This window comes from Pectinatus frisingensis, assembly GCF_015732285.1.
GTDB lineage: Bacteria > Bacillota > Negativicutes > Selenomonadales > Selenomonadaceae > Pectinatus > Pectinatus frisingensis.
The window spans coordinates 115344-157472 of record NZ_WIQU01000014.1 but is presented as its reverse complement, the minus strand read 5'-3'; the positions used below and the strand labels follow the sequence as shown (position 1 = coordinate 157472).

Below are 42129 nucleotides of genomic sequence, written 5' to 3'. Positions count from 1 at the left end.
CTCCTATACTGTAATTTTATTTTAATATTTTTTAGGAAATTTCTCATTTTGTTTTACTCTATTTATATGCTAGCACCAATTCTACTTTCGGTAATAGACAGATTTATCTTATCTTCAAAAACTTTAGTAGGTTTTTTATATCCCAATTACACAAAGATTTAATACCACACCCGATTATTTTCGTCGTTTCCTCTTGATACAAGCCGCGGACTAATCGGACTTTTTTTAAACTAATACTTGACATTAGACACTGGTAAATAGTATTCTTATAAAAGATGGTGTATATACACGCAATTTGTATGTAATAATAAAATGGAGGTGATATATCTGTGGAGAAACAGGCAAGTGAAGTAGCTCCTAAACAATCTAATCGTTGCAATTGCATGAATCTTCGCAGGGCATCCAGAGCAATTACTCAATTTTATGATGATACACTAAAACCAAGCGGACTCACGGTCACTCAATTGTCTCTATTGCGACATCTCGGAATGCTGAAAACGGCTACTATTAGTGAACTGGCAAAAATGGTACAAATAGATCGTACTACGTTGAATCGAAATATGAAGCCATTGATCAGAGAGGGATTTATTGACATTAGACGGGGCAGGGATTCACGTACACGACAGATCGCACTGACAGCTCAAGGGAAAAATGCAGCAATCAGGGGTTGGAAACTATGGGAAGTGGCTCAAAAAACAATAAAAGAATATATGGGAAATAATGATTTGGTTAAACTTACTCAATTACTTTTAAAGGTGGAGAACATTGCGCACTATAACGGAAAAAATTAATATGGGTTAAAATTTTTAGTATTAATATCTGGTTAAATTAATATGGGTGTATATGCACGCATATTGTTTACAGAGGTAATGCAGTAATATTTTAAATGGAGTGAAAATAATATGTTATTAAGCAGCATACAGGAAAAAGTTAATGAGTTCGTTTTGAAAAGTCCTCTGAATATAATAGAACATCTTGAGTCTCTGTCTTCACCACCGATTTCCTATGCTCCTATGCGAATATATGAATTACCATTGATTGGTATTGCTAGTGCTGATGATTCACTATGGGATACATTTAAAAATATCAATATAATTGGACCTGCCCATAAGTCTCCTGGTGAATGGCTGCCTGGAGCCAAATCGGTAATTTCATATTTTTTACCCTATACTGAAAGAATACGTAAAGCAAACAGAATTGAAAAAATAACAGCAACTGAATGGCTTTATGGCCGCTGGGAAGGAGAAATGTTCAATCAGGCATTGCGGCAATTCATTATTAAGTTAGTAGAAAAAAATGGTAATAATGCATTAGCACCTGTTTTGGATAAACGATTTGCTGTTGACAATCTTCGTGCAAATTGGTCAGAACGACATGCTGCGTTTGTGGCGGGATTAGGAACCTTTAGCTTAAGCAGGTCGATGATTACCCTAAAAGGCACAGCTGGTCGATTTGGTAGTGTAATAATTGATTCGCCATTAGACTTAACGCGGCGAGCCTATACACAATACGATGAATATTGTATAAAATGTATGGCTTGCGCCAGACGTTGTCCGCCTCAGGCTATTAATAACAAGGGGAAAGATAATGAATGCTGCAGAATGCATTTGTACAAGGAAAAGGAAATATATAATCCCCGCTATGGCTGTGCTAAATGTCAAACAAAAGTACCTTGTGAAGATAAAATACCGGTCAATTTGGTAAAAAGCAATTGAAATATAATGCCTGAATTGAAGTAATAATATTCTGTTGGATATAATTTAGAGAAGAGCACCTGAAATTTAAAAGGAGTGTATAGAATGGAATTGATAACAATAGATCAAGAAAAATGTATTCAATGTGGGGCCTGCGTTAAGGAATGCCCATCATTTGTTTTAAGTATGGGGAGAACCGGTCCGGAGGTAGCAGCGGCCCAATCCTGCATTGCTTGTGGTCATTGTGTTGCCATATGTCCACAGGCAGCAATTGATTATAAAAAGACACCATTGTCTAAACAACTGGAATTAGCTGATTATCCCCAATTAAATGCGAAAGAATCGGAGTTATTTTTGCGGTCCCGCCGTTCAATTCGCAGTTATTTAAAAAAAGCAGTTCCAAGAGAAGAATTGGTTAAACTTGTTAATATAGCTCGATTTGCACCAACAGCAAGTAATTCACAAAGCATATCATATGTAATTATTGATGACAGGAAAATATTGGATGCGTCAGTTGAAATAGTAATTGATAAATTGGAAAGTGATAATACATTAAAGCGGAGATTTACGCACTATTTGAATGAATACCATAAAAATGGAGTTGATGTTATTCTCCGTAATGCACCCAGTCTCATCTTAGCAACAGCTGATATGAATTTCCCGCGAGGTAGAGAAAATTCCATTTTTTCCTTAGCATACTTGGAATTATATGCGCCAACACTTGGCCTTGGTTCATGCTGGGCTGGAATTTTAGAAGTTTTAGCGCTTGATATAAAATCTCCTTTGCTTAAGTTATTTCATATTCCTGAGGGTAGAAAGATTACCGGAGCAGTAATGGCAGGATATCCTCAATACAAATATAAGCGATTAGTGGAAAGAAATCCGTTGAATGTTGATTTTTATGAAGAAATATGAAAATCGGTTGATTAGATTATATATTTTATACAGATATTTATAGGTTTTTTATAATTGTAGATACATTGGCGTTTTTGATAACATAAAAAATGTTATCAAAATTTTTGGGACATAAAATTATTAAAGGATAATAAAATACCTCGAGTTTCCAGTATATATCATATATACTGGAACTCGAGGTATTTTATAGTAAATGATTAATTAGCATGTAGTAAATAAAAAATTGGCATTAATAAAATTCAAATGTCTGAATTGAAAAGTGAACCAACTGCTGTGGCACTACTTGTAGAAGAATCATTAAATTTGTCAAGCTGATTGATTGATGATGAGTTGGTGTTAGAATTTCCGTTGGAATCATTTGAATTTGGTGGGGGAACTTTTGTTTCTGAAATAATTTTTTTCCCCTGTGTGACGACAATCAACAAGGAACCATCAGATAGTGTTTCAGTGGTAGTCGTGACGGCATTGTCTCCTTTAGAGCTGCCGCCTGATGAAGATGATGCTCCGCCAGATGACTTAGTAGACATTGTATTGGTTGATTTCGCTGCTGATACCGTTGCCGTTGGTTGGGTATGCGTTGCCAAAATTGAAGATAAATCACTAAGTGCATTAATACTGCTCATTATATTAACCTCCTTTTACAATTTATTCCCATTTTTGTAAAATGGGTTGTAAATTATATCAACAAATATTGATATATATAAGGAGTACCGCAGTCATTGCGGATTGGCAATATAAATATTGTCATGTACTATTACATCATGTTTAAAACTCCATTTATTATATCGTGATTAGTAATGTGAATCTTAATACCAGCAATAAAATAATCAGAAATTTATAGATCAATAAGAATTTGTGCCGTGATATTTACAATTAGATTATTTATGGTATGTTTGATATATATTGATAGGTGTTTGTAAGACTGCTGTTGTGAAAATTGGTAAAAATATCAGTGCATTTTATGTTATTCTTGCGGTACAAACCACAGGCCGTTATTGTGTGTATTTATATATTGTTTAAATTCGTCAGAATGATAAGCTGCAGCGATATCCTTAGCCCAACGGCTGTCTTTGTTTTTTTCATTGACTACCACCTGCAAAAGCAGATGAGGTAGAATATCTTCCTTTAAAAGGGCTGTAGACGGATCGATTTTTGCATTATATATTATCGAACCAGTTATGACAATGTAGGCAAAATCACTTCGTACCGCAGGAATATTAAGTGATTTCATTTCAGTGAACTGAAGATTATGCGGATTGTCAATTATATCCTGTTGCGTAACTGTTGATAAGTCCTTACCTGGATCGAGCTTTATCCATCCGGCCTTTTGCAGCAATGCATAAGCACGTGCCGTATTAGAGGCGTCGTTGGGCACTGCTATGCGGTCACCGTCGGCAATTTGGTCCAGGGTATTCTTTGAACCTGGATAAATTCCGGCAGGAACTGTGGGGATCGGTGTGATTGCAGACAAATGACCATTCTGTTTTTCGTTGAAGTTTTCCATGTAAGCCGTGTGTTGTTCTACATTAAAATCAACTTCTCCCTCATTCAGTGCAATGTCGGCCTGCAATAGGTCTGACATATCCTTTCCCGTTATTTTATAACCTTTTTTTTCAAGGATTGGTTTGATTCCCTGCTCGAATAATTCGGAGTATGGACCCTGCGATTTGCTGTAAACCAAATCTTTTTTTGTATTACTGGAACCGGTATCATTGCTACAGCCAGTCAGCATAAAGATACTTATTGCGGCAGACAGTAATACCACGGTTAGTTTTTTTAATTTCATAGTTATTCTCTCTTTCTACAGTATATAAAGAAATAAATCAATCAATATCCGCGAGCCTTGGCAGAAAAATAATTTCCGATAGATTGTATTATTTGGACAAAGACAATCAAAACTATAACAGTAAAAAACATCAGGGGAAAATTAAGACGTTCGTAACCATATGTCAATGCCAGATCTCCAACTCCGCCGGCGCCTATGGCACCGGCCATGGCTGTGGCACCAATAAGTCCTATTGTTCCTGTAGTCACGGACAGGATCAATGAACCACGTGCTTCCGGCAGAATGAAATGCCATACGATTTCAAAATAAGATGCCCCCATGGCTTGGGCTGCCTCAATAATACCTTTATTTACTTCTAAAATGGAGTTTTCAAATAATCTGGTTAGGTACGGTGCAATAAAAATCACCAGCGGTACTAAAGCTGCCGTTGTTCCGACACGGGTTCCTACCAGTATTTTTGTCAGTGGTAAAATAAATACCATCAGAATGATGAAAGGTACACTGCGGATAATATTAACACCGGTATTTATCACCGTATAAACAATATGATTTTTTAGTATTCCACCCGGGTTGGTCAGCATCAATGAGACAGATAGAATAATAGCTGTGGCTGTACCTATTGCCAAAGAGATGAATACCATATATAGTGTTTGCTCAGCTGCCAGTATTATCTGTGAATAAGGAACTCCTAAATTTATCATAATCTGACCTCCTGCCATTGTATTTGATGACTGCTGATATAGTCTGTAATTTTTTTGATTTCGAGATCATCACCAATTATCTGCACAATAAAAATACCTAGTACAGTTTTCTGCAGTTCATTGACCGAAGCGAACAAGATATTTGTTTCGGCGCTGTAATTTTTGTTGACATGATACAATATATTATTTTGTGCATTGTTGCCAAGAAATCGAATTTTAATAATTCTATAGTAGCGTGGATCATTTTTCAGTTTATTTTGAATGATAGCCGGTATTTTGTCTGGAATTACTGTCCTGATAAAGCGCCTGGTCATCTGCTGCCGGGGATTGCTAAAAACCTCCAGAACGGAGCCGGTCTCCACGATACAACCCCTTTCCATGACCGCTACTTGGTCACAGATGCGTTGTATAACATTTATTTCATGTGTCACAATCAGGATCGTAATATTAAATTCTTGGTTGACTTTTCGCAAAAGATGCAGGATGGATTCTGTTGTCTCTGGATCCAAGGCACTTGTCGCTTCGTCACACAGTAAAATGGAAGGATCTGTTGCCAGTGCACGAGCTATACCGACACGCTGTTTTTGTCCACCTGATAACTGAGCCGGATAGGCATTCCTTTTATCTGACAATTCGACGAATTTTAGCAACCGGGAAATGCGTCGGTCGATCTCATTTTTATCAATATGGTTCAAAATCAGTGGAATTGCTATATTTTCATAAACTGTTTTAGAATTCAGCAGATTGAATTGCTGAAATATCATTCCAATGTCCTTACGTACTTTTCTTAGCTCACTGAATGATAATTTGTTAATATTTTTCCCATCAATTTCAACATGACCATTCGTAGGGGTTTCCAACGCATTGACCATTCGCAGCAATGTAGATTTACCTGCTCCACTGAACCCTATTACACCAAATATGTTCCCGGTACGGATTTCCAGCGATACATGTTTAAGTGCATCTATCCTCTGTTTTTTCACAGTAAAAATTTTACTGATGTCAACAAATTTAATCATATTAATAACCCCGGGCTTTCTATTTTTTAATCTGTTCGAGTGCATGAGCTGACAGCTGGGCCATATATTCGGCAGTAGGAAAAAGTGCCGCCGAATCAATTTGAAAATGAGGATTATGGTTTGGATAGGATAAGCCTGTTCCAATTAAGACAAAGACACCTTTGATTTTTTCTTGGTAAAATGCAAAATCTTCACCACCTAGTGAATCCGGTGAGGGTTCGACAATTAAGCCATTTTGTTGCGCTATCTTTTCGGCGAATTTTGTCCATTCCTTGTCATTGGCCGTTGCTGGCGGACCGTCATGCCAGATGATTTTGGCCGTCGCCCCATAAGCTTTAGCAATATATTCCGATAAATCATAAATCCTTTGCCGGACCATATTGCGATCATTTGTCTTTAAAGTACGTGTGGTACCTTCTAAGTAAACTTGCTCAGGTATAACATTCCAGGTATTGCCGCCTTGAAAATGAGTGATACTGATGAGGTCGGCGGCAAATGGATCCGCATTGCGGCTTACTACAGATTGGACTGCTGTTACAAAAGCGGAAGCAGCTACAATGGGGTCAATACCGTTTTGGGGATGTGCTGCGTGAGTACCCTCGCCATTGAAGATAATTTCGAAGCGATCCACCGCTGCTGTTACGGCTCCAGCTCTGATAGCAGCAACTCCTACAGGAAACAGTGAGGAACTATGCAACCCAAAAATGACTTGTACATCCGCCAATACGCCTGTTTCTAAAATCTTCAGTGCACCGCCTGGTGCTTCTTCACCTGGCTGGAATATAATGCGTACAGTACCCTTTAATTCTTTTTCATGTTGCTTTAATATATATACTGCGCCCAGGATAGAAGCTGTATGAAAATCGTGACCGCAGGCATGCATTTTTCCATCTGTTTGCGATTTATATGATAAATCAGTCTCTTCTTGAACAGGCAGAGCATCGATATCACAGCGGATTGCCACAATCGGCGGCTGACCGGTACCTACTTCTGCTACAAGTCCTGTCTGCAGCGGCAGATTAATAATATCGATACCTTCCGCCTGCAGATTCTGTCTGATACGCGCTGTTGTGTTGAATTCCTCATAGGACAGCTCCGGATGTGCGTGAAACCAATGGAATTCACTTATTATTTTTTCTGCAATTTTTTTGGTGTTCATAGAATATTCAACCTGCCTTTTTAAATGATAGACGATACATAAATTTTCCTTAAAATAAAAGACTGGGTCACAAAGCTACACTATCAATAACATTTATATAAAATGTCATTGATAATATACTTTATAGCCCAGCCTTCATTTTTTATGATCAACCGTGTTTAATATATTTATAATATTAGATATTATACTAACTGAATACTTTTTTTTTGTCAATAATAAACTTGTCCTGAAGAGGTTAGAATGGTAGATTTTTCAGTATTGCAGGCATTATATAATTTCTAATTTAATGAGATATGGAATCAGTGGATATTGGAATAATTATTCCGGTTTATTTTTTATATATTATTACCGGATTCATCAATAATATCAATAGTTTTAATCATAATAATAAAACGGACCTCATTTGTAAGGCCCGTTTTTATGTAAAATCACAATTTATTGCTGATTAAATAAGTAAGGGGTGTTATAATCAACAATAAATTGGTGATGATGGCTATAATTCAGTTGTCTGACGTTCAATAACTAAATTATAGCATTGTCATATTGTAAATGTATGGCAGCAATGTGACATTTTCCTGAAAATAAAGTGAAATTTATGAAAGGGCACTTTCCTGGATATAAAAAATTTTTTTATCGGCGTCCATATAGACTTTTGTTCCTTCCGGGATAGTAATGTTATATCGGCCATGACCGATAGGAAGTCCTGCAAGGATAGGAATATTAAGTGGTAATAACCTATCCGCTATTATATCTTCTACAGTAAAATCCCCTGCTTTTTTTGCTCTACAATTACTCCATTCACCAAGGATAATACCACGCACTTCCCGAAGCTTACCTGAACTTAAAAGCTGTGTCAGCATTCTGTCAATTCGGTAAGGGGATTCACTTACATCTTCAAGAAATAATATAGTATTTTTGGTTTCGATTTCATAAGGAGTAGCCAATAGAGCTGTTATCAAAGATAAATTGCCGCCGATAATTTTGCCACTGGCGGTACCGGAAGATAATGGCTGCAGCGGCGGCATATCGTTTGCAGCCATTATCTGACCAACTGGTTCAGTTGAGCAGAGTGCTTTAGTTAAGTATTCTATGTTGTAGTCAGCAGAACTTGAGCACAGCTGTCTGGACATGGGGCCATGAAAGGTAATGAGACCGCATTTTTTTTGAATGGCAAGATGAATAGAGGTGATATCACTAAATCCAATAAATATTTTAGGATTATTCTTTATTGCTGCATAATTTAGTTTTTCTAAAATTCGTGTGGCTCCATAACCACCGCGGCTGCAGAATATGGCATCAATAGTATCATCCATAAAAAAGTTATTGATATCGGCGGCTCTGTGGTCGTCTGATCCGGCAAGATATGATTTTTGTTCATAGGCATGCTGTCCTATTTTGATTTTATAACCTTTGTTTTTTAACATTGCTGACATATGTTCAATCTCATCTTTAGCAATACCACTTGCTGGGGATATTATACCTATCGTATTTCCTTTTGTTAGTTTATGGGGTTTTATCATTATGTATTGTTTCCTTATAATTATTTTTTGACATACCATTTTCTTGATTTTTAGCGGTTGTTCGTAATTTTACAAACAAATAAAAAGGGATACCGCTAAGCATAAGTAAAAATCCCCACATAACAGCTTCAGCTCCGGTACAGTATACTGCATATGTGGAATATAATAAAGCCAAAAGAGGAACAAATCCATTTTTAATGAAATTAAAGATGGTGATTTTATTACCTTGTTGCCGTGCAATCAAAATATCAGCAGCAGCAACAAATATATATGGTGGTAAGGCGGCCATTGTTGCCAGCAGCATAATAAATTCATAAGCGGCGTTGAGACCTTTGAAATAGTTCATAGAAATGAGTCCTACTGAAAGAAAACTGCTGATCATAATGGAGGCGGCAGGTGTATTATGTTTTTTGTCTAACTTGGAGAATATCGGAGGGAATAGATTGTTTTTAGCTGCAGAGAATGCGGAGCGGGAGGCAACTATTATTCCACCATTGGCACAGCCGAGGGTGGAAATGATTACGGCAGACGCAATAAACAGTCCGCCCCACATACCGCCGGTCATTTTGTCCAGCATGTCAGCGATAGGTGCTTGAGATTGGGCAAGTTGGTCTTGAGGCAATATGCCGGTGGATAAAGTGCTGATTAGTAAATAAATTATAACTAAACCTAATGTTCCCCAAATTGTTGCCCATTTAATATTCTTGCGCGGATTTTTAATTTCACCACCAGCTGTCGTAGCACTTTCTATGCCGGTGAACGACCACATAGTGATAGCAATCGCAGCCGATAATGAGATAAATGGATTTGAGCCATTTTTTTCGATAGACATTTGTGAAACCGTATGGAAATTGGCTGCATCAAAATACCATGCTGCAAGAATCACAAATAGTAATAGCGGCAGCAATTTGCATATGGTTGTTATATTAGATACCAGCATGCCCTGTTTTATTCCCTTTATATTTATATAAGCTAAGCAGCAAAACATAGCACTGCCAACTAAAAAGGACAGTAAATTATTAGTACTGAGTACAGGAAAAAATTTGCTCATATATCTTAAACAAGCAATGATAAGTGTGGCTCCCCCGGTCGTTTGGGCAATCCAATAAAACCATGCAACAAAAAAAGCAGCAAGATCTCCAAAGGCAGCATGAGTATATTCTACACAGCCACCTGTTTTAGGTATTTTATTGGCCATGTCGGCAAAACTCAGGGCAATCATAATCGCTCCCAGCGCAGTTATGATCCAGGCAATTATTGAAATAGTGGGAGAAGATGCTTTAGCCAGATTTTGCGGAGCTAAAAATATTCCTGATCCCATAGTACTGCCGATTACAAAAAGTGTAGCAGTGCCAAGCCCAATTTCCCTTTTTAATCCGTCGTCAGTGTGTCTTTTTTCCATTTAACGGCCATCCCTCTCTAAGTTCTCAATTATAGTGGAAGAATAAATAAAATAATTTAATTTATGATAAATCGGGCAATAATAATTTGCATAACATCCCCGGTTAATATAATGAAGCAGCCTATAATTAATATTAATTTTAATTATTCTAACACTTTTAACTAAGAAATGAATGGTGTTTAATGCTTAAATAATTAGCACTTTTTGCAATATCTGGTATGATATTATGAAAAATATGAGACAATATTAGAACAACGGGAAATTACTTTTTGACAGTATGCAGCAGTTTACCTAGTATATGTAAACCGGTGCCGATTTGCTGCAGGGAAAGTGTTGCAAAGCTTATCCTGACATGTTGCTGGTCGGTATGGCGTGGATAAAAATTAGAACCATCGGTTATCAGCAGTTTATTAATTTTAGCTAACTGACACAGTTTAGCTGCTGTTATATACTCGGGCAGTTCTAACCAGAAAGAAAGGCCGCCGTGCGGATTGTCCCATTTTACAGCCGGCGGCAGACATTGCTGGACTGTGTTACGGGCAAAGTCAAATTGAATATTATAAATTCTGCGGATGTCATCAATATGTTTCTGCCATAATCCTTCCCGTAGATATAGATCAAAGATACGCTGTGTGAAACCAGATGTCGAAATATCAGCGATATATTTGGCTTCTAGCAGTTTTTGGGACAGACCTTCGGGCATGTTTAAAAAAGCTAAACGCAGTCCAGGCATGAAAATTTTAGAAAAACTTTTAATATAGATTATCCTGTCAGTACGATCCAATGATTTTAAAGGAAACAAAGGGTTTTTACGATAGGATAGCTCACTTATATAATCATCTTCTAAAATAAAAATATTATAGTAGTCGGCAAGCTTTATTAATGCATTTCTTTTTTCAAGACTATAGGAACAACCAGTCGGATTTTGCAGTACAGGCATTATATAGATGAGTTTTGGATGAAATTGTTTTAACTTGTTTTCCAATATATCAAGATTAATACCGTCTTTTTCCAAAGGAATGTCTATTATCTTTGCTCCATTGGCAAGAAAAGAGGCAATGGCACCGGGATAAGTAGGAGATTCTGTAAATACATAGTCACCGTGGTTAAGCAACGTACGGGCAACAATATCAATGCCCTGCTGGGCACCAGAAATAATTTGGATGTTATTAACATTTGTTTTGATGTGGTTTTTTCTTAAATAAGCAGTTATAGATTCACGTAACGGAATAAAACCTTGGCTTTCTTGATAACTAAAGGCACGCCCCTGATCACGGTCCAATATTTTTATGAGAATTTTTTTCAATTCTTCAACGGATACAATATCAGGATTAAGAGCAATACTGCTCATATTTATAGTACCGATGATGCTGTCCTTATCAGTTATGTCAGTGAGATATATATTGGAAGTGTCAAATTCATAGGAAAGAGCTGAGTGGGCAGTCACTGGTTGTTCAGAAACGTAACTGCCACTGCCGGCTGTCGAAAAAATGAAGCCATTTTTCTCAAGTTCCCTGTAGGCATTTACGACAGTACCGGCATTGATAGACAAATAAGCGGCTAGTTTGCGCACCGGGGGCAATTTATAACCAGGGGCAAAATATCCGGAACGGATCATTCGTAAAAGTTCATCATATAACTGTATGTATAAAGGTTTTTTGGTCTTTTTTGATAATTGTATCGACACAAAATTGCTATTCATCTTGTATAATCTCCATCATTTTGTTAAAATAAGAAAATTTATTAAAAAATGTACTATATTGTATCAGTACACTTGCAATTTTAATAGATTTTAATAATTTGTCAATGAGGGAGACAACAATATGGAAGAAAGATATCAGTTAAACAAAAATTTGGCTCAAATGCTTAAGGGCGGGGTGATAATGGATGTAACTAACGTTGAACAGGCAAAAATTGCCGAAAATGCAGGTGCTGTGGCAGTAATGGCCTTGGAACGTGTTCCGGCAGATATTCGTCGGGAAGGCGGGGTCGCTCGCATGTCAGATCCTAAAATGATTCGTGAAATAAAAGCAGCAGTTTCCATACCGGTTATGGCTAAAGTAAGGATCGGACACTTTGTGGAAGCACAGATTTTGGAAGCTATAGGAATTGATTATATTGATGAATCGGAAGTTCTCACTCCGGCCGATGATGAAAATCACATTGATAAATCAACCTTTAAGATACCATTCGTCTGCGGGGCAAGAAATTTAGGCGAAGCCTTGCGGCGTATTGGAGAAGGAGCTTCAATGATAAGGACTAAAGGTGAAGCAGGTACAGGAGATGTCATCGAAGCCGTACGACATATGCGTACGATGACAAGTGACATGCGTCGTGTACAAACAGCTTCACAAATGGAACTTATGCATATTGCCAAGGAATTTGGAGCACCATTTGATCTAATTAAATACGTGCATGATAACGGAAAACTACCAGTAGTGAACTTTGCTGCCGGTGGTATTGCCACTCCGGCAGATGCGGCGCTTATGATGCAATTGGGAGTGGATGGCGTATTTGTCGGTTCGGGTATTTTTAAATCTGGTAATCCGGCCAAGAGAGCTAAAGCTATTGTAGAAGCTGTTACTTATTATGATGATGCAGTAAAATTAGCCAAGATTTCTGAAGATTTGGGTCCAGCAATGGTTGGCATTAATATTGAAGATATCCCGGCGGAAAACCACTTGGCTAATCGGGGCTGGTAGAATGAAAACCATTGGGGTATTGGCGCTGCAAGGAGCTGTAGCAGAACATTTGGATAAGTTAGAGCAGATTGGAACAGCAGGGAAAAAAGTGCGGACAATCAATGAATTGCAGCAAATAGACGGACTAATAATACCTGGTGGTGAGTCGACTGCGATAGGTAAGCTGTTGGACGATTTTGCTTTAACGGAACCGCTGGAAAAATTGATTAAAGATGGACTGCCGGTATGGGGAACATGTGCCGGAATGATTTTGTTGGCAAAAAGAATTTGCGGACAGGAAAAAACATATTTAAATGCAATGGACATAAGTGTGCGGCGTAATGCTTATGGTGGACAGTTGGACAGCTTCATTACCACATGTCAGATACCTGCAATTGCGTCTGGAAAATTGCCATTGGTGTTTATTCGTGCGCCATATATACAAGACATCGGTAAAACTGTAAAAATATTAGCTGAGGTTGGAGAAAATATAGTAGCGGCAAGGCAGGACAATATGCTGGTGACTTCATTTCATCCGGAATTGACACATGTAGATGATTTTCATAAATATTTCAGGCAAATGTGCTGTCAATAAATAACAGTCATCTTATTTTATGCGGTGTATATTGGCAGAAATCATGGTAACTGACAAAGTGTTGCTTCATTTTATGTTTTTATTTCTGAACGGACAGATTTTTATTGAAGTATATTGTCGAAATTTTATTGACAAGCCCCAAATAGATGGTATAATCAATAGATAATAAATGTGTTTGACTGATTAGAAAACTAAAGGTCGAGGCGTACAACGGTATGCTTTGGCCTTTTTTCTTTCACATTTTACGAAATAGGGAAAAGGGGTAATAAGATATGAGTGAACATGAATACAAATTTGAGACTTTACAGCTGCATGTAGGGCAGGAAAAAGCCGACCCGGCAACTGATTCACGTGCAGTACCGATTTACCAGACAACATCATACGTTTTCAAGGACAGCCAGCAGGCAAGTGATCGATTTGGCCTTAAAGATGCAGGAAACATATATGGACGTCTTACCAATACGACCCAGGATGTTTTTGAACGGCGTATTGCAGCACTTGAAGGCGGTGTAGCGGCATTGGCAACAGCTTCTGGTGCAGCTGCCATAGCGTATGCGTTTCATGCTTTGGCACATGTCGGGGACCATATAGTTGCAGCGACAACTATTTATGGTGGTACATATAACCTCTTGGAACACACTCTACCGGATAGAGGAATAACAACCACTTTTGTAAGTCCTGATGATGGAGCGGGTGCCTTTGATGCAGCCGTGCGCGAAAATACCAGGCTTATTTTTATTGAAACTGTTGGTAATCCTAATGCTGATATAATTGATATTGAAAAAATAGCAGCTGTAGCACATAAGCATAAGATACCATTGGTTGTTGATAATACTTTTGCCACACCTTATCAGGTTAAGCCATTTGATTATGGGGCTGATATTGTTGTTCATTCAGCAACAAAGTTTATTGGCGGACATGGAACAACTTTGGGTGGGGTACTCGTTGACAGTGGTAAGTTTGACTGGATTGCCTCGGGGAAATTTCCGCATCTTGTAGAACCTAATATCAGCTATCATGGTATTAGTTTTGCCAAAGATGTAGGAGCAGCGGCCTTTGCGGTATATGCAAGAGCACTGTTGCTGCGTGACACGGGTGCATGTATTTCACCATTTAATGCGTTTTTGCTTTTGCAGGGAACTGAAACCTTATCATTGCGCGTGGAAAGACATGTAGAAAACTCATTGAAAGTGGTTGATTTTCTCAGCAAACATCCTAAAGTTGATAAAGTAAACCATCCGTCTTTATCAGCTCATAAGGATCATGAGCTTTATAAAAAATATTTTCCGAACGGTGGAATTTCAATCTTCACTTTTGAAATAAAGGGTGGAGAACAGCAAGCACGCAAGTTTATTGATCATTTAAAGATTTTTTCTCTGCTGGCTAATGTCGCTGACGTAAAATCATTGGTTATCCATCCTGCCAGCACTACCCATTCGCAGATGAGTGCAGAAGAACTGCAGCAAAGCGGTATAACACCGTCGACAGTTCGTTTGTCAATTGGTACGGAACATATTGATGATATAATTTGGGATTTAAGTCAGGCTTTTGATGCTATATGATTATTGATTAAAATTAAACGCAGTAAATTTTATAGTATACTAAACACCAATATAATTAGATATTGTGTTGAGCAGGATACTGCAGACGAGGATATTCGGGATAATGCCTGAATATCCTCGTTTTGTTACCGGGGCAGTAATAAGCACCGATAAAAAACGTCTGAGTAGAAAATAAAATAATGAATAGCAGATGCTGAACAGATAACTGTAAGCCGTATAATTCTCAAAAGAATGTTGCGGCTTATTATTTTTTAGGGAGTGGTAATTAATGCAGGAAATAAAATGGACACCAAAAGAGTTAAAACTATTGAAGGCCAGCTCCTGTATTTTGCGGCTGCCATCCCATAAAATTATTTTCAACGAGGACAGCCAGGCAAATTATATTTATTACGTTGAAAGTGGACATATTAAACATTACCACAATACTGCCACCGGTAAGGAAATCATTGTTTCGATTTACTGCGATGGGGAAATAATTGGTTTGCCCGCCGTTTTGCTGGGAGAAACCCGCGGCGTCTTTGCCAAGACTATGGAGAACTGTGTGCTTTGGCAAATATCACGGATAAAATTTATGAAAATCCTTGAGGAGAATATAAATATAGCTGTTAAACTGATTATGATATTTTGCTCATATGTGAGGAACTATGAATATCGTCTGGAGGAACTAATGGTGGCTGACACCGAGGCAAAAGTCGCAAGTCTGCTTTGTCATTTAGTGGAATACAAGACAGATTCTCAAGACAAATATTATATAAATTATCGCATTACGCATCAAGAAATGGCAAACATGATCGGAGCATGTCGTCAGACGGTTACAGAAATATTGGGGCGATTTCAAGAAAGGGGTTGGATCAGAACTAACAAAAATAACGTTATAGAAATAACATCATGGGACGATATATATAGAATAAATTTACTAAAGGAAAAATAGAGATAAAACCAAGAATGCTGATTATAGAGCATTCATTAAATAATTGCTATGATAATGTCATCAACAGCTCAAAAAAATATTGAATAAATAGTCCTTCAGTTAACAACTTTCAAATATTGAAATTATGTATATAAATTTAATAAAGTAAATAATAAAATACGTGATTGTGTTTAATCTTAAATGAATTTATGTTTATTCAAAAAATATAAATGTGTTTTCAAAATTGACTTTTATAAAAATAAGTGTTAAAATTTGTAATTATGTTACTAATTTAATATTGTGATTCGAATGAAGATATTGGGAGAGAGACTGTATAGTCCGCCGAAGATGTTATGCTTTCAGGCAAAAGAACCATTATCGGACGAACCTCTGGAGAGCCTCGATAGAGCACCGAAGGAGCAACTCGGCATTTTGCCGATGAATCTCTCAGGTAAAAGGACAGAGTTAATAAAGTTAGCTATCCTTAGAGGTCAATTTACAATTGTATTTTGACCTCTTTCTTTTTGGCAGCCGCAGAGAAATTTTAGTAATTATTATAAAAATAAAGGCGGTATTAATATGACGGAAAAACAAAATTTATCAAGGGAGCTGAAGAATCGCCATGTTCAGTTGCTGGCTATTGGCGGGGCAATAGGCACAGGACTATTTCTGGGGTCAGGGCGATCTATTCATTTGGCAGGGCCATCCATTTTATTAGCATATATAATAACTGGGGTGGCGTGTTTTTGGGTCATGCGGGCGCTTGGTGAATTGCTGCTTTCCAACTTAAATTATCATTCTTTCGTAGATTTTGTTTATGAGTATTTAGGTGATAAAGCTGCTTTTATAACTGGATGGACATATTGGTTCTGCTGGATATCACTGGCAATGGCCGATTTAACAGCAGCAGGAATGTATATCCAGTATTGGCTGCCCAGCATTCCTCAATGGATTCCCAGTTTTGTTGTGTTAATGGTATTGCTGATTATGAATCTTACGGCAGTGAAAATATTTGGTGAAATGGAATTTTGGTTTGCACTGATAAAGGTAATTGCGATAGTATCACTGATAGCAGTGGGAATTATTATGATCATTAAAGGTTTTTCCACCAATATTGGCGTATCGACTTTTGCCAATTTGTGGAGTAACGGTGGATGGTTTCCCAATGGGTTAAGTGGCTTTATTCTTTCCTTTCAAATGGTGGTGTTTGCCTTTACAGGTATTGAACTGGTAGGCATAACAGCCGGTGAAACCAAAAATCCGGCTAAGGTAATTCCTTCAGCTATTAATAATATTCCGATAAGGGTAATTATATTTTATATTGGTGCATTAGCAATAATCATGAGCATATATCCTTGGACGGAGATCAGTCCTGATAAGAGTCCGTTTGTACAGGTATTTGCGGCAGTGGGAATAGCGGCGGCTGCTGGAATTGTAAATTTTGTTGTGCTTACGGCTGCAGCATCGGCATGCAATAGTGGTATTTTTAGCACTAGCCGTATGGTTTATTCATTATCACAAGAGGGAAATGCCCCGGAATCAATGAAAAAATTGACACATAATAATGTCCCATCCAATGCTACGCTGTTTTCTGCAGCAGTAATTTTGATTTCAGTAATTTTAAATTATGTTATGCCCAAAAGCGTGTTTGTATTGATTACCAGCATATCGACGATTTGTTTTATTTATATTTGGGCGGTTATGGTTATTTGCCATATGAAATATCGCAAGGCAAAACCAGATATAGCATCAGATATAAAATTTAGAATGCCTTTGTATCCATTTAGCAGTTATTTTATTTTTGCTTTTTTTGCTTTTGTTATAGTCATATTGGCTTTTAACGATGAAACGCGGGTGGCACTTTTTGTGACGCCACTGTGGTTTATTATGTTGGCATTTATCAAGGCCAGAATGAAAAGCAAAGATATTGTTGAAGGCGACTGGGTACGGCCGTAATGTGACAATGTAGAAATTAATAATATTACAGTGCACTTTTCCATTAATTTGATTGGAAAAGTGCATTATTTTTATAAATCCGTTTTGCATTGAAATAAATAATAAAGTAAAATAAATCTTTATATGGCTAATTTATGTGTTTTTTTATATTATGTGATAATGGAAAAATATAGTGGAGGACAGTAAAGCGTGCAGCAATTACCAAGTATTCAGCAGTTAGAAAATTTTATTATTTATGCTCGGGTAAAAAATTTCACCGCAGCGGCAAAGGAAGCTAATATAACTCAGGCAGCTTTTAGTTTTCAAATGAAAAAACTGGAAGAGTTACTCGGTGTTCAGTTGATAACACGAACTAATCGAGGTAGTGAATTAACTGCATCAGGAGAACAATTTTTGCAGCGCGTACAAAAAATTATCAATGAATTATCGAAATGTGTATATGATGTAAAAAAACTGCAAGGTAGAATGATCCCATTGAATGTTGGTACGTTGATGTCATTGGGAGATGTTTTGATGAATCAGCATTTAGCATACTTTCAGGAACATAATATAAATTTGCCGATAAATGTATACAATTTGGAAGCATATGAGTTGCTGCACCGGTTGAAAATTGGCAGGCTGGATGTAATATCGACTTTTTCCCTGCCTCAATTAGATACGACAGGATATGAAAGAGTATTTTTTGCTGATGAGAAGATGGTATATTATGCCCCACAGCTTTGTTTAAAAATAGAAAAAGTAGAAACCGCAGTTATCACTTCATATCCATTGGCACAATATGCACCACAGTATTTAATGAATTCGATAATTCATGATTATCTTATGATTAATAAGGCAGTGCCTCATGTACAGGCATGGTTGTCAACACCTTATGCAATAATGCATTATTGTCAGCAAAATGAGACAGGGGCAATCCTTTCTGAGCGATTGCTGAATGCAATGGGAATAAATGAAGGTTATTATGACATGCAGCCAGAATTTATTCTTAAATGTTACTTGATGTATAAATCTGATAATCCTAAGTATAAAATAATGAAAGTATTTATTGATCATATAAGAAATTTGTATAAAACATAATATAAAAACAATAAAGTCTTTCATTCTTCGAAAGAAATGATATCTGCCATAAGATTATATTATGGCAGATATCATTTTCTTTTGTTATACAAAGTTATTTTAAAAGTATATAATGGGCGATGTTAATTCATTTTAAAATAAAAGTGGAGATGGAATAATGAAGGGCAGGTCCTTGTTTAACAGAAATTTTATGCTTGATACGGGTATAAATTTTGTTGTGTATCTTATTTATTATTTATTGATGGTTATAATAGCTGTTGTGGCTAAAGATCAGCTGAAGGCTTCTTTGAGTGAAGCCGGACTGGCTTCAGGAATTTATATTTTAGGAACACTGATGGCCAGATTACAATTAGGAAAAGAAATTGAACTATATGGCAGGAAAAGAACATTATATTTTGGCATATTCTTTTATTTAATAACTACATTGATGTATTTTTATATTCCTAATTTAACTATGATGTATATAATACGGTTTTTGAACGGAATGGCTTATGGTGTTATTTCTACAGCCACAAATACGATAATTGCCAATTGCATTCCGGAAGAGCGCCGCGGTGAAGGCATAAATTATTATGGATTAAGTACCAGTCTAGCTGCGGCTATCGGACCGTTCCTCGGCATGCTGTTGATGATAGTGGCCAATTTTACGGTTATAATTGTCACTTGTGTGGTACTTATTGTGTTATGCGTAATAGGATGTTTTGCGCTTGATGTAAAGGAAATAAATCTTACGGCAATTCAGCGTAAACAGATGAAAAAGTATACATTTGATAATTATGTAGAATCACGTGTATTGATCATTTCAGTAATTGGCTTTTTGATGGGATTTGCCTATTCCAGTGTGTTAAGTTTTTTGGCTGCATATACTAGAGAGATAAATTTGGCTGACGCAGGTACGTTCTTTTTTGTAGTTTATGCAGTAGTGATTACAGTTACACGTCCGATTACGGGGGTCATTTTCGACCGTAAAGGGGAAAATTATGTTTTGTATCCCTGCTATGTTTGTCTGGCGGTCGGATTGTTTTTACTTAGCATTACGCATACATCGCCGATTCTATTACTTGCAGGTGTGTTTGTCGGACTGGGATATGGGACATTCATGTCTAACGGTCAGGCAGTGTGTATAAAACTCACCCCATCACATCGGGTAAGTGTGGCTTTATCAACTTACTTTGTGGCACTTGATTTTGGATTGGGAGTAGGTCCGTATATTTTGGGAAGCCTGCATTCAACATTGACTTTTCAAAATCTTTATGTTGTAGCTGCCTGTACGGCAGTAATATGTTTGATATTGTATTATTTGCTTTACGGCAGAAGAGCAGGTGGGCAGACAAGAATGGCCGCGCAGGAAGATACTTTGATTGATTACGAATGATTTGATATATTTCCCGATAAATTGTTTGGAAAGATATGGACAATATTTCGTATGATGGTTTTGTCCTTATAGTAAAAGCGCTGATAAAAATACAAGGCTGTTTCCAAAATATGGGGAACAGCCTTGTATTTATGTAAAAAGGATGAAAGTTGAATATATGTGAAATATTATGAGAAAGTATGTTTGTAAACTGGGAGTTTTTTAATTTATTGCTCTTGCGGAAAAACTGACAAGCTGTCATAATATGAAATGATTTATATAAGCCGGGAGGTGTTGAACATGAAACGCATTGTTAGTAATTTCAAGATAAAGGCAGCCATCGCAGGAATCATTGTAATTTTGATAAGTTGTGGTACATTATACTGGTATTTCGGTTATTATGTAAAAACACCTGATTATGCAATAAAAAAGATTGGAACTTCTATAGCTGAGCACGATGTAAAAACATTTAACAAATATGTGGATAGAAAAGCTTTGCTTGATGATTTGGCCGATTCCGTGACAGAAAGTATTGTCCATGCTGATCAGCAGTCGGTGGACGGTACAGGTTTTGCAATGCAGGAATATTCTTCAATATTTAAAAAAGCTTTCATAAAAGGGTTTGATGAAGCCTTAACTGATTATGTGACATACGGTGAAGTGGCAGTTAAGCAGAATTCTGATGATCAATCAACCGGAACATCTGACTATGCTGATTTGTTACAAACCTCAGGTTTAAATAATTTGACTTACAATAGTTATAAATTGGTAAGCATTGATAAACAGACCAAGAAAGCTTTACTGGAAGTCGATGTAGTGCAAAATGAAATTGATGAACCATTTGCCTTTAATGTTACTATGGAACAGCAGGCTGACGGACATTGGGAAATGGTAAAAGTAGAAAATTTTTCTGATTTTTTAAAACTCCTTAATGAAAAACGTCGTCAGGAAATGCTTTCCTATGTGAGTAAGACAGATGCATTGATGACCGAACATGATAAAACCTTCAAGAACATTGACGGACAGCTTCAGGATATAAAAGATACGGGCAGTATTGGCAATAATGATGTGCGTAATAATTTAAAAAATATTATAAATGATAATATGTTACCGCATTGGCATATGCTGAAGGAAGCATTGGCTGCGGTCAGTGTGCCCAAATCAGCAGAAACGTTACAGCGGCTGCGTTTGAAAATTTGTGATTTGTATATAGCTTACTATGAAAATTATGTCAAATGGCTTGATGACAAGGAAATCAAAAGTCTGCGTGAAGCTGAAAGTAATTTAAAACGAGCTAAAACACTGGAAACTAATGAAACTGATTTAGTCAATATTATTAAGCGGGATTTGGCAAAATGAGCAATTTTTGACTAGGCTTTTTTATAAATATAAAAAATATAAGATTTTTTTCGATTGAAAATCATATTTTACGATTATAAATAATATGAATTTTAATTATTATTAGGAAAATTATTGTAGAATAAAGAAGTATAGGATATGAAAAAAATCATCAGCGTTGAGATACTGTTGGTTATCAAGTATAATAGTAGCTGTGAGGTGTGAGTCAAAATGAAAAAAAGTCAAAAAGAAGCAAGGGTGCTTTTGTATAATTTTATCGATCAGAATGATTTAGCTAAAACGTGTGAATTTTTTACTTTACATAATATAAAACAAACTATAGTTGATAAGGCTGATTTCAATCAGAAAGTGGGATTCCTGCTAAACCTTAAAGGCTTTTCAGGGGCAAACAATACAGGTGAGGAAGATTTTGATTTTAATCATAAGGTAATAATATTTCATAATATAAATAATAAACATTTAGATGAAGTTTTGGCAAAAATGAAAAATGCTGATATAATAAGCCTATACAAAGCAGTTGTAACTCCACTAAACCGTTTTTGGACATTGAAAAGGCTTTGTATTACTATGCAAAAGGAACATGGGGCAATGATTGAACTGCAAAAAAAGCGGGAGGATCATGAGTAATAATTCTAACGAAGAATTCGAAAATACCCGTAAAATTGAACCCGTTTCACAGCATAAAATTATTGGTGCTAAACGGCATGATATTGAAATAGAAGATGCGAACAATACTAAACATGGCAGATCATTACATTTTTGGCAAAAACGTATAAGTAGTGAGTCAAGGTTGATTATTTTGGCTGCAGTATTTGTAATAGCACTTTTGTGTGGCTTTTTACTTTCATCTTACTATAATGATAAACAACAAATGGCTGAAAATGATAATATCCATCAGCAGCAAATGATAGATAGGCAGCGGTCTGACATAAAAATGCAGCAGCGCAGCTTGGAACAGCAGCGTCAGCATTTGGAAGATGAACGAAAAGAGCTGTATAAACAGTCGGATGAAGATACTCCTCAAAGTTTCGGAGAATGGCTGGGAAGTGTTGCTGATAAAATTTCGGGGAAAACTCCTGAACGGGAAAAAGCAAAGATCGGGGCAACTGCAAAGCGTACTACGGCTACTGCCGAAATACAGTCTAAGATTGATGAGATAAATAGTAGTTTGGCTAAATTGGAGACTACAGGACAGCAACTTTCGCAATTACAGCAAAATCTTAGTGATGAGTATCATAAAAATAAGGATGCGGTAACTCTTGTAAAAACATACTTACAGAGTATTCTTCCGTGAAAAATATGATAATATAGGTAAAGAAGGATAGGATGAATTGATATTTGAATAAACAGCATGCGCATAATGGACATCAATACTTTGATTATATATTAAAATACTTGTTTTTATTTATTGGTTCTATTATAACGGCAATTGGTCTGGAACTGTTCCTGGTTCCTAATAACATTATCGATGGCGGTGTTGTCGGCTTATCAATAATGGGCAGCTATCTTACGGGGCTGCCATTGGGGGCTTTTCTAACGGTCTTAAATATTCCGTTTTTATATTTGGGATATCGCCATATCGGCAAATCGTTTGTTATATCCAGTGTTTTTGCGATTATTTGTCTTTCTGGCTGGACAAGTGTATTTGTTCCAATAGCTGAGGTGACGGATACACCATTTTTGGCTACAGTATTCGGCGGGATAATAACGGGTCTTGGTGTTGGACTTATTATCAGAAATGGCGGCTCACTTGATGGAACGGAAATGGTTGCTATTATTTTAGATAAAAAGAGTGTTTTTTCCGTTGGCGAAATAGTTATGTTTATTAACCTGTTCATTTTGAGCGGTGCAGGACTGATATTTGGCTGGGATAATGCAATGTATTCCCTGGTGGCTTACTTTATAATTGCCCGGACAATAGATGTGGTTATTCAGGGATTGGAAGAATCCTATGCGGTAATGATAGTAACATCATGTTATGATCTGGTCGCTGATAAACTTGTCAACGAATTGGGAAGAGGTGTTACTTTACTGCATGGTGAAGGCGGATATTCCGGTGAAACGAAAAAAATTCTTTATTGTGTTGTTACCAGACTGGAAATTGATAAACTTAAAACAACTGTTTTAGATGTTGACGATATGGCTTTTGTCACTATATATAAGGTCAATGATATAATCGGTGGACGATTTAAAAAGTAAATCGTTGTTGAGCTATATATAAATTATTTTTATAATAGTTTATATATAGCGGCTAATTAGTGGGAATAAAAGAACTAAACAAAGTTTTTTTAACTATCAAAAATGCCAGATAATTTTAACTTGCAATTAGTTGACTTATGGAAATAAGTTATGATATAATAAATTCACTCAATAGAACTTAAACAAAAATTATAAAAATTACAAAAATTAATTATTATAGAAAAATAGTGTATTATAGTCAACATAGTTAAACACCGCTGTGCAACGCAATAAAAAGAAGGGAGCAAGGAATAGGGAAGCCGTGTTGTGGGCGGACAGTTTTTATATTTATCAAGGGGGATTTATAAATGGATAATTTATTTGGAGAGTTTATTGGAACCGCCGTACTAATTGTTTTTGGGGGCGGTGTTTGTGCAGACTGTACTTTGAAACATTCAAAAGGACAAAACAGCGGATGGATAGTAATAACCGTTGGATGGGGATTTGCAGTTATGCTGGGTGTTTATGCAGCAACTTCATTGGGGGCGCCACAGGGCGATCTAAACCCGGCAGTTACCTTGGCTAAGTTGCTTAAGGGTGGTATTTATACAGCCAATCAAGCAATAGTAACGATGTTTGTACAGATATTAGGCGGTATCGTTGGAGGCATAATTGTATGGCTTGCTTATCTGCCGCACTGGGGCGCTACTGAAGATCCGGCATCAAAACTTGGTGTTTTTTGTACAGCACCGGCCATTAGAAGCTATGGATCAAACTTTTTATGCGAATTTATTGCTACATTTATGTTGGTATTTATGATTTTTTGTATGTTCAATGCTAATAACGGTCAATTCCCCGCTGGCGTTGGGCCTTATCTTGTCGGCATGCTTATCTGGGCATTAGGTGTCAGTCTTGGTGGTCCTACCGGATATGCAATGAACCCTGCCCGTGACCTTGGACCTCGTATTGCACATGCTATTTTACCTATAGCCGGCAAAGGCGGATCTGACTGGGGATACAGCTGGGTACCGGTAGCTGCACCAATGGTTGGTGGATTTGCGGCTTATGTAGTAGCTAAAGCATTTGGTATTATTTAATATATTTATTGATTTATAATTATAACTGATTTTTAGTAATGAGCCTGTTTAGGGCTCATTACTGGAATATATGAAATAAAGGGTATATGAAGACATATTATATTAGGGGGCTTTTTTAATGGAAAAAAAATATGTATTGGCGTTAGACCAAGGGACTACCAGTTCCAGGACCATTTTATTTGATCATGATTCTAATATAGTGGCTGTTGCTCAACGTGAGTTTACCCAAATATTTCCCAAACCAGGCTGGGTAGAACATAATGCCAATGAAATCTGGTCTACACAGGTTGGTACTATGTCTGAAGTAATTGCCAAAGCTAATATTGATCCCCATGAAATAGCAGCTATTGGTATAACTAATCAACGTGAAACAACTGTAATATGGGATAAAAATACAGGAAAACCTATATATAATGCTATTGTTTGGCAATCCCGCCAGACTATGGAAATTTGTGAAGAATTGAAAGCAAAGGGACTTTCTGATATATTCCATAGGAAAACAGGTTTACTTATAGATGCCTATTTTGCCGGTACAAAAATTAAATGGATACTTGATCATGTGGAAGGTGCCCATGAAAAAGCAGAAGCAGGAGATCTTCTTTTTGGTACAATGGACACATGGCTTGTTTGGAAACTGACTGGCGGCAAGGTCCATGTTACAGATTATTCCAATGCATCACGTACGTTATTATATAATATTCGTGAACTAAAATGGGATGATGAACTTCTGGGTTATTTAGATGTGCCTAAATGTATGCTGCCAGAAGTTAAACCGTCTAGTGAAGTCTATGGAGTCACTGTACCAAGCGTTACGCAGGGTGTTGAAATACCTGTTGCCGGCATGGCAGGTGATCAGCAGGCTGCTTTGTTTGGACAGACATGCTTTAAGGCAGGCATGGCCAAAAATACTTATGGAACAGGCTGCTTTATGCTTATGAATATCGGTTCGGAAGTATATGATTCAAAAAATGGACTATTAACAACAATTGCCTGGGGTCTCGATGGTGAAGTGAACTATGCATTAGAAGGCAGTATTTTCGTTGCTGGTTCTGCTATTCAATGGCTGCGTGATGGATTAAAAATATTGGATTCCGCACCGGATTCCGAATATTATGCAGGTAAGGTAGCAGATGCTGAAGGTGTTTATGTGGTACCGGCTTTTGTAGGCTTAGGCGCCCCGTATTGGGATATGAAGGCTCGCGGGGCTATTTTTGGCATAACCCGTGGTACTTCCAAAAACCATATAATTCGCGCTACACTTGATTCCCTGGCATATCAGACCAAGGATGTTCTTGATGCTATGCAGGCAGATTCGGGTATAAAACTCAATGCACTAAAAGTTGATGGCGGAGCTGTTGCCAATAATTTGATGATGCAGTTCCAAAGCGATTTACTGGGCGTACCGGTTGATCGGCCTAAAGTCGTTGAAACAACAGCTTTAGGGGCATCTTATCTGGCAGGTCTTGCCGTAGGTTTTTGGAGAAATAAGGAAGATCTTGTCAAAAATTGGCAGCTGGATCGCCGTTTCGAACCTGATATGGCTGAAGATACCAGAAAAGAACTTTATCTTGGCTGGCTGAAAGCTGTACGCCGCTCCATGAACTGGCTTTAATTCAACTTTTTAAGTTATTTAAGGAGTCAATATTTAAAAATTAAATATTATTCCTGGACGGATGTTTTATATATTAAATATCCGTCCAGGATATGGTTTATATTTTTAGTAAAAGTATTAGAAAAAAAGTAGTCAAAGCCGCAGGAGTTTTAATGAATTTCTGTGGCTTTTGCTATTATTATTGTCTTCATAAGTAAAATATTGAACTTCATATGAAATGAATATTTTACTTATATGCATGTAAAAATTATTGCTATAAATTAGTTTATGATTTATAATAATAATCAAGTTACCTTATATGTTCATCATGTTAGGGGCACGATGAAAACTTGTTAATGAATACATATAAGGTTATTTATGTTCATGATTGTCAACTGTTGATGTTGACAATTAAATCCTAATGTAATAAGAGTATATGTTATTCAGAATCTTTAGCCTTTAGCTTTAAAGCTGATTTTGGTAATATATAAACTCAAGGAGGAAAAGGGAAGAGCTATGTTAAAAACAACAGTAGTGGTTATAGGCGGTGGAGCTACCGGTGTTGGCATTTTGCGTGACCTTTCAATGCGCGGAGTAGACACTATTTTGGTAGAGCGTGATGATCTTGGCTATTGGACAAGTTCAAGGTTTCATGGATTACTCCACAGCGGTGGTCGTTATGCTGTGAAAGATAAAGAAGCAGCAAAGGAATGTATTGAAGAAAATACTATCCTGCGCAGAATAGGACGTCATTGTGTAGAAGCTACAGAAAGTATTTTTGTGCGTGCTCCGGAAGACAGTGAAGAATATGAACACGAATGGGTGAAATCGTGTGCTGAATGCGGTATTTCAGCGATACCTATTTCTATGGATGAGGCTTTTAAACTTGAACCTAATCTGAGTAGAAAATTATTGTCGGCATATCGTTGTCCAGGTGCAGCTATTGACGGATTTCGGTTGTTATGGCAGACTGTAGCATCAGCTAATAAGTATGGTGGCAAAGCCATGACCTATATGGAAGTTACCGGCATTGAAACGGAAAATGGTGAAGTAGTTGGTGTGAGGATACGTGACAGATGGACAGGCAGGGAAGACAAAATCGCTTGTGATTTTGTTATTAGTGCCGCGGGTTCTTTTTCTGGAGAAGTTGCCAAATTGGCAGGATTAACCGTGAATGTAAAACCCAGTAAGGGAACTTTGATAGCATTTAATCATCGCATTTGCAATCGGGTTATTCATCGTCTTCATAAATCATCTGATGCTGATATTTTTGTGCCGCATGGTTCAATAACGATATTGGGAACGACATCAATTGATAGTGCACCAGATGATACCAGCACCGAAACGGCAGAAGTAGTGGAAATGATGAAAGTCGGTGAAGTTACTTTCGAAAATATTTATGACTATCGAATATTGCGTGTGTTTGCCGGTACAAGGCCGTTGTACAGTGCTGATCCTAATGCAAAAGGACGAAGTGCATCACGTGGATTTGTTGCTTTGGATCACGCTCACGAAGGTGTTAAGCATTTCTTTAGCGTTTGTGGTGGTAAGTTTACTACGTATAGGTTGATGGCGGAAAAAGTTTGTAACATGGTCTGTGAACAATTAGGGGTAAATGAAAAATGTCATACAGCGGAAGAAAATCTTGTTGATGATCCATCTCCTGAATTAATAAACCGCGCTAAAGCTGTATTTCCAAGCTATGGTGCAGAACTGGCATCTTCCCGTCTTGGTAATGACAAATTGGAACGCGTGATTGAACGTATTGAAAAACAACCGGAAATGAAAGAGCTGGTTTGCGAATGCGAAAATGTTACGCGGGCTGAAATAGAAGAAATTGCCGGAGAACCTACAAGCCATACAGTTAGTGATGTGAGAAGACGTACTCGCTTGGGAATGGGAACCTGTCAGGGAACATTTTGTGCGTATCGCAGTGTTGGTGCTATTGACAAGGAAGATGTTCCATGGTCAAAGGACACTGTGAATTTATGCAAGGATTTCCTGGAAACACGGTGGAAAGGGATCCGTCCTGTATTGTGGGGGAATATGCTCCGTGATATTGAGCTTACGCGTGCAATTTATGATGCGGCACTGAACTTGAGCGGGGTGGAAGATATAAAATGAGAAAAAGTGATATATTAATTATTGGTAATGGAATATCAGGACTGTTTGCGGCCTGTATAGCTGCTGATATGGGTAAAAAGGTGCAGATATTATCTTATGGTGCAGGAACACTCACCATTGGCGGTGGAATAATTGATGTTTTAGGTTATACCGATGATGGCAAACCCATTGAAAATCCTGTGCTGGGTGCGGATAAAATGGCATCTGGGCATCCTTATTCTAAGGTAGGCGCTCAAACTGTAGATAAGGCCTTAAGGGCTTTTCTTAAAATAGCTGAGTCAGAAGGTTTTCCATATATAGGCAGCCCGGATAAAAATCAATGGGTGCCAACGGCTATCGGCAATTTTAAACCAAGCTGTCTGGTACCGCGTACGATGAATTCGCAAGCTATATTTGATGCAGAAAATATTCTGGTAGTTGGTTTTGATACTATGAAAGATTTTTATGCCAATATGGTAACAAAGAATCTAAGAAAACATTTAAAATCAGATAAAAATATTGAAGAATTTGTTGTGCAGCTGAATTTTGAATATGGTCGTGATTTACGTGATATTTCGGCAATGGATGTTGCCCGCTGGCTGGAAACTAAAGAAGGGTATAATGCGTTTGTCAATCAAGTAAAAGCGCATATTAAAAATAGTACAGCAATAGTATTGCCGCCTGTCTTGGGTCTCGATCCCAATTATCAAATACTTGATTCTCTGGAAAAAGATCTTGGCTGCAAGTTAGTTGAAGTGTCATCTTTGCCACCTGCTGTGACAGGGACACGATTGGATAAAATGTTGAATTCATATGCGAAAAAACATGGCGTTCAGATAATAGAAAAAGCACGTGTAGTTGGCTCAGAAGTGGCAGATGGTAAATGTCAGGCGGTTATAACAGAAGGCTTTGATCGGCAGAGAAAATTTTATGCAGATCAGTTTATTTTGGCTACTGGCGGTGTATACGGTGGAGGACTTATTGCCGGTATAGGTTCGATGGTAGAACCGGTTTTTAATATAAATATTGATGTGCCTAAAGTACAGACGGAATGGTCATATAAGCATTTATTTGCCGATAAAAAACAGATTTTTGCACAATATGGTGTAAATGTTGACAATGACTTAACACCTGTTGCAGCAGATGGCAGCAAAATAGCTTCCAATGTAAAAGTCGTAGGCAGAAGCTTGGCCGGATATGATTTTTGTTATGAAAAATCAGGTAATGGTGTTGCTCTGATAACAGCTTATAAAGCAGCTGCCGCATTTTGTGGGGAGGCATAAAAATGGCAATAAATAAACAACATGCGATAGATCCTGATAAATGTACCGCTTGTACTATATGTATTACTGCATGTCCAGTGACCGCAGCAACAAGAAAATTCCGTGGCCCTAAAATGACCGGGCCGGCTCTTACTCGGTTGAGAAAATTAGTATCTGATGATGATCCGATGCTTGATTATTGTTCTAATTGCAAGACGTGTGATTTAGTATGTCCGTCCGGTGTGCCGATTTCGACATTGAATATGATGGCCAAAAATGAATATTATAAAACTCACCCGCGTAAATCACGGGCGGATGACATGCTGGCACATAGCGAAAAGATGGGAAAATTGATAACGGCATTACCAATGGGATCTACTTTTGCCGGCATGGGCATGGCTATTGGAAAAGCGTTTAATATGATGAATGCAATGGGGATAACCCAAAATGCTAAGATGCCAACTTATGCCAGTGAATCTTTTATAAGTAAATTTAAGAAAATAAAGCAGACTTCTTATCCGCGAAAAGTAGTTTTTTTCTCCGGTTGTTATATTAATTATAATCAACCAGAGGTAGGCGTTGATTTAGTTAAGGTATATCAGAAAAATGAAGTGGAAGTTGCTGTGGATGAAAAGTTTGTTTGCTGTGGTTCCCCAATGGTGTCAGGCGGCTATATTGATGATGCCCGTATCAATGCGGCTAAAAATGTCAAATTGCTTAAAGGCTGGGTTGATAAGGGATATGATATAGTTACAGCCTGTACCAGCTGTGGATTAATGTTGAAACAGGAATATCAGGAACTTTTTGATTTTGCAGGAATGGCTGATTATGCAGAACATATGTATGATTCCATAGAATATCTGGCAAAATTAAACGATGAGGGTAAATTCAACACTGATTTTGTTGAAAATAGCACAAAATATATTTACCACGCACCATGCCATTTAAAAGTACAGGCTATCGGCAGGCCATCTATGGAACTTTTGCCGCTTATTCCTGGCATGCAGATAGAAGAAGCTGATGCGGGTTGTTGCGGTATTTCAGGCAGCTATGGTTTTAAAGCTGATAAGAATGAAATAGCTATGAAAGTCGGTTCTAAGCTGTTCGCCAGAATAAAAAATTCACATGCGGATTTAGGTGTTTCAGAATGTGGTACATGCCGTTTGCAAATGGAAAATGGCAGTGGTGTTCATGCTATTCATCCACTTACGGTTTTTAAAAAAGCATATGGTTTGTAAAAACAAATGAGTTTGAATAAAATAGCATCTTTAAGGTGCTATTTTATTTTTTTATCATCGAGAAAAATAGAAGGTTTTTCTCTTAAATAGTTTAATATATACTATATATAGAATGAACATAGAAAATCGAATTTATTGAGGAGGAGCAGTCAGTATGAAAAAGATCATTAATAATCCGGATAATGTGGTCGAAGAAATGTTAAATGGTATGGTTGTATCACAACCGCAGTATTTAAAGCGTTTAGAAGGTTTTGATGTAGTGGTGCGGGCTGATAAAAAAAATAGTAAGGTAGCATTAGTAAGTGGTGGAGGCAGTGGGCATGAACCATCACATGGCGGATTTGTTGGCAGAGGAATGCTTGACGCAGCAGTAGCAGGAGCAGTATTTACATCACCTACACCGGATCAGATATATGAAGCAATAAAAGCTGTTGATACAGGAAAAGGAGTTTTGCTGATAATAAAAAATTATAGCGGCGATGTGATGAATTTTGAAATGGCGGCTGAAATGGCAGCTGCTGATGGTATTGAAGTAGAAAAAGTAATCACCAATGACGATGTTGCAGTAGAAAACAGTACTTGGACAACAGGCCGGCGCGGCATAGCGGGTACAGTTCTGGTTCATAAAATTGCCGGAGCTAAAGCAGAAAGCGGTGCAGCATTGGCTGATGTAAAAAAAGCGGCTGAAAAAGTCATTGCCAATGAACGTTCAATGGGAATGGCCATTGAACCGTGTACTGTACCGGCAGCAGGAAAACCAAGCTTTACCCTGGCTGACAATGAGATGGAAATTGGTATAGGTATACATGGTGAACCGGGAACACATCGGGAAAGCCTTAAAACTGCCGATGAAATTGCTCAGCAATTAGTAGATAAAATATTGGCGGAAAATATTTATGGAACAGGCGATGAAGTGGCTGTTTTGGTTAACGGACTCGGTGCAACTCCTTTGATGGAGCTGTATATTGTAAGTGCTAAAGTCCAGGCAATATTAAAGGAAAAGGGACTTAAAATGGTGAAAACATATATAGGCAATTACATGACATCGTTAGAAATGGCAGGCTGTTCAGTGACGTTGTTAAAACTCGACAATGAATTGAAAGAGTTGCTGTTTGCACCGGCAGATACTCCGGCATTAGTACAATTTTAATAAAATAAAAGATTATAATAGATTCAGGGAGGACCGATATTGATGACAACGGCTAAAGAAGCCTTAAGAGTAGTGGGACAGGCTGTTATAGATAAAAAAAGCTATTTGACGGATCTTGATCAGGCTATTGGGGATGGAGATCATGGTATAAATATGGCGCGTGGGTTTGAAAGTGTTTTTAAAAAAATTGCTGTATTGGATGATAATATTGATTTAACCACACTTTTAAAAACTGTTGGCATGGGGCTTATTTCCAGTGTAGGCGGGGCAGCCGGTCCGTTGTACGGAACAGCTTTTTTGCGCGCGTCAGGTGTATGCGCGGGTAAAACTGAAATAGATGCAGTAACGGCAAAAGCTATGCTTGATGCGGCAATCAAGGGAATTCAAGATCGCGGTAAAGCTAAAAAAGGTGAAAAAACAATGCTGGATGCTTTAATACCGGCATCTGAAGCGATGGATATTGCCATTAAAGCAGGAAAAACAGAAGTAGAATGTTTAGCAGATGCTGTGCAGGCGGCGCAAAAAGGGGTAGAATACACAAAAACAATTATTGCTACTAAGGGCAGGGCCAGTTATTTGGCAGAACGCAGTATTGGTCATCAAGATCCGGGAGCAACATCATCTACTGTTATGTTGGAGGCTCTTTATAATTATTTGGAATAACTGGAGGAAAAACAATAATGGTAGGTATTGTAATAGTTTCACATAGTGTAAAAATTGCTGAAGGTGTAAAAGAGTTAGCATTGCAAATGGCCCGGAAGGATCAGTTGATCATTGCTGCCGGGGGTACAGATACTGGAGATATAGGCAGTGACCCTATGAAGATACAGGCGGCTATTGAAGCGGCAGATAAAGGCGATGGGGTAGCAGTATTTGCTGATTTGGGCAGCGCTGTAATGAGTGTGGGATTAGCTAAGGAAATGATTGATCCTCAACTGGCTCAGAGAGTTTGTTTAGCAAATGCGCCAATAGTTGAAGGAGCGATTGCCGGTGCAGTTGAAGCTGCTATGGGGAGTCCTTTGGAAAAGGTTCTGGAAACGGCATATGGTGCGCGTAATATGGAAAAACAATGAGGTAAATTAGTTATCTGTACACCCCTGGAAAATATAGTAACTTTATTTTCCAGGGGGTATCTTTATATGATGCTTTTAATAGTTGAATTGCAATAATTATCTATGACTTAAATATTACCAATAATATAATAATAGGCAGAATTTATATAATTTTACTATTAATGATAAATTTTAAAATTAATTTTGACTAATAAAATAAACAAGAGTTATAATAAAGTCAAATGTAAATTTTAATTTACAATATGGTGTGACATGTTTAGGGGGTTCAACATGGAAAAATATGATTCTATCTGGGACATGTACCAAAAAAAGGGAATGAGTCGCAGAAGTTTTATCAAAGCCTGCTCAGCGATGACAGCTTTGCTTGGTCTTGCCCCGGCAATGCTGCCTAAAGTAGTGAAAGCAGCAGAAAAAAGATTACCGGTTGTTATATGGCTGCACGGACATGAATGTACTGGCTGCAGTGAGTCTTTTTTGCGTTCATCGGCACCGATGACATCTGATGTCATTCTTAATATGATAGCATTGGAATATGATGATACATTGGGTGCCGCTTCCGGTGAATTTTTTGAAGATCATTTGCAAGAAGTAATGAAGACTTACAAGGGACAGTATATTTTGGCTGTAGAAGGAGCCATACCTGCAGATCCGAGTGGTGGATTCTGCATGGTTGGAGGCAAACCGTTTTTAAATCAAGTAAAAGAAGCTGCCGCAGGAGCTGCTGCAATCATTGCCTATGGAACTTGTGCTGCATGGGGTGGAATACAGGCAGCGCGGCCTAACCCGGCGCATGCATTATCGCTTAATGAAATTATTGGAAATAAACCAATAATCAATGTTCCAGGCTGCCCACCTATTCCGGAAGTAATGACGGGAGTAATTGCCCATTACGCAATGTTTGGTAATCTACCGCCGCTCGATAACAAAAACTGTCCAAAACAATTTTATGGAAATCGTATCCATGATACTTGTTATCGCAGGCCATTCTTTGATGCCGGCATGTATGCCAATGACTTCAATGATGCCGGGGCAAGAGCTGGCTGGTGTTTGTATAAACTTGGCTGTCGTGGACCAGAAACCTATGCATCATGTGGTAATATGCGCTGGTGGAACGGACTATCTTATCCTATTCAATCGGGACATGGCTGCATTGGATGCACTAGTAAAAATTTTTGGGATAATGATCCGTTTTATCGTCGTTTACCAGAGTTTGCTGGTTTGGGGTTGGGAAATATCGATAAAATAGGAGCGGCTGTGACTGGTGCTTTGGCAGTAGGGATAACGGCTCATTTGGCTACTTCAGCTGTGCAGAAAAAGAAACGAGACCAAAAGGAATTGGAAGAAGAAAAGAAAAAAGCTGAAGCTGCGGAACGCAGGAGCAGAGGAAAGGATTGATTTGATAAATGAAAAAAGTTATAGTTGATCCAGTTACCCGTATAGAAGGTCATTTACGTTTAGAAGTCGAAGTTGATGAGGCGACAGGCAAGGTAAATGATGCATTGTCCAGTGGAACGGCATGGCGTGGTATTGAAACCATTGTAAAAAATCGTGATCCACGTGATGTGTGGGCGTTTGTACAGCGCATATGCGGTGTATGTACTACAGCGCATGCACTGGCTTCTGTTCGTGCTGTTGAAGATGCACTCAATATAAAAATCCCTAAAAATGCCCATTATATTCGTAACATCATGGCAGCTACACTAACTGTGCATGACCACACAGTTCATTTTTATCATCTGCATGCATTGGATTGGGTGAGCCCACTGGAAGCCTTACAGGCTGATCCTGCTGCTACTGCGGCTTTGCAGGAAACTGTACTCAAAACTTACACAATACCGGTAAAGGGACCTCAGGGGTTTGATTTTAGTGCTTATCCCAAAGAGTATCCTAAAGCATCCGCATCTTATTATAAAGATATCCAGGCCAAAATAAAGCAACTGGTTGACTCTAACCAATTAGGGATTTTTGCTGCTAATTGGTGGGATCATCCGGCTTATAAAGTGTTGCCGCCCGAAGTTCATTTGATGGGGATAGCTCATTATCTTAATATGCTTGACAAACAGCGTGAAATAGTCATACCGCATGTTATTTTTGGCGGAAAAAATCCGCATCCGCACTATGTCGTTGGCGGCATGTCCTGTGCTATATCAATGAATGATATGAATGCACCGGTGAACAGTCAGCGATTGGCAGCTGTTGAGACGGCTATTGCTACGGCACGTAATTTGACGGATTCTTTCTATGTGCCGGATGTATTAGCAATAGCGCATATTCATGCTCAGCATGGCAGCGCAATTGACGGTGGCGGATTATCCAAGGTGCGTGTACTGGGATTTGGAGCTTATCCTGATGAACCATTTGCTACCCATAGGGATTTTGCACCTGAAGCATTAGTACGCTGCGATGGTGTAGTGGAAAATTTTGGTCAGGGAGTGGACAAGGCGGAATATATCCCGCTTACTGGCAAAGACTTAGAGGATAGTGCTGTAGTTACGGAAAGTGCTGAGCATGCATGGTATAAAAATGATGAGGCACTTCATCCTTGGGACGGAGAAACGGATCCTGATTATACCGGTGATGCCAATGGTAATAAAAAGGAATGGGATACATTAGGCAAGGATAAAAAATATTCGTGGGTAAAAACACCAAAATGGCGTGGGAAAGTTTGTGAAGTAGGACCCTTAGCCCGCTATATAATCATTTATACGAAAGTAAAAAAAGGCATCATTCAACCTACTTGGGCGGAACAAATTATGATGACCCAGATCGAAAGTGTATCAAAAATTTTTGGACTGCCGCCGGAAAAATGGTTGCCATCAACTGCAGGACGTACTGTTGCCCGTTCTCTCGATGCACAACTGGCATCTATCATGGAAAAATATTTCTTTGATAAATTAGTAAAAAATATTGGCACAGGTGATACTAATATCGCTAATACATTGAAATGGGAACCATCTTCTTGGACTGATGGAGAATTCAAGGGTGTTGGGCTGTATGAAGCACCGCGCGGCGCATTGTCACATTGGATAGTAATAAAAGATAAAAAAGTGAAGAATTATCAGGCTGTCGTACCGACCACCTGGAATGCTTGTCCACGTGATGATAAGGCCGGACAGGGAGCCTATGAGATGAGCATGATGGATACACAGCTTGCGGTACCGGATAAACCACTGGAAGTGGTCAGAGCTGTGCGTTCATTTGATCCGTGTCTGGCGTGTGCAGCGCACGTATATGACAGTAAAAAGCGGACTTTGAGCATGGTCAGTACCGATCCGTATATGTAAGGGGTGGCAAATATGGCGGTGAAACAAAAAGAATTTATTGAAACATCTATACCTGGAGGCAGTCAGCAGCACTTGACCAGATACTATATTTTTAGTCCGTTTTTGCGGATTTTTCATTGGACGATGGTACTGTGTATAATAACTTTGTTTGCGACCGGTATAGTTATAATGACACCGATGTCAATGGGGGAAGGGCAGTATGTAACGCTCAATGAATGGCATTTATCGGTTGACTGGATAAGGAACCTTCATTTTACAGCAGGGTTTATTTTGTCGGCAGCATTTTTATTCAGGATATATGGTTACATTATAAATAAAGGTGACAGATTGCTGCCCAGATTTTTTCAGATGAAATTCTGGGATGATTTTATTGAAGTTATGATGCATTATTGTCTGCTAAAATATTCACACAAGCAATTTTTGCGTAATCCGATGGCTAGAATGTCCTATGTGGCGATTTACGGATTAATTGTAGTGGAGATTTTTACAGGGCTTTCTATGTATTTTCAGGTTAATCCCAATGGGGTAGGGGCATTCTTATTTAGCTGGGTTGCGCTTCCTTTTGGTGAAATGGGACTGCATGTCATTCATCATATTGTAGCCTGGGGCATTTTCTTATTTGCGGCAATGCATGTTTATATGGTAGTGCGTGCTGATTTTATGGAACGTGAGGGAGAAATTTCCAGTATGATTTCAGGAACGAAGATTTTAGCACATTTACCTGATGATATAAATGATATAAGAGACAGTAATGGTAAAATAATAAAGGGTTGAGGGAGGTTTCATTATGTGTGCAACATGTGGCTGTTCAGGACATGGGAGTGGAACTCAGATACAATTTTTTGTGACTGGGTATGATGGTGATAATGCTAAGATAATTGAAGAAAAACTTTTGGGATTGGCAGGAGTGTTACACGTTCATATTCATGCGCATGATGGTGAAACGACGATCAATTATGATCCGGCCAAAACGCGTTTAAGCGAAATCACGGCTGTTTTTGAACAGAAAGGTTTGCAGGCAGCTATATAAGTTAATAATTATCACAAAAAGCTGCTGCAAAATATTGTAGCAGCTTTTTGTACAGGCAGGCGAAAGATATGCATGAAATGGCAATGGCCCAGGGGATAATGGATATAGTTGAAAGCTATGCCAGGAAAAATGATGCTAAAAAAGTACGGGTAGTATCATTGATAATTGGTGAAATGGCCGGTGTCGTTTTTGAATCTTTGGAGTTTTGTTTTAAGGCACTGGCAGAGGGAACTGTTGCAGAAGATGCTGAATTAAAGTTACACCGGACGCCCTTGCTGGGACAATGTAATGATTGCGGCTGGCAGGGACATATTGTAAAGTACAATTTTTTTTGCCCAAAGTGTAATTCAGCTAAAGTCGATATTATTTCAGGCAGGGAACTGCGTGTCGAATATTTGGAGGTGGATTGATGGAAGTTCCGGTAATGGAAAATATTTTGGGCAGTAATGATAAACAAGCGCTTCAAAATAAAGAAATTTTTGATAGAAATGGAATATTTGTATTAAATTTAATAGGTTCACCGGGGTCAGGAAAGACGTCATTATTAGAAAAAACTATTGTCAGTCTTAAAAATTCATTGAAAATGGCAGTAATCGAGGGAGACTTATTTACTAATAAAGATGCTGATCGTATAGCCGGCTGTAATGTCCCGGTAATACAAATAAATACAAGTGGAGGGTGTCACCTTGATGCCATGATGATAAAAAACGTCATAGGGAAATTGAATCTGGCGCAGCTGGATTTAATAATCATTGAAAATGTCGGCAATCTTGTCTGTCCGGCAGAGTTCAATATTGGTGAAGATAATAAAGCTGTTGTTTTGAGTATTACCGAAGGTGATGATAAACCACTTAAATATCCATTGATTTTCAAGGAAGCAGCAACGGCAGTGCTCAATAAAATTGATATATTGTCATTTACTAATTTTGATATGAAAGCAGCTCGGCATGATATTACCTGCTTGAATCCGGCTGTTAATATTATTGAAACATCATGTCGCACGGATATTGGAATTGATAAATGGACTGAATGGCTTAAAAATGCCGTACAGATAAAACAGAAACGGATAAATGAAAGATAATGGATAAAATAACTATACTGGGTGTTGGCAATATACTTATGCAGGATGATGGCTTTGGCGTGCGGGTTATTGAAAGATTGCAGCAGATGGTTTGGCCGGAAAATATTAAGATAATTGACGGCGGAACTTTGGGGATGGTTTTATTGCCTTATATCGAAGGTACGACAAAATTACTCATTGTCGATGCGATAAATGCAGATGGCAGGGCAGGTGATTTTTTCTGTTATAAGGGAAATGATGTAAATACATATTTTTCTAATAAAATATCAATACATGACCTGGGAATCAACGATTTACTGGCATCGTTAAAAATTACCGGAGATCCCGTACAGGAGATAATAGTAATGGGGGTAAAACCGGCTGTGGTGGAACTTGGCATGGAACTGACAAATGCTGTTGCAAATGAAATGGAATCTACGGTGAATAAAATCATTGATTTGTTGAAACAATGGCAGATAATGCCCATTGCCACGGTCGACTGATATGAAAAGACTGGCAATACGAGTTAGGGGAATAGTGCAGGGAGTTGGGTTTAGACCTTTTGTGTATCGGCTGGCACAGGAAAGTTCAGTCACAGGTTTTGTTTTTAATGATGAAGATGGTGTTTTTCTTGAAGTACAAGGTACAGATGAAATATTACGGATAATGGTGAAAAAAATTCATGATACACCACCACCGGCGGCTTTTGTAAGTGAAGTGGTTGTGAAAGAAGAAAAGCTTGTTGCGGAAGAAAAATCTTTCGTGATAAAAAAAAGTCCGCCGGCAAAAAACAGACAGGTATTTATTTCACCAGATCTGGCTATTTGTGCACAATGCCGTGAGGAAGTGTTAAATCAGGACAATCGACGGTATCATTATCCCTTCATTAATTGTACTAACTGTGGACCGCGTTTTTCGATAGTTGAGGATGTTCCTTATGATCGTGCCAAAACTACTATGAGTCCTTTTAATATGTGTGAGTCTTGTCGGGCTGAATATGAGGATCCGCTGGATCGTCGTTTTCATGCACAACCTAATGCCTGTGCTGTTTGCGGTCCCCACTATGAATTATTAAATAATAATGGGAAATTATTGACGCGTGATAACGAGACATTATTGCAGAAAACATATAATTTGATTAAGGCTGGTAAAATAGTTGCCATAAAGGGAATAGGCGGTTTTCATCTTGTTTGTGATGCCTATAATGAGGTTGCTGTATATAAATTGCGCAGGCGAAAAAATCGATTTGATAAAGCTTTGGCAGTAATGGCCGGTTCGATTAGTATGGTCAGGGAAATTTGTGAAATAAATCCTCTTGAGGAAATATTGTTGAAAAGCCCGGCAGCACCAATTGTATTATTGCGCAAAAGAAATAAATATGATCTGGCAGAGTCTGTCGCACCAAATAATGTATATCTTGGTGTAATGCTGCCGTATGCACCTGTACACTGCCTGCTTTTACAGGCTGAGGATGTTTTTGTAATGACTAGTGCGAATATAAGTGAGGAACCGATAGCCTATTTAAATGATGATGCCGTTGACCGACTAAAAAATATTGCCGATTATTTTTTGTTGCACAATCGTCGGATTAATATGCGGGTGGATGATTCTGTCTTGCGTATTATTGGTAATAAACCTTCCTATATAAGACGCAGCAGAGGATTTGCTCCAACACCGTTAAGATTTCCTTTTAACAAAAATAATTTGTCAGTTTTAGCTGTTGGCAGTCAGCTAAAAAATACTTTTTGTTTGTTGAAAGAGGATAAAGCTTTTTTGAGTCATCATATAGGGAATTTGGCCAATAGTGCGGCTAATAATGCTTATAAAGCTGCAATAGCGCATTATGAGAAAATTTTTGCCGTAAAGCCTCAAATTGCTGTCTGCGATCTGCATCCGGAATATTTTTCCACTAAATATGCATGCAGTCTGAATTTACCATTGATAAAAGTTCAACATCATCATGCCCATATAGCATCTGTACTGGCGGAAAACACTATTAAGGAGAAGGTTATTGGCATTGCTCTTGATGGTACCGGTTATGGAGATGATGGAAAACTGTGGGGAGGAGAAATTTTCCTTTGTGATTGTTTGTCTTATGAACGTGTTGCACATTTTTCTTATTTACCGTTGCCCGGGGCAGTTGCAGCTATAAAAGAACCGTGGCGTATTGCAGCGTTTATTATGGACAAACTTTATGGAAGTACTGCTGTGAACGTATCCTGTGGTCTGTGGAATCTGGTTCCAGATAACTGGCAAACGGTTGTGCAGATTGCCAGACAGCAATTTAATTCACCCTTGAGTTCAAGTGCCGGCAGATTATTTGATACGGCTGCGGCATTATTGGGGATAAGAGGTAAAATAAATTATGAAGGACAGGCGGCTATTGAGTTGGAGCAGCTTGCAGCCGATAGTAACGGCATTGTTTTTCCGTATGATATAAGTTTGCATCATCAGTATGAAATAGATTTTTTACCAGTTTTTGACGCAATGCTGCTAAGTAATATGACTCTGCCTCAAAAAGCGATGTCGTTTCATATGACAATGGCAGATGCCGTTATACAAATGGCAGAAAAAATTAAAGAGGAAACCGGAATAAATAAGGTGGTTTTATCGGGCGGAGTATTCCAAAATATTACGTTATCAAGTTTAGTAATAAAATCATTACAGAAGAGATTCACCGTATATATAAATAGAAAAGTTCCGACTAATGATGGTGGTTTATCATTTGGGCAGGCAGCTGTTGCCTGTGCAGTTATTAATGAAAACAGGACTAAAGAAATGGGGCGATATTAATGTGTCTGGCTGTTCCAGCAAAAATCATGAAGAAAGATAATGCTATGGCGACGGTTGAGGTTGAAGGAATACGGCGCAAGATAAGTCTGATGTTGCTGCCGGAAGCAAATCAGGGAGATTTTGTATTAATGCATGCCGGATTTGCAATTCAGATAATTGATGAGGCAGAAGCTGAACTAACAATGCAATTATTGAAAGAGGCAGCGCAAAATGATGATGCCTGAAGAAAGTAGAAGGGCAGCGGCATTTTTTATTAACCAAATAGATGCTCTGATAAAAAAACCGGTGCGTTTCATGGAGGTATGCGGTACACATACTGTATCTATTTTTCGTTCAGGGATACGGCAGCTTCTGCCGGAAAAAGTGGATCTTGTTAGTGGTCCAGGCTGCCCTGTTTGTGTGACACCTAATGATTATATGGATATGGCAATCGCTTATGCTAAAAGAAAAGATACAATTATTGCAACTTTTGGTGATATGTTAAAGGTGCCAGGCACTAGTTCCAGTTTAAATGAAGCTAAGGCACAAGGAGCCGATGTACGGATAATTTATTCACCGCTTGACGTTTTACAAATATCTC

40 protein-coding genes and 2 riboswitches (1 of these 42 cut by a window edge) are annotated in these 42129 nt (G+C 38.1%); of the genes, 32 read left to right on the top strand and 8 right to left on the bottom strand.

Annotated elements, in window-relative coordinates:
• Positions 1-329: 329 nt before the first annotated feature.
• The 3 genes from I6751_RS01975 (at position 330) to I6751_RS01965 (ending at position 2609) form a co-directional block, all read left to right on the top strand.
• Positions 330-791 carry a MarR family winged helix-turn-helix transcriptional regulator gene (locus I6751_RS01975; protein WP_330998609.1) on the top strand — a complete coding sequence of 154 codons (462 nt, stop codon included), beginning with the start codon at positions 330-332 and terminating at the stop codon, positions 789-791.
• A 111-nt stretch (positions 792-902) separates the two neighbouring features.
• Positions 903-1715, top strand: a complete 813-nt coding sequence (locus I6751_RS01970; RefSeq protein WP_196590108.1) for an epoxyqueuosine reductase — start codon at positions 903-905, stop codon at positions 1713-1715.
• Positions 1716-1799: 84 nt separating this feature from the next.
• Complete coding sequence (locus I6751_RS01965) at positions 1800-2609, top strand: nitroreductase family protein (protein ID WP_196590109.1); 810 nt, start codon at positions 1800-1802, stop codon at positions 2607-2609.
• 239 nt (positions 2610-2848) lie between these two features.
• Here I6751_RS01965 and I6751_RS01960 read toward each other — a convergent pair whose 3' ends face one another.
• The 8 genes from I6751_RS01960 to pdxR form a co-directional block, all read right to left on the bottom strand.
• Complete coding sequence (locus I6751_RS01960) at positions 2849-3232, bottom strand: hypothetical protein (protein ID WP_196590110.1); 384 nt, start codon at positions 3230-3232, stop codon at positions 2849-2851.
• 341 nt (positions 3233-3573) lie between these two features.
• Positions 3574-4395 (bottom strand): MetQ/NlpA family ABC transporter substrate-binding protein, encoded by an 822-nt coding sequence (locus I6751_RS01955; protein ID WP_196590111.1) that lies wholly within the window; start codon positions 4393-4395, stop codon positions 3574-3576.
• A gap of 41 nt (positions 4396-4436) precedes the next feature.
• The gene (locus I6751_RS01950) at positions 4437-5096 is read right to left on the bottom strand and encodes a methionine ABC transporter permease (protein ID WP_196590112.1); all 660 of its coding nucleotides are present in this window, start codon (positions 5094-5096) and stop codon (positions 4437-4439) included.
• Positions 5093-6115, bottom strand: coding sequence for a methionine ABC transporter ATP-binding protein (locus I6751_RS01945; protein WP_196590113.1), 1023 nt, complete (start codon positions 6113-6115; stop codon positions 5093-5095). The genes I6751_RS01950 and I6751_RS01945 overlap by 4 nt, the downstream gene beginning before the upstream one ends.
• A 19-nt stretch (positions 6116-6134) precedes the next feature.
• On the bottom strand, positions 6135-7274 hold the full coding sequence (locus I6751_RS01940) for an amidohydrolase (RefSeq protein WP_196590114.1): 1140 nt from the start codon (positions 7272-7274) through the stop codon (positions 6135-6137).
• A gap of 593 nt (positions 7275-7867) precedes the next feature.
• Positions 7868-8794, bottom strand: a complete 927-nt coding sequence (locus I6751_RS01935) for a S66 peptidase family protein (RefSeq protein ID WP_196590115.1) — start codon at positions 8792-8794, stop codon at positions 7868-7870.
• Positions 8778-10196 carry an APC family permease gene (locus I6751_RS01930; RefSeq protein WP_196590116.1) on the bottom strand — a complete coding sequence of 473 codons (1419 nt, stop codon included), beginning with the start codon at positions 10194-10196 and terminating at the stop codon, positions 8778-8780. Before I6751_RS01930 ends, I6751_RS01935 begins: the two co-directional genes overlap by 17 nt.
• A gap of 262 nt (positions 10197-10458) precedes the next feature.
• Positions 10459-11898 (bottom strand): MocR-like pyridoxine biosynthesis transcription factor PdxR, encoded by a 1440-nt coding sequence (gene pdxR, locus I6751_RS01925; RefSeq protein ID WP_196590117.1) that lies wholly within the window; start codon positions 11896-11898, stop codon positions 10459-10461.
• Between the two features lie 121 nt (positions 11899-12019).
• Here pdxR and pdxS point away from each other — a divergent pair, with 121 nt between their 5' ends.
• The 29 genes from pdxS to hypD all read left to right on the top strand — a co-directional run.
• Positions 12020-12898: a pyridoxal 5'-phosphate synthase lyase subunit PdxS gene (gene pdxS, locus I6751_RS01920; protein WP_196590118.1), complete on the top strand. Its 879-nt coding sequence runs from the start codon at positions 12020-12022 to the stop codon at positions 12896-12898.
• A 1-nt stretch (position 12899) separates the two neighbouring features.
• A complete protein-coding gene (gene pdxT, locus I6751_RS01915; RefSeq protein ID WP_196590119.1) occupies positions 12900-13472 on the top strand; it encodes a pyridoxal 5'-phosphate synthase glutaminase subunit PdxT in 573 nt (190 codons plus the stop codon).
• Positions 13473-13744: 272 nt separating this feature from the next.
• Entirely contained in the window at positions 13745-15034 is a 1290-nt protein-coding gene (locus I6751_RS01910; protein WP_196590120.1) for an O-acetylhomoserine aminocarboxypropyltransferase/cysteine synthase family protein, read from the top strand.
• A 268-nt stretch (positions 15035-15302) separates the two neighbouring features.
• Positions 15303-15965, top strand: coding sequence for a Crp/Fnr family transcriptional regulator (locus I6751_RS01905; RefSeq protein ID WP_196590121.1), 663 nt, complete (start codon positions 15303-15305; stop codon positions 15963-15965).
• A 288-nt stretch (positions 15966-16253) separates the two neighbouring features.
• Positions 16254-16329, top strand: a riboswitch (glycine riboswitch).
• Between the two features lie 3 nt (positions 16330-16332).
• Positions 16333-16409, top strand: a riboswitch (glycine riboswitch).
• Between the two features lie 114 nt (positions 16410-16523).
• The gene (locus I6751_RS01900) at positions 16524-17900 is read left to right on the top strand and encodes an amino acid permease (protein ID WP_196590122.1); all 1377 of its coding nucleotides are present in this window, start codon (positions 16524-16526) and stop codon (positions 17898-17900) included.
• A gap of 189 nt (positions 17901-18089) precedes the next feature.
• Entirely contained in the window at positions 18090-18977 is an 888-nt protein-coding gene (locus I6751_RS13845; RefSeq protein WP_196590123.1) for a LysR family transcriptional regulator, read from the top strand.
• 157 nt (positions 18978-19134) lie between these two features.
• Positions 19135-20352 (top strand): MFS transporter, encoded by a 1218-nt coding sequence (locus I6751_RS01890; RefSeq protein ID WP_196590124.1) that lies wholly within the window; start codon positions 19135-19137, stop codon positions 20350-20352.
• A 279-nt stretch (positions 20353-20631) separates the two neighbouring features.
• Positions 20632-21690 (top strand): DUF2939 domain-containing protein, encoded by a 1059-nt coding sequence (locus I6751_RS01885; protein WP_182187849.1) that lies wholly within the window; start codon positions 20632-20634, stop codon positions 21688-21690.
• Positions 21691-21900: 210 nt separating this feature from the next.
• Positions 21901-22317 (top strand): DUF3783 domain-containing protein, encoded by a 417-nt coding sequence (locus I6751_RS01880; RefSeq protein WP_196590125.1) that lies wholly within the window; start codon positions 21901-21903, stop codon positions 22315-22317.
• Positions 22310-22984: a hypothetical protein gene (locus I6751_RS01875; protein WP_196590126.1), complete on the top strand. Its 675-nt coding sequence runs from the start codon at positions 22310-22312 to the stop codon at positions 22982-22984. Before I6751_RS01880 ends, I6751_RS01875 begins: the two co-directional genes overlap by 8 nt.
• 44 nt (positions 22985-23028) lie before the next feature.
• Positions 23029-23889 carry a YitT family protein gene (locus I6751_RS01870; RefSeq protein ID WP_182187852.1) on the top strand — a complete coding sequence of 287 codons (861 nt, stop codon included), beginning with the start codon at positions 23029-23031 and terminating at the stop codon, positions 23887-23889.
• 347 nt (positions 23890-24236) lie between these two features.
• On the top strand, positions 24237-24965 hold the full coding sequence (locus I6751_RS01865) for an MIP/aquaporin family protein (protein ID WP_196590127.1): 729 nt from the start codon (positions 24237-24239) through the stop codon (positions 24963-24965).
• Between the two features lie 118 nt (positions 24966-25083).
• Positions 25084-26577, top strand: coding sequence for a glycerol kinase GlpK (gene glpK / locus I6751_RS01860; protein WP_196598972.1), 1494 nt, complete (start codon positions 25084-25086; stop codon positions 26575-26577).
• A gap of 495 nt (positions 26578-27072) precedes the next feature.
• A complete protein-coding gene (gene glpA / locus I6751_RS01855; protein WP_182187855.1) occupies positions 27073-28680 on the top strand; it encodes an anaerobic glycerol-3-phosphate dehydrogenase subunit GlpA in 1608 nt (535 codons plus the stop codon).
• A complete protein-coding gene (gene glpB, locus I6751_RS01850; protein ID WP_196590129.1) occupies positions 28677-29942 on the top strand; it encodes an anaerobic glycerol-3-phosphate dehydrogenase subunit GlpB in 1266 nt (421 codons plus the stop codon). Before glpA ends, glpB begins: the two co-directional genes overlap by 4 nt.
• Before the next feature lie 2 nt (positions 29943-29944).
• Positions 29945-31159, top strand: a complete 1215-nt coding sequence (locus tag I6751_RS01845) for an anaerobic glycerol-3-phosphate dehydrogenase subunit C (RefSeq protein ID WP_196590130.1) — start codon at positions 29945-29947, stop codon at positions 31157-31159.
• A gap of 154 nt (positions 31160-31313) precedes the next feature.
• Entirely contained in the window at positions 31314-32309 is a 996-nt protein-coding gene (gene dhaK, locus I6751_RS01840) for a dihydroxyacetone kinase subunit DhaK (RefSeq protein WP_196590131.1), read from the top strand.
• A gap of 42 nt (positions 32310-32351) precedes the next feature.
• On the top strand, positions 32352-32972 hold the full coding sequence (gene dhaL / locus I6751_RS01835; RefSeq protein WP_196590253.1) for a dihydroxyacetone kinase subunit DhaL: 621 nt from the start codon (positions 32352-32354) through the stop codon (positions 32970-32972).
• Positions 32973-32989: 17 nt separating this feature from the next.
• The gene (gene dhaM / locus I6751_RS01830) at positions 32990-33382 is read left to right on the top strand and encodes a dihydroxyacetone kinase phosphoryl donor subunit DhaM (RefSeq protein WP_196590132.1); all 393 of its coding nucleotides are present in this window, start codon (positions 32990-32992) and stop codon (positions 33380-33382) included.
• A 270-nt stretch (positions 33383-33652) separates the two neighbouring features.
• A complete protein-coding gene (locus I6751_RS01825; RefSeq protein ID WP_196590133.1) occupies positions 33653-34777 on the top strand; it encodes a hydrogenase small subunit in 1125 nt (374 codons plus the stop codon).
• An 8-nt stretch (positions 34778-34785) separates the two neighbouring features.
• Entirely contained in the window at positions 34786-36666 is a 1881-nt protein-coding gene (locus I6751_RS01820) for a nickel-dependent hydrogenase large subunit (RefSeq protein ID WP_196590134.1), read from the top strand.
• A gap of 12 nt (positions 36667-36678) precedes the next feature.
• Positions 36679-37440, top strand: a complete 762-nt coding sequence (cybH, locus tag I6751_RS01815) for a Ni/Fe-hydrogenase, b-type cytochrome subunit (protein WP_196590135.1) — start codon at positions 36679-36681, stop codon at positions 37438-37440.
• Positions 37441-37453: 13 nt separating this feature from the next.
• Entirely contained in the window at positions 37454-37696 is a 243-nt protein-coding gene (locus I6751_RS01810; RefSeq protein WP_196590136.1) for a hypothetical protein, read from the top strand.
• A 68-nt stretch (positions 37697-37764) separates the two neighbouring features.
• Positions 37765-38106 carry a hydrogenase maturation nickel metallochaperone HypA gene (gene hypA / locus I6751_RS01805; protein WP_182187865.1) on the top strand — a complete coding sequence of 114 codons (342 nt, stop codon included), beginning with the start codon at positions 37765-37767 and terminating at the stop codon, positions 38104-38106.
• A complete protein-coding gene (gene hypB, locus I6751_RS01800) occupies positions 38106-38777 on the top strand; it encodes a hydrogenase nickel incorporation protein HypB (RefSeq protein ID WP_196590137.1) in 672 nt (223 codons plus the stop codon). The genes hypA and hypB overlap by 1 nt, the downstream gene beginning before the upstream one ends.
• The gene (locus tag I6751_RS01795) at positions 38777-39259 is read left to right on the top strand and encodes a HyaD/HybD family hydrogenase maturation endopeptidase (RefSeq protein ID WP_196590138.1); all 483 of its coding nucleotides are present in this window, start codon (positions 38777-38779) and stop codon (positions 39257-39259) included. The genes hypB and I6751_RS01795 overlap by 1 nt, the downstream gene beginning before the upstream one ends.
• Positions 39243-41549 carry a carbamoyltransferase HypF gene (hypF, locus tag I6751_RS01790; RefSeq protein WP_330998610.1) on the top strand — a complete coding sequence of 769 codons (2307 nt, stop codon included), beginning with the start codon at positions 39243-39245 and terminating at the stop codon, positions 41547-41549. The genes I6751_RS01795 and hypF overlap by 17 nt, the downstream gene beginning before the upstream one ends.
• The gene (locus tag I6751_RS01785) at positions 41549-41773 is read left to right on the top strand and encodes a HypC/HybG/HupF family hydrogenase formation chaperone (protein ID WP_196590140.1); all 225 of its coding nucleotides are present in this window, start codon (positions 41549-41551) and stop codon (positions 41771-41773) included. The genes hypF and I6751_RS01785 overlap by 1 nt, the downstream gene beginning before the upstream one ends.
• Positions 41760-42129, top strand: the start of a protein-coding gene (gene hypD / locus I6751_RS01780) for a hydrogenase formation protein HypD (RefSeq protein WP_231037761.1). It continues 728 nt past the right edge of the window; the window shows 370 of its 1098 coding nt (coding positions 1-370); it begins with the start codon at positions 41760-41762; its stop codon lies off the right edge, out of view. The genes I6751_RS01785 and hypD overlap by 14 nt, the downstream gene beginning before the upstream one ends.

Excerpts from the sequence above, each read along its gene's own strand:
- I6751_RS01970 (WP_196590108.1), top strand. The coding sequence starts at position 903 with ATGTTATTAAGCAGCATACAGGAAAAAGTTAATGAGTTCGTTTTGAAA.
- I6751_RS01965 (WP_196590109.1), top strand. The coding sequence starts at position 1,800 with ATGGAATTGATAACAATAGATCAAGAAAAATGTATTCAATGTGGGGCC.
- I6751_RS01960 (WP_196590110.1), bottom strand. The coding sequence starts at position 3,232 with ATGAGCAGTATTAATGCACTTAGTGATTTATCTTCAATTTTGGCAACG.
- I6751_RS01955 (WP_196590111.1), bottom strand. The coding sequence starts at position 4,395 with ATGAAATTAAAAAAACTAACCGTGGTATTACTGTCTGCCGCAATAAGT.
- I6751_RS01950 (WP_196590112.1), bottom strand. The coding sequence starts at position 5,096 with ATGATAAATTTAGGAGTTCCTTATTCACAGATAATACTGGCAGCTGAG.
- I6751_RS01945 (WP_196590113.1), bottom strand. The coding sequence starts at position 6,115 with ATGATTAAATTTGTTGACATCAGTAAAATTTTTACTGTGAAAAAACAG.
- I6751_RS01940 (WP_196590114.1), bottom strand. The coding sequence starts at position 7,274 with ATGAACACCAAAAAAATTGCAGAAAAAATAATAAGTGAATTCCATTGG.
- I6751_RS01935 (WP_196590115.1), bottom strand. The coding sequence starts at position 8,794 with ATGATAAAACCCCATAAACTAACAAAAGGAAATACGATAGGTATAATA.
- I6751_RS01930 (WP_196590116.1), bottom strand. The coding sequence starts at position 10,196 with ATGGAAAAAAGACACACTGACGACGGATTAAAAAGGGAAATTGGGCTT.
- pdxR (WP_196590117.1), bottom strand. The coding sequence starts at position 11,898 with ATGAATAGCAATTTTGTGTCGATACAATTATCAAAAAAGACCAAAAAA.
- pdxS (WP_196590118.1), top strand. The coding sequence starts at position 12,020 with ATGGAAGAAAGATATCAGTTAAACAAAAATTTGGCTCAAATGCTTAAG.
- pdxT (WP_196590119.1), top strand. The coding sequence starts at position 12,900 with ATGAAAACCATTGGGGTATTGGCGCTGCAAGGAGCTGTAGCAGAACAT.
- I6751_RS01910 (WP_196590120.1), top strand. The coding sequence starts at position 13,745 with ATGAGTGAACATGAATACAAATTTGAGACTTTACAGCTGCATGTAGGG.
- I6751_RS01905 (WP_196590121.1), top strand. The coding sequence starts at position 15,303 with ATGCAGGAAATAAAATGGACACCAAAAGAGTTAAAACTATTGAAGGCC.
- I6751_RS01900 (WP_196590122.1), top strand. The coding sequence starts at position 16,524 with ATGACGGAAAAACAAAATTTATCAAGGGAGCTGAAGAATCGCCATGTT.
- I6751_RS01890 (WP_196590124.1), top strand. The coding sequence starts at position 19,135 with ATGAAGGGCAGGTCCTTGTTTAACAGAAATTTTATGCTTGATACGGGT.
- I6751_RS01885 (WP_182187849.1), top strand. The coding sequence starts at position 20,632 with ATGAAACGCATTGTTAGTAATTTCAAGATAAAGGCAGCCATCGCAGGA.
- I6751_RS01880 (WP_196590125.1), top strand. The coding sequence starts at position 21,901 with ATGAAAAAAAGTCAAAAAGAAGCAAGGGTGCTTTTGTATAATTTTATC.
- I6751_RS01875 (WP_196590126.1), top strand. The coding sequence starts at position 22,310 with ATGAGTAATAATTCTAACGAAGAATTCGAAAATACCCGTAAAATTGAA.
- I6751_RS01865 (WP_196590127.1), top strand. The coding sequence starts at position 24,237 with ATGGATAATTTATTTGGAGAGTTTATTGGAACCGCCGTACTAATTGTT.
- glpK (WP_196598972.1), top strand. The coding sequence starts at position 25,084 with ATGGAAAAAAAATATGTATTGGCGTTAGACCAAGGGACTACCAGTTCC.
- glpA (WP_182187855.1), top strand. The coding sequence starts at position 27,073 with ATGTTAAAAACAACAGTAGTGGTTATAGGCGGTGGAGCTACCGGTGTT.
- glpB (WP_196590129.1), top strand. The coding sequence starts at position 28,677 with ATGAGAAAAAGTGATATATTAATTATTGGTAATGGAATATCAGGACTG.
- I6751_RS01845 (WP_196590130.1), top strand. The coding sequence starts at position 29,945 with ATGGCAATAAATAAACAACATGCGATAGATCCTGATAAATGTACCGCT.
- dhaK (WP_196590131.1), top strand. The coding sequence starts at position 31,314 with ATGAAAAAGATCATTAATAATCCGGATAATGTGGTCGAAGAAATGTTA.
- dhaL (WP_196590253.1), top strand. The coding sequence starts at position 32,352 with ATGACAACGGCTAAAGAAGCCTTAAGAGTAGTGGGACAGGCTGTTATA.
- dhaM (WP_196590132.1), top strand. The coding sequence starts at position 32,990 with ATGGTAGGTATTGTAATAGTTTCACATAGTGTAAAAATTGCTGAAGGT.
- I6751_RS01825 (WP_196590133.1), top strand. The coding sequence starts at position 33,653 with ATGGAAAAATATGATTCTATCTGGGACATGTACCAAAAAAAGGGAATG.
- I6751_RS01820 (WP_196590134.1), top strand. The coding sequence starts at position 34,786 with ATGAAAAAAGTTATAGTTGATCCAGTTACCCGTATAGAAGGTCATTTA.
- cybH (WP_196590135.1), top strand. The coding sequence starts at position 36,679 with ATGGCGGTGAAACAAAAAGAATTTATTGAAACATCTATACCTGGAGGC.
- I6751_RS01810 (WP_196590136.1), top strand. The coding sequence starts at position 37,454 with ATGTGTGCAACATGTGGCTGTTCAGGACATGGGAGTGGAACTCAGATA.
- hypA (WP_182187865.1), top strand. The coding sequence starts at position 37,765 with ATGCATGAAATGGCAATGGCCCAGGGGATAATGGATATAGTTGAAAGC.
- hypB (WP_196590137.1), top strand. The coding sequence starts at position 38,106 with ATGGAAGTTCCGGTAATGGAAAATATTTTGGGCAGTAATGATAAACAA.
- I6751_RS01795 (WP_196590138.1), top strand. The coding sequence starts at position 38,777 with ATGGATAAAATAACTATACTGGGTGTTGGCAATATACTTATGCAGGAT.
- I6751_RS01785 (WP_196590140.1), top strand. The coding sequence starts at position 41,549 with ATGTGTCTGGCTGTTCCAGCAAAAATCATGAAGAAAGATAATGCTATG.